This is a genomic window from Pirellulaceae bacterium, assembly GCA_029243025.1.
Classification (GTDB): domain Bacteria; phylum Planctomycetota; class Planctomycetia; order Pirellulales; family Pirellulaceae.
Map to the genome: position 1 here is coordinate 57672 of JAQWSU010000030.1, position 57671 is coordinate 115342.

39 protein-coding genes and 1 tRNA gene (2 of these 40 cut by a window edge) are annotated in these 57671 nt (G+C 52.8%); 18 read left to right on the forward strand and 22 right to left on the reverse strand.

All coding sequences use genetic code 11. The annotated features are described in order from the left end of the window. A protein-coding gene (locus P8N76_12965) for a DUF1501 domain-containing protein (protein ID MDG2382573.1) crosses the window boundary here: on the reverse strand, window positions 1-912 show its 5' portion. The gene continues 492 nt to the left of window position 1, outside the view; only the first 912 of its 1404 coding nucleotides appear in the window; it begins with the start codon at window positions 910-912; its stop codon lies beyond the left edge, outside the window. A gap of 1081 nt (window positions 913-1993) precedes the next feature. Between P8N76_12965 and P8N76_12970 the strand changes: the two genes are divergently transcribed. Continuing rightward, window positions 1994-2173, forward strand: a complete 180-nt coding sequence (locus P8N76_12970) for a hypothetical protein (protein MDG2382574.1) — start codon at window positions 1994-1996, stop codon at window positions 2171-2173. Window positions 2174-2186: 13 nt separating this feature from the next. On the opposite strand, the gene P8N76_12975 is transcribed toward P8N76_12970, so the two are convergent. From P8N76_12975 to P8N76_12995, 5 genes are all read right to left on the reverse strand, one after another. Continuing rightward, window positions 2187-3446, reverse strand: coding sequence for a hypothetical protein (locus tag P8N76_12975; GenBank protein ID MDG2382575.1), 1260 nt, complete (start codon window positions 3444-3446; stop codon window positions 2187-2189). A gap of 165 nt (window positions 3447-3611) precedes the next feature. Further along, window positions 3612-4208 (reverse strand): ATP-dependent Clp endopeptidase proteolytic subunit ClpP, encoded by a 597-nt coding sequence (gene clpP, locus P8N76_12980; protein ID MDG2382576.1) that lies wholly within the window; start codon window positions 4206-4208, stop codon window positions 3612-3614. Between the two features lie 92 nt (window positions 4209-4300). Further along, window positions 4301-4921, reverse strand: coding sequence for an ATP-dependent Clp protease proteolytic subunit (locus P8N76_12985; protein ID MDG2382577.1), 621 nt, complete (start codon window positions 4919-4921; stop codon window positions 4301-4303). A 176-nt stretch (window positions 4922-5097) separates the two neighbouring features. After that, complete coding sequence (gene tig, locus P8N76_12990) at window positions 5098-6582, reverse strand: trigger factor (GenBank protein MDG2382578.1); 1485 nt, start codon at window positions 6580-6582, stop codon at window positions 5098-5100. Window positions 6583-6688: 106 nt separating this feature from the next. After that, window positions 6689-6761, reverse strand: a tRNA-Gly gene (locus tag P8N76_12995). A gap of 500 nt (window positions 6762-7261) precedes the next feature. Between P8N76_12995 and P8N76_13000 the strand changes: the two genes are divergently transcribed. The 5 genes from P8N76_13000 to P8N76_13020 all read left to right on the forward strand — a co-directional run bounded on the left by P8N76_13000 (window position 7262) and on the right by P8N76_13020 (window position 13568). Then, window positions 7262-7726: an FHA domain-containing protein gene (locus P8N76_13000; GenBank protein MDG2382579.1), complete on the forward strand. Its 465-nt coding sequence runs from the start codon at window positions 7262-7264 to the stop codon at window positions 7724-7726. A 134-nt stretch (window positions 7727-7860) separates the two neighbouring features. Continuing rightward, window positions 7861-10254 (forward strand): DUF255 domain-containing protein, encoded by a 2394-nt coding sequence (locus P8N76_13005; GenBank protein ID MDG2382580.1) that lies wholly within the window; start codon window positions 7861-7863, stop codon window positions 10252-10254. Between the two features lie 202 nt (window positions 10255-10456). Beyond that, complete coding sequence (locus P8N76_13010; GenBank protein MDG2382581.1) at window positions 10457-11677, forward strand: Re/Si-specific NAD(P)(+) transhydrogenase subunit alpha; 1221 nt, start codon at window positions 10457-10459, stop codon at window positions 11675-11677. Between the two features lie 17 nt (window positions 11678-11694). Further along, window positions 11695-12171: an NAD(P) transhydrogenase subunit alpha gene (locus tag P8N76_13015; protein ID MDG2382582.1), complete on the forward strand. Its 477-nt coding sequence runs from the start codon at window positions 11695-11697 to the stop codon at window positions 12169-12171. Window positions 12172-12197: 26 nt separating this feature from the next. Continuing rightward, window positions 12198-13568 carry an NAD(P)(+) transhydrogenase (Re/Si-specific) subunit beta gene (locus P8N76_13020; protein ID MDG2382583.1) on the forward strand — a complete coding sequence of 457 codons (1371 nt, stop codon included), beginning with the start codon at window positions 12198-12200 and terminating at the stop codon, window positions 13566-13568. A gap of 121 nt (window positions 13569-13689) precedes the next feature. Here P8N76_13020 and P8N76_13025 read toward each other — a convergent pair whose 3' ends face one another. After that, window positions 13690-15321, reverse strand: coding sequence for a retropepsin-like aspartic protease (locus tag P8N76_13025; protein ID MDG2382584.1), 1632 nt, complete (start codon window positions 15319-15321; stop codon window positions 13690-13692). Between the two features lie 346 nt (window positions 15322-15667). Here P8N76_13025 and P8N76_13030 point away from each other — a divergent pair, with 346 nt between their 5' ends. Then, window positions 15668-16954, forward strand: a complete 1287-nt coding sequence (locus P8N76_13030) for an MFS transporter (protein ID MDG2382585.1) — start codon at window positions 15668-15670, stop codon at window positions 16952-16954. Between the two features lie 92 nt (window positions 16955-17046). Here P8N76_13030 and P8N76_13035 read toward each other — a convergent pair whose 3' ends face one another. The 10 genes from P8N76_13035 to P8N76_13080 all read right to left on the reverse strand — a co-directional run bounded on the left by P8N76_13035 (window position 17047) and on the right by P8N76_13080 (window position 34437). Next, window positions 17047-22413, reverse strand: coding sequence for a hypothetical protein (locus tag P8N76_13035; protein ID MDG2382586.1), 5367 nt, complete (start codon window positions 22411-22413; stop codon window positions 17047-17049). Window positions 22414-22505: 92 nt separating this feature from the next. After that, on the reverse strand, window positions 22506-23666 hold the full coding sequence (locus tag P8N76_13040) for a hypothetical protein (GenBank protein MDG2382587.1): 1161 nt from the start codon (window positions 23664-23666) through the stop codon (window positions 22506-22508). Window positions 23667-23668: 2 nt separating this feature from the next. Further along, the gene (locus tag P8N76_13045) at window positions 23669-24790 is read right to left on the reverse strand and encodes a prepilin-type N-terminal cleavage/methylation domain-containing protein (GenBank protein MDG2382588.1); all 1122 of its coding nucleotides are present in this window, start codon (window positions 24788-24790) and stop codon (window positions 23669-23671) included. 4 nt (window positions 24791-24794) lie between these two features. Then, window positions 24795-25841: a type II secretion system protein gene (locus P8N76_13050; GenBank protein ID MDG2382589.1), complete on the reverse strand. Its 1047-nt coding sequence runs from the start codon at window positions 25839-25841 to the stop codon at window positions 24795-24797. After that, complete coding sequence (locus P8N76_13055; protein MDG2382590.1) at window positions 25838-26875, reverse strand: prepilin-type N-terminal cleavage/methylation domain-containing protein; 1038 nt, start codon at window positions 26873-26875, stop codon at window positions 25838-25840. Before P8N76_13055 ends, P8N76_13050 begins: the two co-directional genes overlap by 4 nt. A gap of 62 nt (window positions 26876-26937) precedes the next feature. Beyond that, on the reverse strand, window positions 26938-28335 hold the full coding sequence (locus P8N76_13060) for a type II secretion system F family protein (GenBank protein ID MDG2382591.1): 1398 nt from the start codon (window positions 28333-28335) through the stop codon (window positions 26938-26940). A 70-nt stretch (window positions 28336-28405) separates the two neighbouring features. Then, on the reverse strand, window positions 28406-30130 hold the full coding sequence (locus P8N76_13065) for an ATPase, T2SS/T4P/T4SS family (GenBank protein MDG2382592.1): 1725 nt from the start codon (window positions 30128-30130) through the stop codon (window positions 28406-28408). Window positions 30131-30264: 134 nt separating this feature from the next. Further along, entirely contained in the window at window positions 30265-31377 is a 1113-nt protein-coding gene (locus P8N76_13070) for a type IV pilus twitching motility protein PilT (protein ID MDG2382593.1), read from the reverse strand. A 461-nt stretch (window positions 31378-31838) separates the two neighbouring features. Next, complete coding sequence (locus P8N76_13075) at window positions 31839-33557, reverse strand: ATPase, T2SS/T4P/T4SS family (protein ID MDG2382594.1); 1719 nt, start codon at window positions 33555-33557, stop codon at window positions 31839-31841. Between the two features lie 409 nt (window positions 33558-33966). Beyond that, entirely contained in the window at window positions 33967-34437 is a 471-nt protein-coding gene (locus P8N76_13080) for a hypothetical protein (protein MDG2382595.1), read from the reverse strand. Between the two features lie 360 nt (window positions 34438-34797). On the opposite strand from P8N76_13080, the gene P8N76_13085 reads away from it, so the two are divergent. From P8N76_13085 to P8N76_13095, 3 genes are read left to right on the forward strand one after another with little or no spacing between them, the layout of a single operon-like run. Beyond that, a complete protein-coding gene (locus tag P8N76_13085; protein MDG2382596.1) occupies window positions 34798-35643 on the forward strand; it encodes a 4Fe-4S dicluster domain-containing protein in 846 nt (281 codons plus the stop codon). Further along, window positions 35636-38458, forward strand: coding sequence for a molybdopterin-dependent oxidoreductase (locus P8N76_13090; GenBank protein ID MDG2382597.1), 2823 nt, complete (start codon window positions 35636-35638; stop codon window positions 38456-38458). The genes P8N76_13085 and P8N76_13090 overlap by 8 nt, the downstream gene beginning before the upstream one ends. 3 nt (window positions 38459-38461) lie before the next feature. Continuing rightward, window positions 38462-39082, forward strand: a complete 621-nt coding sequence (locus P8N76_13095) for a molecular chaperone TorD family protein (protein MDG2382598.1) — start codon at window positions 38462-38464, stop codon at window positions 39080-39082. A 50-nt stretch (window positions 39083-39132) separates the two neighbouring features. Here P8N76_13095 and P8N76_13100 read toward each other — a convergent pair whose 3' ends face one another. Further along, entirely contained in the window at window positions 39133-41142 is a 2010-nt protein-coding gene (locus P8N76_13100; GenBank protein ID MDG2382599.1) for a SulP family inorganic anion transporter, read from the reverse strand. Between the two features lie 84 nt (window positions 41143-41226). Then, the gene (locus P8N76_13105) at window positions 41227-41850 is read right to left on the reverse strand and encodes a carbonic anhydrase (protein ID MDG2382600.1); all 624 of its coding nucleotides are present in this window, start codon (window positions 41848-41850) and stop codon (window positions 41227-41229) included. Between the two features lie 936 nt (window positions 41851-42786). Here P8N76_13105 and P8N76_13110 point away from each other — a divergent pair. Continuing rightward, window positions 42787-43134, forward strand: a complete 348-nt coding sequence (locus P8N76_13110) for a hypothetical protein (protein MDG2382601.1) — start codon at window positions 42787-42789, stop codon at window positions 43132-43134. Between the two features lie 290 nt (window positions 43135-43424). Next, the gene (locus P8N76_13115; GenBank protein ID MDG2382602.1) at window positions 43425-44825 is read left to right on the forward strand and encodes a porin; all 1401 of its coding nucleotides are present in this window, start codon (window positions 43425-43427) and stop codon (window positions 44823-44825) included. 239 nt (window positions 44826-45064) lie between these two features. On the opposite strand, the gene P8N76_13120 is transcribed toward P8N76_13115, so the two are convergent. Next, window positions 45065-45436, reverse strand: coding sequence for a hypothetical protein (locus P8N76_13120; GenBank protein ID MDG2382603.1), 372 nt, complete (start codon window positions 45434-45436; stop codon window positions 45065-45067). A gap of 657 nt (window positions 45437-46093) precedes the next feature. Here P8N76_13120 and P8N76_13125 point away from each other — a divergent pair. From P8N76_13125 to P8N76_13140, 4 genes are all read left to right on the forward strand, one after another. Next, window positions 46094-49480, forward strand: a complete 3387-nt coding sequence (locus P8N76_13125) for a secretin N-terminal domain-containing protein (GenBank protein ID MDG2382604.1) — start codon at window positions 46094-46096, stop codon at window positions 49478-49480. An 86-nt stretch (window positions 49481-49566) separates the two neighbouring features. Beyond that, window positions 49567-51462, forward strand: coding sequence for a Na+:solute symporter (locus P8N76_13130; GenBank protein ID MDG2382605.1), 1896 nt, complete (start codon window positions 49567-49569; stop codon window positions 51460-51462). Between the two features lie 79 nt (window positions 51463-51541). Beyond that, a complete protein-coding gene (locus tag P8N76_13135) occupies window positions 51542-51715 on the forward strand; it encodes a hypothetical protein (GenBank protein MDG2382606.1) in 174 nt (57 codons plus the stop codon). A 6-nt stretch (window positions 51716-51721) separates the two neighbouring features. Further along, window positions 51722-53044 (forward strand): dihydroorotase, encoded by a 1323-nt coding sequence (locus P8N76_13140; GenBank protein MDG2382607.1) that lies wholly within the window; start codon window positions 51722-51724, stop codon window positions 53042-53044. A gap of 18 nt (window positions 53045-53062) precedes the next feature. On the opposite strand, the gene P8N76_13145 is transcribed toward P8N76_13140, so the two are convergent. After that, window positions 53063-53398, reverse strand: coding sequence for a hypothetical protein (locus tag P8N76_13145; GenBank protein MDG2382608.1), 336 nt, complete (start codon window positions 53396-53398; stop codon window positions 53063-53065). A gap of 343 nt (window positions 53399-53741) precedes the next feature. On the opposite strand from P8N76_13145, the gene P8N76_13150 reads away from it, so the two are divergent. Both P8N76_13150 and P8N76_13155 read left to right on the forward strand, forming a co-directional pair. After that, window positions 53742-55214 carry a DUF1501 domain-containing protein gene (locus P8N76_13150; GenBank protein MDG2382609.1) on the forward strand — a complete coding sequence of 491 codons (1473 nt, stop codon included), beginning with the start codon at window positions 53742-53744 and terminating at the stop codon, window positions 55212-55214. A 90-nt stretch (window positions 55215-55304) separates the two neighbouring features. Continuing rightward, window positions 55305-56858: a sulfatase gene (locus tag P8N76_13155; GenBank protein ID MDG2382610.1), complete on the forward strand. Its 1554-nt coding sequence runs from the start codon at window positions 55305-55307 to the stop codon at window positions 56856-56858. Window positions 56859-56868: 10 nt separating this feature from the next. Here the strand turns inward: P8N76_13155 and floA are convergent, their stop codons facing one another. After that, window positions 56869-57671, reverse strand: the 3' portion of a protein-coding gene (floA, locus tag P8N76_13160; GenBank protein ID MDG2382611.1) for a flotillin-like protein FloA. 184 nt of this gene lie beyond the right edge of the window; the window shows 803 of its 987 coding nt (coding positions 185-987); the start codon falls outside the window, past its right edge; it ends in the stop codon at window positions 56869-56871.

Sequence of the window (57671 nt, forward strand, 5' to 3'; positions counted from 1 at the left end):
CTGCTCATCATCATTTGTTGAAAAGCGTTGGACGCCCGTTGGGTTAGTGATGTACTTCTGCATTACCGCTGGATCTTCGCGACTCACGTCTAATGCGTTTGCAAGGGTTCCGGAAGTCAAGATTCCAGCGGCCTGTTGATGGAACTGATCCATCGCCTCCATCATGCCTTGATCATCAATTTCACGACGGATCCGATCAAGTCGACTGAGTAACACGTCACGCGCTTGTAAACGTTTAGCGTCAATACTGGCGTGGAGTTCGAGTTCTGTGGTGTGGTTTTGCCCCAAGGCTGCCAATTCGCCTTTCATGGCTTCTTCCAATGGTCGCGAGAACATCTGTGAGATGTCGGGGCGGAACGGTTGGTACGCGGGACCCAAAAAGCCAGGGCGAGCACTATTGCGCACTAGCGGTCGGCCCTGCATCATGTCGACAAAGGTCGGAACGTCTGCATGACCGCTGAATCTTTGGTTTAACACGCAACCCATGGCGGGTCGCCCACCTATATTCTGTAAGTCCTTGGCTGAAAAACCCGATTGGCATTGGAACGCGTCGTGCCGATTATCGGCACCAACCAGTGAACGTAGAAAGGAAAAGTCACGCGCTGATCGTGCCATTTGCGGCATCAATTCGTTGATCTGAAAGCCTGGGATCGCTGTCGGTATCGATCGAAATTCGCCACGTACCTCCAACGGAGCTTGGGGTTTCATATCGATCATGTCCATCTGGGGCGGACCCCCATCCAGATGAATGTTAATGATTGACTTGCCGCTGGAAGAAATTCCAGCCGAGGCCTCGGCACGTAGCAGGTCGGACAACTTCAGTCCGCCTATCCCGAGAGCACCGGCTAACAGGAATGATCTCCGCGTGCGTTTGTCGCAATTGTGATATGGCTTTCCAAGCAAATGTAACATTGGATCTGCCCTGAATTAAGCGGCGGGGGAGGCGTTGGCTGGACGCACATTTTAACCGCCTGGTTAACGTCTTCCAACCGATTTTGTCCCCAGATGACGGCCGTTGGAGGGGAAATGAGGGGGGTTCCTGGCAAAGTGAACGATTTGTGCCGAAAATCGATATCCTCCAGCTTCTGATTTGATGGCCTCTTCCTGAGTGGTGGACGGATTACCCTTTCGTCATCGACGAATGACTCTTGAGGATTTTTGACTGGCGAGCCGGGATGATTGGACTTTTGCTCAACGGCTTCTTCGCGGTTGCGCTCTCAAGTCGGCCCGTGACTCGTCAAAGTCGGGCCGGTAATCCGTTTGGGGGGAGTTGTGAATCAATAATGCTCGCTTGTGTTGATTTTCGCGAGACGGCGGATGGAACGAATGGATGCAGAACATCGACGTCAGACCGCTGTGGTGGTAGGCGTTAACCTCGAAAGAGGGGCAATTGCCGCGCCACGAAAAACGGTGGGAGCAATAGGGTGGACCACTTTTACTTCGCCCCGACTCACAACACCGAGAGTCCGCATGGTGCGAGTAGTTAACATGGGCCACCGTCGTGCGACGGTTTCCAATCTCTAACGGGTCCGGCTGAGCTTCGGCGCAATGAGACAACAAGAGAGTTCTTCTGGAGGTTCGGGAATTCTGGACAACTTGCTTTCTAAATTGTCAATCTCTGTTACCTTTAATCGTGTTGCATCCAAAGGTGCGGCAAACCAGGTGGGAATCAATTTGTAGGTTGCCTCTTTCGATTAACAGCGACTGTTGTCACTCAGGGTGACATCTACCGTTTTTCAAAAGGGCAGTTCATCCGTTCGCAATATGCGAGTGGAGAAGAACGGTGGCAGCCGTTGTCGACTTGTTTCGCGATTGGGGGCGGTGGTCGATCGCTTTAAGTAGCCCGAGTAACCTAAATGGCACTCCCTTGATTGTGGGGGGCGTGTGTGTTTTCACTGTTACGAGGTTTTTTGAAAGAATTTCCGCCAGTTATGCGTGACTTTTGCATCTTAGAATAACCGCGCTGAAGTGATCCAAGCGAAGGAGTTTTGAAATGCCGACGAATTCAACTGAAAGTTATGAGATGCTCGTTGAAAAACTTGAACGCATTCGTTTTCAACTGCAGCTTGCCGAAGCTCGTGTCCGAGCTGACAATCCGTCGATGGCTGACTTGTTAGCCGAGTTGGCGGACGAGACGGATAGTTCACTCGAAAAGCTTTGCGGACTTCACTAATCGGATACGAGAATTACCGATAGGGTCGCCAGCTTGGTGGGGAGATGCGAACAGCCGATCGAGGTTGTTTTTCCTGAGAGGGAGACGTTTGATTTTTGGAGCGTGAAGGTTGCCAGGGTTGTTGAGCCAGTCGCGATGCTTTCTCCGACTGTCGACGGTTTGCCTTTAGATTGGGGGAAGGCGCTCGGGGGGGCGCCGGTAAACTGGTCACCGATTTTTCTCCGCGCGCCGCTCGGCGACTCTTCGGAAGTAATTGTGTTTCAAATGGCGAAGAGGGAGACGCGTTGGCAATCGGATCTCGATTCGGATTTCGATTTGGACCGAGATCGATTTTTACATTTCGAGAAGCACCCAGTTGCCGTCCGTCGGTGGCATGATAGGTTGCGAACACTTTTAGCATCGCTTGCTCGGGAGGTTGGTTGGGCCAGGGCAGTTTCAAGTGAATGCCACGTCCCAACAGTGTCTTTTTCATGTAATCAACCGTTTCGACCGCGTTAAAGTCCCAGCGAGCAATCCGCGCATCAGCACTAGCTCGACGAGGGTCTTCAACGGTGATCGTCAGATCGCCAGGCAGCGGCAGGTACTGTCCCGCTGTGTTCTGTGGCTCAATCACCAGCAATAAACCGTCGTCGCCTGGTTGACCATCAAAATCATAGCCCCCCGACAAACGACTGTTCAAAACGATCCGAGCGACGTGCACGTCGCTGGCGGGAACTTCGCCACGAGTGATGTCTTCGAGATTCAGTGGTGGTGGATCGGGTAGATCAGCCGGTGCATTGTCGGCGGGGGCTTGAGTTGGTAACGGCTCAGCCGGGACGCGGAACCCTTCTGTCGACTCGGAGTCAGGCTGGAGAATGGAAGGTGCCTGCGCCTCTGTCCCGTTCCCAGTTGCTTCCAAGGAACCTTCCATCACCGATTCCTCGATCGCCGGAGGATCACTTGAAGTCGACGTGTCGTCCGCGTCGGGGCCCAGGTCGATTTCGGGAATCACGAGGTCCGATTCGTCAAACGTTTCTGCCTCGATCGCTGGACTCGGAGTGGGCACCGAACGGGAAGCTGGACTCTTGTCCTGCTTCAGTTCCTTCTTCAGCGCCTCGTTGTATCGTTGACTGGAGTCGAGCTTGGCTTGTGTATTCGCCAATTCGCGGTCCATCACGTACAGTTGGTCCTCCATCCATCGCAACTCACTTTCAAGGAGTTCGATCGATGAGTCAGTTCCCTTACAGCCCGATAGGATCAGGCTGAGGGCGAGGACGAAAAATAAATGCCGCACGTACACATCCATGTTTGTACGGGTCCCGAAAATGGTAGCTTGGGAAGTGAGTTGAACGACAGACTCGCCGAAACCGTTCCATCCATGTGACGGTCAAGGCAAGTGAGAAGCAGTGTGCTAGCAACGTGTTCAGCAAGAGTCAAAACTGCTGGCGATACCAGGTGACTATTTCTTGGTTCCCTCAATACTCTCGATGACCTGATCGATCAAGTTGTATTCTTTGGCTTCTGTCGCGGTCATGAAGCGATCACGATCGGTGTCCGCCTCAATTTTCTCGATCGATTGGCCAGTATGTTTGATCAGAATCTCATTGAGACGCTGTTTTACATTTTTAAATTCTTTTGCATGGATCATGATTTCTTCCGCCGTTCCTTGCATTCCTGCCAGGGGCTGGTGAATCATGATACGGGCATTTGGCAACGCGTGACGTTTACCAGCAGCGCCAGCCGCCAACAAGACAGCACCCATCGAGGCAGCTTGTCCAATGCAATAAGTTGCGACATCGCAGGTCACAAACTGCATCGTGTCATAGATCGCTAGGCCGGCGCTCACGCTCCCACCTGGCGAATTGACATACAAGTGAATGTCCGCCTTAGGATCCTCGGATTGTAGGAACAGCAACTGGGCCACCAATGAATTGGCAACTTCGTCGTTGACCTGGGAGCCCAGGAAGATAATGCGGTCTTTGAGCAATCGACTGTAAATGTCGAACACTCGTTCTTCACGACCACTTTTTTCGACTACGTAGGGAATCAATGGCATCGCGCCGCAACTCCATCAGTTATTTCAACAATTAAGGTTGGCATCCATTGCACGGTTCGTGTGCATCGCTTCAAGGCGAATTCAGAATCCTGTTAGTCATCGTCATCGTCATTGTCATTTTCGGGTTGTTTGAGGATATCGTCGACCAAGCCATATTCCTTCGACTCCGCAGCGTTCATGTAATAGTCGCGATCGGTATCCTTCGCAACTTGCTCAACGGTTTGACCCGTGTGCTCTGCGAGGATGGTGTTCAGCATGTCGCGGGTTTTTAGAATTTCGTTGGCTTGGATTTCAATATCACTCACCTGTCCTCCCACACCCCCGTAGGGTTGGTGGATCATCACCTTTGAGTGGGGCAGGGCAAATCGCTTTCCTTGTGTGCCGCCGGCAAGTAGCACCGCACCGCCACTGGCGGCCAATCCGACGCAATAGGTCGAGACAGGGCAGGTAAGGATTTGCATGGTGTCGTAGACCGCCAAGGTGGCCGAAACACTGCCGCCGGGTGAGTTAATGTAAAAATGGATGTCTTTACGTCGGTTTTCGCTTTGTAGATAAAGCAGCTTCATCACTAATTCGTTCGCGTTACCGTCGTAAATTTCACCCTGCAAGAAGACGATACGGTTTTCGAGCAGGAGATCACCCAGCGTCAGCTGGCGTTGACGTTGGTAGTCGCGATACGAATTGGCCTGAAGTGGCGAGACTTGAGTCATCATCTTCGCTTTCACCTAAGGGGTTGGCGCATTACAACAAAGGTTCGTCGCACGCCGCGTCAAGAGTCCCATATCCGTTGGTCTAGCTAATCGAACTGTGGAAGGGTGACTTTCACCCATTTCGATTCCGCAATTCGAGGCTTGCTTCTGTCGCACTCTCAATCACACACTGCCACCAATCAATCTCGATCGACAGGCTGTTGCAGCGATTGAGCATCCCCTCCGTGTTTTGCTTCAGGGATTTCTGAGTCGGCCTGACCACACAGGGCCAAGTCGACTGCTTCGGTTTCGTTGACTTCAGGATTGTAATCTACATCCTGGAAGTCAGCATGTTCTGTGATCAGTTCGATGACCTTACGCTCGATGATTTGATTGCGCAAGGCATCCATCAAGCCTTTCTTCTCGATTCGAGCACGAACTCGTCGTATGGGTTCGTTGCTTTGATTCGCGATCATCTTGATCTCTGTTTCAAAGTCATCGGGTTCTGCGTCAAACTCTTCGTCTTCGGCAATTCGTTCCAAGATGAAGTGTTCGTGCAGGGCCGTTTTGGTGGATTCGAGGCTGTTTTGTCGCAGTTCATTCTCGTAGGCTTTGATCTCTTCTTCACCAAAACCATTCGATCGAAGCTCGAGTACCGCTCGTTCCAATTCGCGTTTGCTCTGTCGTTGGAGCAGTTCGGGAGGTAAATCCCAATCGGCTGTTTCCGTCAATAACGATGTGATCTGTTGGCGGGTGCGACGCTGTTGTTGATAAGTTGCTCGCCGTTCGAGCACCTCTTTGATGCTGTCCCGCAAGTCACCTTCTGTCGCGACTCCCAAGTTGCTCAGCAGCTCCTCGTCCAATTCAGGTAACTCGAGCTTCTTGACCTCCAAGACTTCGAACTCGACGTCTACGGTCTTGCCCTGTAATTCTTCTGATTCGGAATTGTGGCTGATGACGGCCTGTGTGGTTTTTTTCTCACCCGCTTTGGCTCCTTTCATCAGTTTGCCGAAGCCTTCGATGCGAGCGTCGTGGAAGCTCAGGGTTGGACGAATGCGAACCGTTTGCTCCTCCGTCACCGAAACTTCCTTGCCCTCGTCGGCACAGTGGATGTTGACGACCACGAAATCATTTTCGGCCGCTGCACCATCAAATGGCACAATTTGGCCCTGCCGACCAAGCATGGTCTCGATTTCGCGGTTCGTATCGGTCTTCGAAATCTCGTGTTTCAGCCGCTCAAGCTTCAGCCCTTTCCACTTGGGCATCTCAAACTCGGGCCGAACTTCCAAGTCAAATTCGAAGGTTAACGGGCCTTCCTCCGGTATTTCGATCGCGTCAAAATTGAAATCCGGCTCGCTAATTGCCGAGAAATCTTGCTGTTCGGTGACCTGGGTCATGCTGTCCATCAACAGCGAACCCTTCACTTGATCCCCAATTTGTTCCTGGAAACGCTGTTCGACCAGCTTCCGCGGGGCGCGGCCTGAACGGAAACCAGGCACACTGGCGCTCGGCATAAGCTCCGAATAGGCCTCGTTCAGATAACGATCAACGTCCTCACGCGAAATGGTAACCGTCACGTGACGCTGACATGCGTTCGGCTCGCCAACTTTGATTTCAAGTGAAAGTTTGGCTTTTTCTTCGGACGCTTCATTTACTGCGTCATTTTCCAGCTCAGGCGAACTCATACGGGGACCCGCGTGTCAACTAAGGTTTTTTGAAAGAACGAACCAAAAAGAAGAGCGATCCTGACCGCCCACGACGGACTCAACCGTCTTTCTCATCGTGTGGAAGAGCGGGTGATGGGATTCGAACCCACGACAACAACGTTGGCAACGTTGTGCTCTGCCAGCTGAGCTACACCCGCAACAAAACTACTTTCCTCTCAATCTCGAGTCCCACGACCCGAAATCCGGAATAGGGATTATATTTTGGACGATGATAGGTTCAAGGGCAATTACCACCCCTGAAAAAAGTTGCTTGCGACGGGTTCGCCGTTCATGAGTTTGCCAAACAGTCCGGCTCGCGTCCGATTCCCAATTACCGTACCTAGCAGCTTAGGTCATTCTCAGCTCTGTCGCCAGCCCGGTGCCTGATGATTTGCAGGGGGCGGGGAGGGCACGATAAAAGGGTTGTTTGGGATGATGGGGCGGAAGGGGGGTTTGACCGCTTTTTCCCCGGGAAAATGCCAATCTTGTCCTGAGACGCTGCGTCCCTTGCATGTTTCAATCAGTCTGATGTGAGACGTTGCGAATCATCCAGTTAGCGGATAAAGTTGGGGCTCGCGAGCCACGGTTGGCCGGGCAAATTGTTAAGAAATTTGCTCTTTGAGCTTAATTCCTTATTCAAAATCGAACCTAACGATTTATGAAGAGAATCAAGTTAGTGGTTGTTGGCGGTGACGTTGATACCAAAGAAATGGAGGTCGATTTGCCGGCGACCATTGGCCGTGGTCGTGAGGCTTCGATTAGCCTCACCCATCCGCTAGTTAGCCGACAACACTGTGAAATAGTCGCCTCTCAAGGACGAATCTTGGTGCGAGATTTGGACTCGCTCAACGGCACCTTTATCGGCAGTGAGCGGATCAAGGAGGCCACAATTGGTCCCGGCGACTTATTGACCGTGGGAACCGTCACTTTTCGAGCGGTATACGAAAAAGCAACTGCCGAAGCCTCTGATGCTGACGATTCGGGGAATGATTCCAGTGGCAAGCGAACGGCCAATCTGGCGAATTCGATGCATGACACCTTCAGGGTAGATCCACCCGAAGAATCTCGGGAAGTGCGATCGGAACCTAGCGACACTCCCCGCGCGGCGGAGTACGATAGCTAGGGCAAAGATCAAAGAAATACGGTGTCCCCCCTGTTTCGCTGTAGCATTGCAGGTTCGCTGTAGCATTGCAGGGGTGTCGCCATCCCCGATTTTTTTCCTGCGCTTCGTCCCAATCCCCTGTTGAGATCGATCAGATGCTCCACGCAAATCTACCGAAGCAAGTCGACCCCAGTGAAAATCGAACCGTATCAAAATACTGTTTTGCCTGTTTTGTTGTGTGCTTCGTGCTTGCGGGGTTAAGTGGCTGTGCGCCGAAAGCCAGCAAGACCGGTAGCGGTGCAACCAGCGAAGCCGACGGTGCAAGCAGCGAAGCCGACGGTGCAACCAGCGAAGCCAACGGTGCAACCAGCGAAGCCAACGGTGCAACCAGCGAAGCCGACGGTGCAACCAGCGAAGCCAACGGTGCAACCAGCGAAGCCGACGGTGCAACCAGCGAAGCCAACGGTACAACCAGTGAAGCCAACGGTACAACCAGCGAAGCCAACGGTACAACCAGCGAAGCCAACGGTACAACCAGCGAAGCCGAAAGCCATACCCAGCATGTGAATCGTTTGGTGGATGAGACAAGTCCGTACTTGCGCATGCACGCGCACAATCCGGTGGATTGGTATCCGTGGGGTGAAGAGGCGTTGAAGAAAGCCAAGGATGAAAACAAGCTAATCTTTTTATCTGTGGGCTACAGCAGTTGTCATTGGTGTCATGTGATGGAACGTGAGTCCTTCATGGACAAGGAGATTGCAAAGATTCTCAACGACAACTTCGTTTGCATCAAAGTGGATCGAGAAGAACGTCCCGACGTCGACACGATCTACATGATGGCGGTGCAGTTGTTGACGCGTCGCGGTGGATGGCCAATGTCAGTGTTTCTCACGCCGGATGCAGAACCGTTTTTTGGCGGTACCTATTTCCCCGCGAGATCTGGGGATCGTCCCGGCGCGATCGGTTTTCTTTCGATTTTAGAGCGGATTCAGGAGCTCTGGAAAACAAAGCCTCAAGATGTGTCTCGAAGCGCCGCCGATTTGACCAGGGCGATTCAGCAGGAGTTGCAAGGTCAGCCTATTTTGGTGCCGTTCAAGTTGAGTGCTGAATTGCTTGATCGTCAAAACGAAGGCATTACAACGCAGTTTGATCCGGAGTTCGGCGGTTTTGGTTTTGACCCGAATGATGCCCAACGTCCTAAGTTTCCCGAGCCCTCAAACCTCGTGTTTCTGTTGGACCGTTGGCAAGATTCCGATGATGAATCCGCAAAGAAGATGGCTCTGTCCACTCTTGATCACATGGCGCGAGGCGGTATTTGGGATCATCTTGGCGGTGGCTTTCATCGTTACAGCGTTGATCGTTCCTGGCAAATACCGCATTTCGAAAAGATGTTGTACGACAACGGTCAGCTGTTGTCAGTTTACAGTAATGCCTACAAGTTGACGGGCGACGAGAATCTGAAATGGATTGTCGATGACACGGTTGCGTACATGTTACGAGACGCACGCGATCCGGGAGGCGCTTTTTACGCAGCCATGGATGCGGATTCGGAAAACGTCGAGGGAAAGTACTACCGTTGGGAGATTGACGAAGTGAAAGAGTTGCTGGGTGAGGATTTTGAATTCTTCGCCAGCGTGTACGGATTGGATGGAGCTCCCAACTTCGAAGAACATTTTTACGTGCTGCAGCTGCCCAAATCCTTTGCGGAAATTGCCTCGGAAAAAAATCTGTCTCCGCAAGAATTGCGTGATAAGCTTCGTCCGATGCAACAAAAACTGTTGGCGGTTCGGGCAAAGCGAGTTCCACCGTTGACTGATTCCAAGATCCTTTGCAGCTGGAATGGTCTGGCAATTCGTGGTTTGGCAGATGCGGGTCGGAATTGTGACAACCCAGCTTACGTGGATGCAGCCGTTCAAGCGGCGGAGTTTATTCTCGCAAATTTGCGAGATGAAAACGGTAATTTGCTGCGGACTTACAGCAGTGGCAAGGCAAAGCTCAATGCCTATCTCGATGATTACGCGTTTTTGATTGACGGTCTCATCGCCTTGCATCAGGCTACGGGCGATGTGCGTTGGCTGAATCAGGCAGACGCACTGATGCAGCTGCAAATCGACGGGTTTTGGGATGACTCAGCGGGAGGATTTTTCTTTACGGCGAATGATCACGAAAAACTGATCGCACGTTCCAAGCAAGTGACCGATGGGGCGCGACCTGCGGGTAACTCGATTTCGGCTGCAAATCTAATTTATTTGGGCGTGCATCTTGATAAGGTGGATTACTTGGAAAAAGCTCGGGAGACCGCTAGGAATACTGCGCTAGTGATGGAACGCGTGCCAACGATTGCGCCCCGGATGGCGGTGGTCATCGACTCAATCATCGACTCAATGATCCTCGTGGGTGATGAGAATGCAGAGGGGGCACCAGAGGCTGATGTGCCCTTGCCGTCGGCTGATCCTCCAGCCGAAGAGAATGTTGCACCCGCCGACGCTTCGTCCGATGATCGTCCCGCCGACCCTCTTAGTTTGGACGATCCGGCAGAAAATCAGTAGGCTGCAGCTGCTTGTTTTCTGCGGGTTAGGCTTCTTTCGCGAAACTTTGTTGTGGAAGTGGCTTTGACGAAATTAGCGCCATGCGAAATCATAGGGAGTGTTGCTCGTTTTGCGCTGACACAGCTTTTGTTTGTCAACGGCAGCTGGGTGAATGGCTGGCTTCGGCCTGTTTTGTTTCAAGAACCTGTTGAATGCAGAGATCATGAAGATTGCCGTAGTGAAAGAGACGTTTCCGGGGGAGCGTCGAGTTGCGCTGATTCCCAGTGCGTTGGCGCCTTTGCAAAAAGCGGGTTGCGAGGTGTTGGTGCAAGCTGGAGCTGGAGAAGCAGCCGGATTTCCAGATGAATCCTATCAGGAACGAGACGGCCGAATTGTCCCCGATCGGGCAGCTGCTCTGGAGGCCGACGTTGTGGTTGGCGTCCGATTAGCCGGTGCGGATCAAGCGGCGATGGATGCCGATCTTGGTCGCGTTCGAGAAGGGCAAGTGTTCGTGGGGGCTTGCGATCCTTTGGGGCATCCCAAAGTCGTTGCTAAGTTTGCAGAAAGCGGAGCTCGGCTGTTCGGTCTGGAGCTTATTCCTCGCATTACGCGTGCACAAAGTATGGACGTGCTTTCGTCGATGGCGACGATTGCCGGATACCGAGCCGTCTTGTTAGCGGCGGTCGAATTGCCCAAGATGTTTCCCTTAATGATGACTGCAGCAGGAACTCTTTCGCCCGCTCGCGTCTTCGTGATTGGAGCAGGAGTGGCCGGTTTGCAAGCGATTGCTACCGCTCGTCGCTTGGGCGCGGTGGTGCATGCTTATGATGTGCGTCCTGCCGTTCGCGAGCAGTGTGAAAGTTTGGGAGCCAAGTTTGTAGAATTGCCTCTCGAAACTGGCGATGCTGAAGGTCAGGGAGGCTATGCCAAAGCGATGGACGATTCGTTCTACGAACGACAGCGTCAACTGATGGCGGAAGTGGTTGCGGAAAGCGATGTGGTGATTACGACGGCTGCCATACCGGGTAAGACATCTCCTCGACTAATTACCGCTGATGCTGTGCAGGGCATGCAGCCAGGTTCAGTCATTGTTGATTTGGCTGCTGAACGTGGCGGTAATTGTGAATTGTCCGAGCCCGACCAGAAAATTGTTGTGCATGGTGTCTCGATTTTGGGTCCCACCAATCTGCCGGCTGAAATCCCTCACCACGCCAGCCAGATGTTCGCGAAAAATGTGATCACCTTTCTCGGTCACTTAATTAGCGATGGTGCCATCCAACTGGATTTCGAAGATGAAATTACACGCGACACCTTGTTGACCTCGGAACACCAAGTTATTCAAGCTCGATTACGCGAAATTCTTGGCTTACCGCCACAAGCGGAAAACCAAGAGTCGGCGGTGGCCGAGGCAGAAGCTGATGAACCGACTTCGGACAACTCCTGAGTTTAGGAGGACGCAGTATGCGTTCAGGAAATCATTGTCAAACTCAAGCTCGACCGCTGCGATCAATCTTGTTCCCGATCTGCTGTGCGGTATTGCTGGGTGGAATCTTTGTTGGCCTTCCATCGATTCGACTGCAGGCGGCTGAACAGCCTCTGACGCAAGTCGAAACGGCAGAGGAAACGATCGCCAATGAATTCGATTTAGGCTTCAATCGCCGCGATGCTTTGATTGCAAGTGTCACGATTTTTGTGCTGTCAATCTTTGTCGGTTTTGAATTGATTACAAAGGTACCTCCAACCTTGCATACTCCGCTTATGTCAGGTTCGAATGCAATCAGCGGTATTACCGTCGTCGGCGCCCTGCTGGCCGCGGGACTCACGGGTGGAAAGCTCGCGGGTTGGTTAGGCATGTTGGCCGTGATGATGGCCACAATCAATGTTGTGGGAGGCTTTTTGGTGACTCATCGAATGCTTTCCATGTTCCGACGACGCTAACCGCCACAGGAAGAAGGCGATTGCAAGTGGATACTCTGGCTATTGTCAAACTTTGTTATTTAGTTGCAGCCTCCCTATTTATTTTGGGGCTCAAGAATATGTCGCATCCGCGTACTGCGGTGCGCGGCAACATCTTGGGTGCGATTGGGATGTTACTGGCTATTGTTGTGACGCTCACTACAGTGGATCACTATGGATTGATTGTGATTGGGATCCTTGTCGGTGGCGCCATTGGCGCCGTCCTGGCGGCCCGAATTCCAATGACCGAAATGCCTCAGTTGGTTGCGCTGTTTAATGGTCTGGGCGGTATCGCGTCGACCTTAGTGGCTGCTGCCGAATTTTCGCGGATGGACTTCGAAACCATCGATGTGTTGGTCGCGACCGCAGTCTCTGGGATGATCGGTACGGTCACCTTTTGGGGCAGTTTTGTTGCCTTTGGGAAACTTCAAGGCCTGAAGATCTTCAGTAAGAATTGGTCCTTTTCTGGACAACAAATCGTCAATGGGTTGCTGCTGTTGCTGATCCTGGCTTGCGCTGCTTGGATGATTGCCGAACAGTCCTTTCCTGCCTTTGTGGCTTTAGTGATTGTCTCCTCCGTGTTGGGCTTCTTTTTGGTGACCCCCATTGGCGGCGCTGATATGCCGGTTGTGATCGCACTGCTGAATTCTTACTCAGGAATTGCAGCTGCCGCGACAGGATTTGTGATTGATAATAACGTGTTGATCATTGCTGGATCCTTGGTAGGAGCTTCCGGCATTATTTTGACAAAGATTATGTGCAAGGCGATGAACCGCTCACTGACCAATGTGCTGTTCGGTGGAATCGACGCGGGGTCATCGGTCGGTGATGCTGACGAAATTTACGCAACTGTCCGCAGTACCTCGCCTGACGATGTCGCGATGATTCTGGAAACTGCTCAGCGCGTTGTCGTGGTTCCCGGTTATGGGATGGCGGTTGCTCAAGCACAGCATGTTGTTCGCGATCTGGCGAATCTGTTAGAGAGCAACGGAACCGAAGTTCTCTATGCGATCCATCCTGTTGCGGGGAGAATGCCCGGACATATGAATGTGTTGTTGGCGGAGGCAGATATTTCCTACGATAAACTCAAGGAAATGGATGAAATCAATCCGACGATGGTCACGACGGATGTGGCGATCGTGATCGGGGCGAACGATGTGGTCAATCCGGTTGCTCGAACGGACCCCAATAGCCCGATTGCCGGTATGCCGATCATTGATGTCGATAAAGCTCGGACCGTGATTGTGATCAAACGGAGTCTCAGCCCTGGGTTCGCTGGAATTCCTAATCCGCTCTTTGCTGCTGAGAATACGCTGATGTTGTTCGGAGACGGAAAGCAAGCTTTGCTGGAGTTGGTCACCGCTGTGAAAGAGTCCTAGTGGACGTCCTCGCTGCGGACGCTTGTGGGAACGACTTCAAGAAACGATCGCCCCGCTTATTTCAATGCTTTACTGATTTTGCGTGCTTGCCGTGATTCACCACACGGTCGCAGTTTTTGACTTAGCAAGAACCGCGTCGGGCTCGTCCCCATAGTCCGCCGAGGGCGATCAGCAACAACAGCCCGCTGGATGGTTCAGGAACGGTATTGATGTGGGTGCGGGGGCCTCGCTCGAATCCGCCATCGCTGAATGCGGTCACCAGATCACCGCTATTGAAATCCCCATCGCCGTTCCAGTCACCCGTTTTCCAGCTTGAGTTCTCCAGCAGATCATCTTCATATTCACCAGCCTGGAAAACAGCGACCAAATCTCGGGTGTCAAATTCACCGTCCAGCGTTGAGTCACCAAAGTAGGTCTGCTGGACATCGTACACCCAGATTTTACGATCGTCGAAGTCGATGTCGCCATCGTTGTCTAAATCGCCATGGACGCCATCGGATCCGACGACTTCCGTCACATCCTCGGTCAAATCAACAACGATCGAGCCATTGCCATTTTCGAAGTCACGAAAATCAAAGTGCACTCGTTCAAAAAAACCGTAAGGTGAGCCATCAGCGCCTACGCCGAGGCCGCCTAGCCCGTCGAGTAGATCGCCCAGATTGGCGTCGTCCAGCAGGTCGGACAAATCACCCAGGTCGCCTCCCAGCAATGATCCCGTCCAGCCACTGGCGAGAAAGTTCATGCCAAAGATGCCATCGATGGTGGGGTCGATATCGACGATCGCCACATTCAAATCGGTGAAGACCAATTCCACGCCCTGTTCGGTCGGCACTCGAAGTTCATCGACCAGCATCAGCGGTGCGTTGATTTGGCCTCCAACGCCGCCAAGCGCTTGCGAGCCGACGGCATTGTCTTCCAGTCGTCCGTCACCGTTGGCGTCCAGTCCCAAATCGAATGCCATGTCAGTTGACAGGATACTCATCTGGGCACCCGTATCGAGCACCATATTACCGTTCACGCGAGTTGTCCCTTGAACCGCATCTGCCGATACAAAGGGAAGGTCGACCCAAACAGGAATCGGACCCTCGGATTCCGGGTCGAAGGCGACCGGCGTTACCGGGATGTTGTAACGTCTAAGGTTGGTCGTTGGCAGTTGGTTGGAAAAGGTTGTCGACAGAAAGTCGACGCCCAAAAGCGAATCGAAGATGTCCCCGAAAATGTCGCCATCGCCGTTGTTACCACCGCCTAGGCTTGACAAGTCCATGGTTGTGACTCGTTCGTTCATCAGGGGCATGCCGGCAATTCCGTAGAACGAACAGAGTCCGGGAATCGGACAGAAACTCTCGGTGGTGCTCGACAGGATTCTCGCATCAGTAATTGTACTGGGGATACCGTCGCTGCCTGCGAAGTTGATGTTGTACTCAGCTGACACATCGAACTCAGTAAAACCACCGATCCCACGCTCGAAAAACGTACCTTCGGTGCGGTAGCCGTTTTGGTTGAGCTCTGCAATTGCGTCGTCAACGGCCAAGATGCTGTTGGCTCCGGTGTCCAATAGAAACGTATTCGCAAAAGCAGGACCCAGAATCTGGCCTGTATCCGGATCCTGGAACTCGATGGCAATGCGTGGCTGATCCAACGCGAGCTGATCGGCGGGTCCCAGCAGAATGTAGGGAGATTCAGCCGATACCGTTTGCAGAGTCGAGAAAAAAAGAACGATGGCAATGGATTGCCAAGAGGTGATCTGCTTCATGAAACCGGTAACTCCCCATGATCTCTCGCGGTTCTGCCCCAGAAACGGAGACGCCCCGATTATAAGCCGACACGCGAGATTTTGGAAAGCGAAAGCCAGCAAGCCGTTTGAGAACCCGTTTTAACCCGTCAAACTCAGTGAATAGGCGCTTTTTACGGCCCCATTGGGGTCGCCGGGCCCGCAGGCAGCTTGTTTTCCCGGCAATGGGTGGCGATCATCGGCATCGTGTCAGGGGCGGGTAACGTCTCTTGGCAGTGAGTCCATAAAATCGATAACTTACGGACCTTCGATGTTCGAGTTAAAACAACAAGGCAGCAAGCTTGCTGGCCCTACCGAGTAATCGACTATGCTGACTTACCTCACACGACGTTTCTTGCCACCGATCGAAGCGGATGAGTGGCGGCCGCTGTTGCTGGCCTTTGCGTGGTTCTTTTGTGTGTTGCTGAGTTATTACCTGATTCGTCCGGTCCGCGAGACGTTGGGGAGTGTGTTAGGGCGCAATGAGTTGTTGCCGCTGTTCACCGCGACGTTCACGGTGATGGTGCTCGCCAATCCGATCTATAGCTTTCTAATTGCAAAGTTGCCACGGCGAGTTTTGGCACTGATTGTCTATGCGTTCTTCGCTCTCTGCCTGTTCGTCTTTTGGTTGTTCATGAACACCACGATTAGCACTTGGACAGCTCGAGCTTTCTTTGTTTGGGTCAGCGTCTTCAATTTGTTTGCCGTGTCGTTGTTCTGGAGTTTCTTGGCAGACACCTTCAGTAGCGAGCAAGCAAAACGACTCTTTGGATTTGTGGCGGCCGGAGGCACGCTAGGCGGATTGACCGGATCGTTCCTCGCACAAGAATTGGTCGGCCGTGTTGGCATGGCTCAGCTGTTGCTGGTTCCAATTGGTGCGATTGGCGTCGTCGCAATCTTGATGCTTTGCTTTGATCGAGCCGCTCGTCAAATGAAAGCGAAAACGGAGGTTGCTGTTTCCGACGAGGATCAGCCGACGGGGGGCACTTTTTGGGAAGGCATCACGCATGTGATGCAATCGCCCTATTTGATCGGCATCTGCGGTGCTTTGATTCTGGCAAAGTTGTGCGGGACAACCGGTTATTTTCAGCAGACGGAGATTGTGAGCGAGACGCTGGCCGATAATGAGATGCGAATTCGGTTATTCGCCAGAATGAATATTGCCGTCCAAGTGGTGACCATTATTTTGCAGACACTGTTTGTGGGTCGGTTGATGCGCTGGTGGGGCTTGTCGGCCGTGTTGTGCATTTTGCCTTTAACTTATGCGGCCAGCTTTCTCGGCTTAGGCATGACCTCGACGCTTGCGATGTTGGTTATCGGTCGGGTTGCTCAGCGCGGAATGGCTTATGGCTTGATGGTGCCGGCCCAGGAAACCCTGTTTACGGTTGTCTCGCGTGAGGATAAATACAAGTCAAAGGGCTTTATTGACACCGCCATCGCGCGTGGAGGTGATGTGTTGGCCAGCCTGATCAATGATTGGCTGTTTCGGCTGGGACTTGCACTCCCAGCGGTGGCCTTTGGCATGATTCCCGCCACCCTGGTCTGGTGTGGCATCTCCTGGTGGCTGGGCAGACAGCAGGCGTTGCGTGCCAAATACTTCGAAGCGAAAGGCTAACCCTTCTTGCGATTGACAACCGCTTGAAGTCAATTTCCGGCGGTTATTGCCTTTTGCGACAGGTGCGGCTTCTTTCGGATGGCCTGGGAGAATCACTCCAGCATGCGTCGCAGGAGCACCGCGCGATCCACGTTGTGGTTTTCACCCGGTTGGAAACCAACAGGAAGCGATCGATCGATCATGTAAAATGCACGATGTCGCTTGGTCTCGCCCGTGTCGCTGCCGAGTTCCAAGCCAAGTTGGTAGCCATCGGGATGGGCCGGATCACGAATGGGTGGCAGACTAAGATTGGTCGGATCGTTTGGGTTCCAGGGATGTACTTCGAAGTAGCCCACCGTGATCCAAACCGCATAGACATTCGAATGCGACGTCAAAAGGTTGCCGAGTCGTTGCAGCCTGTGGTAGCGGAAGTACGAGTTGTGCTGGGAGGCTTGGATCGGCTGCGCGACCCCAGATTCGAATCCAAATAGTTGTTCTTCGTTACCGTCGAGCGATCTCAGCAACGTTGCCTCGGAAGAATTCTTCTCAAGGTCACGCGTTGGCATCAGATCGGCACTCGCGGCAGAACGCAGTGGATTTCCATAGAACGCGGGTCGGTCAGAGATATTCTGATTGGGCTCATTGCCTTTGAGACTCGTCTGGATTCTATTCCAGCTGCTGGCTCGTGTTGGGCCGAGAGTTGGATCGATACCGGTCCAGACTTCTCGATCCGGAATGGTATTCAGATTCACTCGGCCCGGTTCACGGAAACGTGAAACACGATTGAATGGCGGTAGGAAAGAACGCATTTGTGGAGTTGTCGAAGAAATCGTTTGCTGCGGGTTCAACCATTGTTGAGTCCCTGCAAAACGAGATGGCACCTCCAAATAGTCAAACAGTTGATTGAAATTTGCGGGTTGGTTCGGTGCTGCTGCGGCGTTTTGGAAGAAATTCAACAGGTGAGAATATTCAGCCTGGTAGATACCGTTGCCCGTTCCGTAGGGATCGCCATCATTGTTATTTATGTTTCTACCACGGAACTCGTACAGCAGACGCCAAGGTGAACCACTGGGCACCTGCATCAATTCGAGTTGACTGACGTAGGGTCGATCGTTCCAGACGAGCCATGGTGACTTGTGGATGGCCGGATCACCCACGTAGGGTAGGGGGCTGCTCAGTCGTGTCGTCGCTGTGATGGGATCGCCGTACTTGGGTCGCTCTGGCAGAGGAACGGATCCGTAGGTCGAATTCAAATAGCCGAAGGAACTTTTGAATTCATAGTTCCAGTACAGGCTGCCATCTCCAGCCGGTGCAGGGGCGTCGCCGTCTTCTGGGGGTGCACCTCGCGGAGCGTTCGGTTCGGCACCTGGGCTCGTGCTGATCGGGTTCAACAGGACCGCGGCTTTGAGTGTCTGTGTTTCAAAAGCGTTGCCCCGTTCGCGGGATTCAAAATAGATCCCTACCGGATCATCGGCGAGTGGGTTGTTGGGTGGATCGAAACGGAAATTCTCATCGTCGATGTCGCCTTGAACTTTTTGGACGAGCTCTTCCCATCGTGTTTCCTCTTCGCTTTCCTCCTCACCATTAAACACGTTCAGGTCGATCGCTTGGCTATCCACGGGGATGTAAGGATTGGTTCTTTGGTTGAATGGGGCCGTTGGATCTGCCAATCGCTCTAGCACGGCGACGCGGAACATTCGATGGGTTCCTGTCAGGCGATCTTCAGGATCGCTCAAAGGTCGTCCTGGCATCGAGATCTCGTCGAGTGGTACGTCAGGAAGCATGCCGGTCTTGTAGAAGCTACGGTCGTGACCGCCGTCATGTCCATCGTGGGTTGGAAGCTTCTCCGGATCCACGGTGCCATCCGTGGACATGTGGTAGTAGGTTGGCCCGGGTAGTGGTTCAGAGACACTGACGCCGATTGGATCGACCCAACCGAACGGGTCGGCTTGAGCGACGATTGCCAGGATCCGTTTGGTGTTGGCGATTCCCGTTCGTCCACCAGCGACTGGCGGCGAAAAAATGCCCCGAGTTTGTAGCTCGATCGTGGGTGCGTAAAGTTCAATTTTTTGCGGCGACGGTGCGGGTGTGCCGTCTGGATTGGTATTGTTGCGAGACGATCCAAAGTGGGTTGTTTCTCGCGGGCCAATGACCGCGTAGTGTCCGGGACGCAATAAGGCTTTTTGGTTCGGTGGATTGCGATTGTAGAAGTTGGGTTCGGCATTTGGATTGCGATGAGTGAAATAAATGAATCGCTCGTAATTGACTTGCGGTACCCCGTTTCCGATCGAGTCCTTGTTGGTGATGCCCGAAGATAAACCTCGCATTAGTCCCATGTCATTGGGGTCGAAGATATTCAGGTCGGGGGGATTTTGATCGATGCCCAATGTGAGGCCGGGTAAGGCAGGAAGTAGCAAAGCAGTGTCGCTGCGAGTGTCAGGATCGCTGCCTGCGGGCGGGCGGCGGGCAATGGCAATTCTCCAGACGGGCGTATTGCCGGGTGCCATTTTTTCCAGGTCAAGAAAAGACGACCCATTGACGCTCTGGTACAGCTCGTTGGGTACGACGTTGTTATTGGAAGGTTTATTCCGCGTGCAATAGAGTTCCAGGAATAAAGATCCTTGTGGCACTCGGAATTGGTCCAGGTCCTCGTCAAGATCTTCGGCGTTGATCTCGTTGTTGGGGTCGTCGAGTTCTGCATCTTCGGGCAATCGTTTTCTTGCCACCTGTCCTTCGACGGGCTTTTCCTGATTCGTATCTTTGACCCGTCGGTCGTGGAAAGCTGCGGTTTCCGTGATGATGAGTTCCGGCGTTTCACAGCCCCAGACCACAGCTCGATCAGGCACGGAATCTGTCGAATTGTCGTTCGAAGTACGAATGTCGTCATCCACTGACCAGCCATTGGCGTCAAAAGGTTCCAAGTCGAATTCGAATGGGGTCATGATCGAATCGGGATCACGGAAGTCGACAACGTTGATGGCCCATTGAGCGATTCGCAAGGCGGTCAGTTTCCGACGCCTGGCCTCCGGTTCGTTATAAACGGGTGAAGGAAACGTGAAGCCCGGATTTTGAATCCCCGCGTCGTTGATGCGCGTATTCAGCAACATCATCAGGCAATAGAGGTGGCGAGCGTACTGCTGACGGGAAAAGAAGACATTGCTGGCGTCCACATAATGAGGGTCATCCATCGCGAAAGCAGTGGCTGATTCGAATGGAGTTCCAGTCCAAACCAAGCCTTCTGTTTCGGTCGGTTCATCGATCACGCCATTTGAATTGTCGTCACGTGCGTTTCCCAGCCAACGGTTGATGTCCATCCGTTGGCCCTTCCGTAACTCGGTCGGAACCATCAGATGGACCTGTTTCTCTAGATCCTGTGGTGTTCCTGCAAAGCCTTTCGCGAGCAGCAAGGCACGAACCATGTCACTTACTGTTGCTCTGCCAATAGGAAGATTGGCATTGCTTTGATATTGATGCACGAGTTGGCGAAACTCCGGACTCGGCGGCTGAATGTTGGGCGATGGAACATCAAAGGAGTGGGTGGTAAATCGACGCGAACGGGTGTCGATGCCATTTAAATTAGTAGCCCCGGGCACGTAATACGAACCCAGCAAGATGGAACGCAAGCGATTGCCATTCAGCGTGGGCGAATATTCATTACTGATGGAAGCGGTGTCGACGTCGAAGGCACGCAGCAACTGCTCTTGATCCGAAACTGAAAATAGATTGTCACCTGCGTTTGGTGATACGAGATTACTTTCGTAGGGATCGTCGACCGTTTCAATGGGGCCCATTCTGTCCTGGAAATCTTTGCCCATTAGCGCAAAGCGGGGTTGTCCGGCCAGATCGAGATAGACGCCGCCGATTCCCCGTAGGTCGGAGGGCGAGTGGTAGGCACTGCCGTAGCCGTTTGTATCGGATTGCGTGACGTAGTTAGCGGGCATGTTCCATTCCCGCAGCTTATTTTCCCAGTCGATTCCTTGGGTGGCATTGTTGTCTGGATAGCCAGGTGTCCGGGTGGTGCGGGTTGCGTCTTCGGAGCGGCTGGCAAGCAGCATTTGAACGTTGGGTATCCTCAGCTCCGGGTTGGAAAGTCGGATCTCGGCGGGACCATATCCGGAGCCTCGGGTGATGCCCGTCAGCGGCCCTGCGCCACCTGCGGCGAATCCCTGAGCGTCTTGAAGCGGCGTTGAAATTAACCTTTCCGATTCGTTGTTGTCGTGGGCGTTAACATTCAAGCGGCCGTCAAGGTCCACGCAAAGAACAGCAAACAGTGGCTTATACATGCGACCATCGGGAGACGTCTTGGCCGGGATTCCCAAGTCGACCCAGATGCTGTCGGCGATGCCGTCGTTGTCATTGTCGACGTCCCAGGGGCCACGGGTAATGGGGCGATCGATGAAGCCATCGCCATTGGGGTCGACGTTGCCATTTCCCATGGCGTCCATGCGAAAACTGCGCGGATCAGCAAAGGCTGGGTTGCTGCCAGTGAATAATGGGTGGTCCGGCCACATGGGTCGGGAAATTACAAAGCGACGGAAATGATTCGAAGTGGGGTTCAATGCATCCCATTCCCCGTCGGGTAATTCCTGCATCCAGTAGTTCACCAGGAAAGGGCGATGAAATGAAGGAATCAGCGGGTCACGAAGAAACTGATTCGCATTGGTCATTTGACCATTGGGGTCCAACGGTGGATTCAACGGATTGGGGCGGATCTTGGAGGGGATTCGTGCGAGGAAATAGTTTTGATAATCGGCCGCGTCCCAACTCTCGTCGCTACCGCCAATCATCGACCCGGGGTATTCTGCCTCGCGCAGGTTTGGCATCAGAGCTGGGTTGTCGGTGGGGAAATTATTGGTAATCCAATTGTTGTTGCGGTCTAACGCTCCTGACAGGCGACCGCTGTTTGGGTCATAGCCGTCTCCCGTTCCGTTGAACGCTTTTCCATTGACCAGAAAACGATCTCCCGGTCGCATCACCGTAGGTCCTGCATCTTCAAAGCCGGCGATGAAGAGCGATCCACCATCCACACTTGGAGCGTAACGCACGATTCGTGTACTGTGTCCCCGTCCATTCCCGTCTAGCAGAGTCAGCACGCAGCCGGCGTAGTAGTTGTCGGTACGCGGGAAGCCATCAACCAGTTTGAAGGGGATCTGGATCAGCGCACCCGCGGCTTGCGGCTGAATCGGATTGGCAATGCTGCCCACAAAATGATCATCGTGACCGTAAACATCACTCAATAGGTTGTGTCGATGGGTCAGATTCAGCGGATCTTGACTGCCACGCAGAATCAGATAGAGAGCGCTATCCAGCTCTTTGGCCGGCGCATCCCCAGTCAACTCGGCCTGAGCTGAGACGCGAGCGGCTCGACTGTATTGAGTCGCAACAACGACGAATGTCAAGCCGATCAGGACAAACAGAACCAACAGGCTCAAGACAATCAGCAACAGGATGCCGCGACGTGGTGGATGGCGACGTGTCATAGGAATCGTTTCTCGATGGCGGTAATGAAAGCCCCTAATTCGCAGCTCAGTCAGTGCGGCCCAGGCACCAACGTCGCTCCTCTTCTTCATTCTTAATACGCGTAGAGATTATTGTCTTGTAAACGGATCGACTTCTCGTAAACGGCGATTATGTTACGTGCGTAAACCGCATAAATGGGTTGATTCGAAGTCACGGACCAATCAGGCCCCGACAAACTTAGCTCACGGTTGTTATCGAGATCATTATCGACCTCATCGGCAGCCAGGATTCGATACCAACGTAGAGTGATTGTGTTTGAGTAATTGGGATCCACCTGTTGCATCAACGCAACCCATTCGCCCGTCTTCATGTCACGAACCGTTGCCGCTTCGGGCGGCGCGTGCTGCTGTGATTCAACAGCGACTGTCTTTACGCCTGTCAATTCCCGAAACCCATTCTGGTTCATTGGAATGTTGACCGCGGCAATCGTCTCCTGCGGGGGAGTGATTGTCAGGTTTCGGCGATAGTAGACAACGATTGACAACGTGTAGCGATCGGATGTTGGAATGGGATCTGGAACCAAAGTTGCCATCCAACTGTAACTGCCGGTGGCGTAACGTTTGTTGTTTTCTAAGTAGCGTTGAAACGGTGGTTGCGTTGCATCATCCGGTTGATCGAAAACTAATTCGTCACGCAGTAAAAACATTTCTTCGGCTTGTGCCAGCGACATAATTGGCGGATTGTTCAGCAACTGGTTGTTGATCGCTCCTGGCGGCCCTTGTCGCCGTAAGTCGCCGGGGCGGGCACTAATCAGGGTTACGCGTGGGATCGCAATCGGTGCATTCAGTGGAAAGGCAGCGACACTACTACTGGTGCCTGCTAAGTCGGCGAAACCGATCATCATCGGGTCCAAGCAGTAAGCCTGACGTACCAGTTTGCCATCGCCGGCCAGATTGTAAATCGCGTAGGGGTTTCCGGGCGATGGCCAGTACCAAAAAGGATTGGGCGCATCACTTGGGTTGGACATGTCCCCCGGGCGATCCAAGTCACGAATTCGAAATTCGCGAAAGGCACGACGCCCCATCATGGATTTACGATCGTCGCGAATTCCTTGAGCTGCCTTGTAGTGAGCGAGTGGAATTAGAGAGGCCACGCCGATTAAACCGATGCCGACCACTCCAATCGAAATCATCACCTCTAGCAGGCTGATTCCGGAATGTTGTGACCACGTCGCGGCAGTTGTGGCACGACCTTTGAGGGTGAAACGATTCAAAACTAACGGCCTCCCATACTCTGCCCCGTGTCGGCGTATTGGCGGCATTCACCGATTAGGTTCCTGGCGTCGAAGGCGCCGGGATTTGTTAAGATGGTGTTCATCGTCGCAAGCGAGATGCCTGCATTTTCGGCACTGGAAACACGGCCAGAATGATTGGCGATTGTTAACCAGATGTTTGCCTTTTCTTCCAGACTGGCCAGGCCCATGGGGCCAGTCACATTTTGAACAGCATCGTTGGTAATGTTTGTGGCTTTTTGCAAGTCGCGGCCAACTTTGTCAGAGCGGCCGATGAGCAAACTGATGTTGCTGGCGGGTCGGACTGCGAAAGTCGGTATGTTGGGTTCGTGGGAGATGAAATAAACGTGGTCGATGCCGCCGTCCGGACCGAACATGATCGCAATGTCATACTCGGGACTCATTTCGCGGAATTTGGTCAGGCTTGGGGTGCCGGTATTCAAATCGGCAAATCCCGAAACGGATAGATCGATGGCCGTGTTATTTGGCATCTCAATGGGCGAACTGACTGATTTCATCGGTTGCCGGAAGATCTCGAATGTTGTGCCCGTTATCGAATTGACATAACGAGCCGGTGTCAAAGGTCGCGGGGTTTGTGGAGGGACAGTAAAACTGATCTTTCTCGTGTCCATTCCCACGATTGGATAGCGAGGACCGCGTTGATTTAAACGGATGAAGTCACCGATCTGAACTAATGTGGCAGCCGATTGACAACAGCTGATATCAGGAAGAAAGTTGGCTTCCCAAACGCCGGCGTTGCCTTGCGTGACGGCAACACGTGAGTCATCAAAGTCGCCCGAATAGGGTACCGGTTCTTCCGCCAAATAAACCTTGTAGACCGAATACCAAAGTTCAGGTGGATCGTTCGGTTCGTGAGCGGCTCGTTCCAACCAGATGCCAACGGAGCGGCCGGTGGCCATGGCACGGGCTTGAGCGCCGGCGATCATGACGTTCAGTTGCCGGGCTGCCTCCCGTGGATTGCGTCCTTTGAGGAGAGGCTGCACCATGGGCACGAGGGCGCCTGCGACGATCACCATGATGCTGACGACGACCAATAGTTCGGTCAGCGTCAGTCCTCGTCGAGCTGTTGCCTGCTTCTCAACCATGTTGCTAGTTACCTGTGATCAACAGATGATTGTGGAGGTTGTCGATCGAATCATTCTGCCCATTACTATTCGTATCGACCCAAGCGCCCGCTGGTAAATCATCGCTTACGGCATAATTCCCCAACCCGACATAGGGATTGTTCGGTGGAATTGAGCTGCTGAAGTTCCGATTTGGTGAAATGTTTATTTCGTAAAGTTTGTCCGGTCCTGCGGAAAACACCAACGGATACATGGCAAAGGTGCCCTGGATCGCATACACACCGGCTGGATCGAACGCGTCGTTTGATTCGCGGTCTTGTATCGTGCCCGCAAGGTAGGCGATGGGTTGTTGGGGACTCATGTCGTTCCAGCCGAATCCGGGAGCCCAACGCAAGAAAGCGATCGGATTGCCCCAGGCATCGAGGATTTCGGGCATGCCATCGGCATCCACATCCCCAATTTCGGTGTCGGAAAAATATCGTAAAGCACTCGATTCTTCGTCAATCATTTGCGAAAGAATTAAGTACAAACACTCCGCCCCCTGATGCGTGGTTGACCAGCGACTATTGATTTCCGATTCACTGCTGAGCGGCGTGCCTTTCCGCTTAGCCAACATTTTTGCAGCCTTGGACAGGTAGGCTCGGGCCAGGAAGGGGGATTCACGCAGGACCACAGGCGGGAGTAGAAGATCACTCTTTCGTGCTGGGAGTTCCATCCGCATCAGCTCACGAATACCGTCGACTCGTGCGACCGTTGAGGCAGTGCGGAAGCGTGGATCGCCGCGTTGAATTTCCCTGCCGTTGTTACCCATGGGGCCGTCGGTGTGCGGCTGATACCGGCGGACGAAGGGGCTGACGCGTCGCGTGGCGTAGGATTCCCACTTTTCGGCAAGCAGCGCGTCGATACGTGCGATTTGAGCTCGAGTTCGATCACGTTTCGCGGACTCCTGGGCGCCGGCCATCGCAAACAAAACGAACGATGCCAGCAGCCCAATGATGGAGATCGTCACGAGCAACTCGACTAACGTGAAGCCGTGTTTACAAGCGCGGGATCGATTCAAGCGATGCGTCATGGCAATTTGCCCTCGAGCGACCCTTCGGCAAAGTTGGTGATGTTGTCTTGGTGAGGTCTGTTGGGATAGGGGCCGAGCGGATAAGTAAAGCCATTGTAGTTGGAGTTGTCTTGCTGAATCCCGAAGTCATTGTCCAGGCCAGCGGCAAGCACTTGGAACTTTTGTGCAGCGGCGTAGTCGTTGACTTGGTTGATATCGACAATTTCCTCCGCGTTCTGTTTGGCCAGATAAGGACGAGGGCAAGGGAAGGCCGCGTTGGTGTCAACGCCCGTGCGGCATACAAGCGATGGTTGTTGAAACGCGCCCACATAGTTGTAGTGCGCCAGATAGACGTAGGGTAAATCCGAGGCGAAGCGAGGATAGTATTCCATGAAGCCATCGCCGTCTTTGTCAATCAGGCGTGTTGGGTCGAACTCAAAGATCGGCGTGCGTTGCACGGTGTCTGGTCGTACGCCGACGGGGCCGAACAATGGGTTCGCCGGATCGTCAGTGAAACCTCGTAACCAAAAGACCAACGCTTCGGATGGGTCGAGCGAAGCAAATAGATTGGCGCCGTTTGGGAGCGGCATGCCCGTCGCTGGATCACGCGGTACGTCAGTCGCCCGGTTGCGATATCGGAACAAACGAGTCAGGAACTGGTCGACTGCTTGGGCGTCGGGTGCCACCAGTTGCCGTGGGCCATTCACGATAATCGGACCACTGAAGTCCGGAGGATAGCCGGCGTTGAATTCCGTGTTAAACGCTTCCAGCCCTTGCGAGAGGGTGGCAACTTCTGTCGTGATGCCGGCTTCCTGCACACTGGCGCGTGCAATACCTAAGACCGGGATCAGTAACGCGATCAAGATGCCGATAATGACAATCACCACTAGCAACTCAACCAGCGAAAAACCAGCCGATGGTCGTGCCTCCGATGGTCGTGCCTCCGATGGTCGTTCGCGTTGAATTCCGCCCTGCGTCATCTGCATGTCTCCCTTCGTGATTCCTTGGTCACCTCGGCAACTGCATTGCCTTGTCAGCTGTCGTGGCGGTTTCATCGCGGTGTTGCGACTTCTATTCGTTCGTGGTCTCAACGGACCGTTGCCCTGCTGGCGATGGCCTATTGGGACAGATTGGTGATTAAGCTGACGAGTGGCATGAAGAGCGAAATCACGATGAAACCTACGGCTCCACCGAGAAATACGATCATCAGCGGTTCCAGTAAGCTCATCAAACTGTCGGTGATCACAGCCACTTCTTCGTCGTACGTATCAGCGACTTTGTATAGCATCGTGTCAAGCTCGCCCGTTTCTTCACCGACGTCGACCATATTAACGACGAGGTCATCGGCGACGCGTGCTCGCATGGTGACTAAGTAATAAAGGCCCGCAGCGACCCCCACCATGGCGACGAGCGGAAACGCGAACACGGCGGCACCTTCCACCATGAACAGGCTCGCGCATGGCAGGGCGAGTGAAAGCCAGAGCCCGAAAGCGACCGGATGAAAGCCGGGGCTCGAATTTTCCTTCATCGGTTTGGCGATCGTTTCGCCTTCGCGAATTGAATCAGCGACTTGGCCGTATAAACGTTCGAACATCGCGTTGCCGCAAGTCTCGCGGGTGATGGTCAGTCCTTCTAGGATTGGCACACCGCTGGCCACCAGCGTTCCCAGGGTTCGTGTCGAGCGCGCCATCGAATTCTTTTCGATCAAGCGTCCGAAGACGGGCCACTTCAGGGAGAATAGGTCCCAGCCCATTCGGCCCGCTTTGAACTTGCGCACCATTTTTACGATGAGAACCAACCCAATCGGAATGCCAGGGATTAAGAACCAGAAGTTTGCTACACCATGAGATATGGTGACCAACAACTTAGTCATCGCCGGTAACTCTGTATCGAAGTCGATAAAGATTTGTTCAAAGGTCGGCACAATATAAATCATGATACCCGACAGAATACTGACTGCGACCATCACGACGACGGATGGGTAAACCATGGCGCCTTTGACTTTGCGCTTTAATGCCTCGGATCGCTCCTTGAAGTCGGCGAGTCGCTGTAGGATGAGTTCCAGTGCACCGCCAGCTTCGCCGGCTTTGATCATGTTCACGTACAACCGATCGAAGGCTTTGGGGGATTTCGCCATCGCTTCGGATAAGGTCGATCCGCCTTCGATTTCATCACAGACGTCCATCAAGGAATTCTTGAGTCGACCCGGTTTGGACTGCTCTTCAAGAATTCTGAGGCTGCGCAGGATCGGCAAACCAGCATCTTGCAGAATTGACAACTGACGAGTAAACGTGCAGAGGTCTTTGCTTTTGACGCCGCCAATCGCAAAACCACGCTTGCGACCATCGGCTGACTTTTTCTCAGCCGTTTTGCGACCTTTTTTGACATGGATCTTCGTGACGAAATAACCCATGTCTCGAATATACGTCTGGGCTTCGTCTTCGTTTTCCGCCTCGACGACGTCGCGGATCTCTTGACCCTTGGCATCCATAGCCTCAAATTGATACGTCGGCATTGTGATCCCCCGCCACAGTTACGGGCAGTTACTCAAAATTGATAAAGTTGGAAGTGTTCTTGAATGGACTCTATGCATCCAGGATGGTTTCTCGCACGATTTCGTCGGCCGAGGTGACTCCTTCGTAGGCGAAATTCATGCCGTAGTCACGCAAGGTAATCATGCCATATTCTTGTGCCTTGTCGCGTAACTCATCGGTGGATGATCCTTTGAGCACCATTTCTCTCAATTCGTCATTCATGACCATGAGTTCAAATAGTCCGACGCGGCCCTTGTAACCTGTATTATTGCAAGTGTCGCAGCCTTTACCGCGATAGAATTTGCGATCTTTTGCCTCTAATTCTTCTCGCGTGATCGCCAGTTGGGACAGTAAATCATCGGAAAGGCCGACTTCTTCCCGGCATTTTTCACAAACTCGTCGCACTAATCGTTGGGCCAGAATGGCTTCAACGGTTGCGGTGATCAGAAACGGTGGAATGCCCATGTCACGCAATCGGGTGACGGTGCCGGGGGCGTCATTCGTGTGCAAGGTGCTGAATACCAAGTGACCCGTCAGGGAGGCCTGGACGGCGATTTCGGCCGTCTCCGTGTCGCGGATCTCACCAACGAGAATCGTGTCCGGGTCTTGTCGAAGAATGGCACGCAAACACTGAGCGAACGTGTTGCCAATATCGGCGTCGATCGGGATTTGGATGATTCCATCGATGTCGTATTCGACCGGTTCTTCCGTCGTAATGATCTTTTCTTTGATGTCGTTCAGCTCGCTGAGGGCTGAATAAAGAGTCGTTGTTTTCCCCGAGCCGGTTGGTCCAGTCACCAGTACGATGCCGTTCGGCTTGTGCATGACCTCGCGGAAGCCAGCAATCGTCACTTCATTCATGCCGACCTTGTTCAGATCGAGCGAAACGACGGTCCGGTCGAGAACTCGCATGACGACACTCTCACCGAACATGGTTGGCATCACGCTAACGCGCAAGTCGACAGGGTGACCGCCCAGCGTCAGCTCAATGCGCCCGTCTTGAGGAAGTCGTCGTTCGGCAATGTCCAGATTTGCCATCACTTTGACGCGGGTCGTAATCGCGAACGCCAAGTGTCGTGGGGGAGGAACCATTTCGTACAAGACGCCATCTGACTTGATGCGGATGCGGAACTCTTCTTCAAATGGCTCCAAATGGATGTCGCTCGCGTGATCCTTGATCGCTAGTAGCAGTACCATGTTCAGCAGCTTACGAACCGGAGCACTGTCGGCCAAAGCCTCCGCACCCGTGATGTCGATGGGACCATCCTTGGTGAGCGATTCGGCTGCGGCTTCCAGTTCATCGTCTGTTTCCAGATCCGTTACGATGCTCTCGAACGTTTCCGACGAGCTGGCATAATGGCGTTCTAAGGCGGCGTTCAAGTCGCGTTCGGTGGCGACGAGCAATTTGATGTCGTAACCCAAGAACGTTCGCAACTCGTCTTGAATCGAAAGGTTTTGCGGATCGCAAGTTGCCAGCGTGAATTCGTTCCCTTCCAGCTTGACCGGAATGACCCGGTAGAGCTGAGCCATCGCTTCGGTAATCAACTCCATGACTTCCGGTGCAATTTGCACTTCGCCTAACTTGACGACCTGCATGCTCATCTGCTCGGCTAACGCCAGTGCAATCTGCTCGTCGGTGACCAGCCCCATCTCCTCTGCGATCTTGCCAAGAAGTTCGCCAGGATGGCGACGCTGTTCTTCTAACAGCATCTCCAGCTGTTCATCGTTGATGAAACCGAGGTCAACCAGGATTTGTCCGATTCGTCGAATGGCCATAGGAACTTTGCGTTTGGGGTATTCTCTGGGAATTAAATGTTTGGGAATTAAATTAAATGGATCGAGCTGTCTGGAACCTTTTTCGTTCCTGCTGGATCGATGTCGTCTAATGTCGCAACGAAGTTCAAACTCTTTTACTTCGTCGAATCACTGACATCTTCTTCGTCGTCGAACATTCCTTTTTGAGCGTTACTAATGCGTTTGGCTAAATCGTCTGGCGATTGGGCTTTTGCCAGTGCGTCTTCAATGCTGACCTTTTCCGCCTCCCACAGTTTGAATAGCGAATCGTCCATCAATATCATGCCGTGTTTGTATCCAGTTTGAATCGCCGATGTGATGCGGTAGGTCTTGTTCTCACGAATCAAGTTGGCAATACCGGGTGTCACCGTGAGCAGTTCGTAAGCAGCGACTCGTCCGCCGCCCAATCTTGGCAGCAAGGTTTGAGCAAGCACGCCGATGATTGAGGTTGAAAGTTGGGTGCGAATCTGGTCCTGCTGGTTCGTGGGGAATACGTCGATAATACGGTTGACCGTGCCTTGTGCACTGTTCGTATGTAACGTTCCAAACACAACGTGACCTGTTTCCGCAGCGGTGATCGCTGCTTCGATCGTTTCCAAGTCACGCAATTCACCGACGAGAATCACATCCGGATCCTGACGCAGAGCTCGCTTGATCGCCTCCGCAAAACTGGGCACATCGTTGCCAACTTCGCGTTGATTGACGGTTGACTTCTTGTGGTAGTGATAAAACTCGATCGGGTCTTCAATCGTAATGATATGGTGATCCGCTTCGCGATTGATGTAATCAATCATGCTCGCAAGCGTGGTGCTCTTGCCCGATCCGGTCGGACCGGTGACCAGGAACAAGCCTCGAGGTCGCATGCAAAGCTCGGAGATTTTCGGCGGTGTTCCCAACTGCTCAAAGCTGAGCATGTCGTTCGGGATTTGCCGCAATACCATCCCAATGTTGCCGCGTTGTTTGAAGATCGACACGCGAAAGCGCGCCTGATCCCCAAAAGCAAAGCCAAAGTCACTTCCGCCTTTTTCAGCCAATTCCTGTTGGCATCGGTCGGGGGTGATACTTTTCATCAACCCTTGCGTGTCCTCGGGCTCGAGAACCTTGGTTTCAAGCTTTCGCATTCGCCCATGCAGACGAAACACTGGCGGCTGTCCGACAGCGATATGAATATCGCTCGCACCCTGCTTCACGCAGGCAGCTAGCAATTTGTCAATTAGAATCGTGGCCATGATCGTTTTCCCGCGACGGGGCCGAGCTCACACCACCGACGATCGTGACTCTAGAACCTCTCCTCTGTTCGTGGGCCCCCCACAGGATCTGTAGGTGTGCACCAAGAGCCGGTTCTCGAATTAGATCCCAGAAATGCAAGATGTGGATCGACAAGAACGCCACCGGCCCCTATTCAATGGCGTTGCAGTTGCCGAAGATTATTCACATTCTGTGGCGATGAAACAAGTTTATCTCCGGTTATTCGTTGATTTGATCGCTCAACTGCGATCGTGTTGACATGATACGGTCTGTCGTTGGCAGCGGCCCCCACCCGTTGCCAACTGCCCCGCAGGGCAATCTCCATTGTATCCGCTTTGGCGAAGTAACGAACTTGTTTCTGCTTGCCGAATTGAAGTTCCGCCCCCCCCCCTGCCGGCCATCAGTTGGCTCGATCGGCCGCCCATTTGATCGTTTCAACTATTTAGCCTGCCGCGACATCCGATTCGGTTCGCTTGGCGACCCGATAGACCTCGTCCAAGGTGGTCACGCCACGCAAAACTTTATCAAGTCCATCGCGGTAAAGTGTTGTCATACCTTCACTAATCGCCACCTCACGGATGTCGACCGCCGACGCATTTTCGAATACCAGTTCGCGAACTCGACTGGTCATGATCATGAGTTCGTAGATACCAATTCGGCCTCGATACCCCCCATTATTACAGGCCGCACAGCCGGCTCCTTTCATGAAGGTGGCCTCAGCGGCTGCCTCAGCCGAAATGCCCGAATCTGCTAATTCTGCGTCGGAAATTGTATGGGGTTGTTTACATTTGGAGCAGACAACGCGTACCAGACGTTGGGCAAGAACGGCGATCACACTGCTTGCCACCAGATAATTCGGCACTCCGATGTCGACCATGCGTGTCATCGCACTGGGCGCATCGTTCGTATGGAGTGTACTGAATACCAAGTGTCCAGTTAAAGACGCTTGGATACCCATCGATGCGGTCTCCATGTCTCGCATTTCACCCACCAGGATGATGTTGGGCGCTTGACGCAGCATGGAGCGAATGATGCGGGCAAAGTCGAGTCCGATGCTGTGACGGACTTCCACCTGATTGATCCCCGGTAAGTAATATTCCACCGGATCTTCTGCCGTGATGATTTTTCGATCCGGTCGATTGAGCTCATTTAAGGCCGCATACAAAGTGGTGGTCTTGCCAGAGCCGGTCGGGCCGGTGACCAACACAATCCCATTTGGCCGTCGGATCAGTCCTGTGAACTGATCATAGGTTGCTTCGTTCAAGCCCAGCTGTCGGACGCCGACTTTAATGTTGTCCTTGTCGAGCAGTCGCATCACGACCGATTGGCCGTGATTGGTTGGAATCACGCTGACGCGGAGGTCCAGTTCCTTGTCCCCGGTGGTGATTTTGATTCGACCATCTTGGGTGCGACGACGCTCAGCGATGTCCATTTTGGCGAGAATCTTGATGCGGCTGAGCAAAGCGCCCAGCAAGCGGCGGGGTGGGCTATCCCGTTCGACCAGGACGCCGTCGATGCGATATCGAACCCGAACGCGGTCTTCGAACGGCTCAATGTGAATGTCAGAGGCTCGCAACTGTACGGCCTCGGCAATCATCAGTTGGACTAGCTTGACGATCGGGGCACTGTGTTCGTCGACGACCTCGGAATTGTCGCTAGAAGCCTCCTCGGTTTCGGTGAAATCGATCGCCGTATCGGTAAATTCCTGCAGCATCGAGTCGGCACTTTCACCCTCGATCTGGCCATAATACCGGTTGATCGCTTCCAGGATGCTCTCGCGAGTCGCCAAAGCGATTTCGATTTGACAATTGAGGATGAAACGCAGTTTGTCGAATGTTTCCAGGTCAAGCGGATCGCTGACGATCACGCGTAACGCGTCATCACTCGCTTCATCGAGTGGCAGAATCGTGTTTTCGCGGGCAACTGACTCAGGCACAAGTTCAACGACAGTGGGCGAAATGGAGGTTTCGTTCAAATCGATGAATTCTAAGTTGTGCTCTTCAGCGATGGTGCGCATCACTTGTTCAGCCGTTGCGTAACCTAGGCTGACGAGCGCCTCGCCGACGCTCGTGGCCTGATCGCGAGAGACCTGGTCAGCGTGGGTGAGTTGTTCTTTACTGATGACGCCATTGCGAATCAGGATGTCGGTAAACATCGCCATCGAATTGTCCTTCTCTGCTTCAGCTAAAACAGGCCGCCCTACCACGTTCCGGATTGCAGCTCAGGGCGGGCAAAAGCAAAAGACGGTCAGAAGATTCGAGACCGCCAAGCGGCAGAATTGCCCTAACTTGCTTAATGGCCCAGAGTAGTGGCCCCTCCAATGATTGTCAATCTACGCGGGTCACGAGGCTAGGACGTTTCGACAGTCTGAGACAGTTGGGCGTTCTGTTACCACGATCGTGCCGGATTGGAGGTGTGCAGGTTGAGGTGTGCAGGTTGAGGCTTTGATCAACCCTTTTTCGTGGGTTGACGATGGCCAAGCTTCTCGACGGTCGTGTCAAGCTTACCTAACATCTGTCGGCCGCGGGGCCCCAGAGCTCCCCGCCCCAGAGCTCCCGATCCTCGTTTCTTCAGCGCTTTCTGGCAAGCTGCCGCAATTGCTGGGCGAGGGCCCGTAGTTCATCGGCCGTTTCATACAGTTGACGTCGCTCAAGCCGATTGGCGGCTGCATCCAAATTTTCGCCAACTTGTCGTAACTCGCGCGTCTGCAGTTCACCCGTCTGTTCCGGCGGTGAAACCGATGCGGGCTCGATGGGCGGAGCATCCCGTGGATGTTGCGAAAATAAGTGGGTGCGGAATTCAGTCGAGTCGCCGCCGAGAAAATGCGAATCGGCCAACGGCCGATGTTGTGACGAGATCGTCTGGCGAATCTTACAGATTTGTTCAAATTCCGCTGGGCTGAGCGGCGGTGAATTCATGACGGGCTCTTGTGACACGCTCATCGGCCGATTCAACGATTGAATTGCCTGGGGAGCTGCCGCATGACCGGGCCAAATCACGGGCAGAGCGGCAGCCAACTGAATCAAAGTTTGAGCCAGCATCGTTTGCTTCCTTGCCTTCGGGGTTTCAAACCATCGCTGGCCAACTATAGGCGAAAACTACTCGTTGGGACCAGCTCAACCTGGCCGAGGCCGAGTGAAGGAAAAAAGGCTTGAAATTCTTGAGGAGGCTGGCGTGCACCTTTTCCCGCCAACCGTCCGGAGAGCGGTTCAGCCGAAGATCGATTGTGATTGCGAAGTAAATTGCCATAACAAAATCTAATTGATACACTTTCGTAGCTTAATGATCCCTAATCTGTTGGCGCCCCCTCTTCGAGACCGGCTCATTGCCCTTTGGACTGCCGCAGGACGTGATTGGCAGGACAGAATTTTTTGTGAGGAATAGTTTTGAAAGAAGACAACTTGAGCACACGTAATACGAACGGCGATAAGTCGGATCGACGAGAGTTTTTAAAGGAGGCATCTGCGGCGTTGCCAGTGATCTCGCTCGCTGTGACGAGCGAGGAGGCGACTGCCAGTGAGGTGGAGCAAAAATTCCAGCCAGAAGAGTTTTGGCGCGACAGAATGAAAGCGCCCGATGACGGTAAACGACATGGTTGGTTCATCGACACGCGAAGATGTTTCGGGTGTCATGCCTGCGAAGTCAGTTGCAAATCTGAAAACGACGTGCCGCTTGGGAATTACATTCGGCAGACGTTCTACAAGGATGTTGGCAGCTATCCCAAGGTGGCCCGATTGTTCATGCCAATGTCCTGCCAGCATTGCGAAGATGCGCCCTGTATCAAAGCCTGTCCCTGCGGTGCGCTTCATAAGGAAGCGGGTGGAACCGTTGCCGTCAATTACAACACTTGTTGTGGGCATGGAACTTGTGCTGAAGTTTGTCCCTATGGGGCGATCTATCTCGATCCGGTCGCGAAGCAAGCCGTCAAATGTCACAACTGTTATCACCGGACAGAGAACGGAATGGAGCCTGCTTGTGTGCCAACATGTCCATCGGAAGCGCTTTACTTTGGTGATTTGAACGACCCCGATTCCAAAGTGTCCCTTGCCATGGCCGAAGCCGAGGCCGCCGAAGGAGTCGGACAGTTACGTCCCGAGAAAAACACGAAGCCTCGCATGTGGTTCTCGGGGCGGGCGTTGGTGGAAGCCGAACCAGACATTCCTCGTGAGGGCGAATCATACAATCCGAAGAGCTACGACATCTATCGATGGAGGAAAAAGCCCGTTGGAGAAGAAAATCATGAATGATCGACGCGAATCGAGACGTGCATTCTTGAAGCTCGGCGTCGCCGCCAACGGAGGTCTGGCTGCTCTAGGACTGCTTGGATGTGCAACCTCTGCCAAGGGACAAGAGCGGGAAAGTCAAACAAAGAATTCTGGCAAGCAACTACTTCCGCAAGGGATCGATTTAGAAAAGTGGAATCGAATCAAAGGTTTGCCTTATGAGTTAGGAGGCGTGGGTGCCGCACCGGGTGTTTGCCAGCTTCCGGGACCTCTCGCAAAACGTAATTGGCCGGATCGAGACAAATACAAGAATGTGAAGCAGGTGCCAGGAATGTGCCAGCTGTGCAGCACGGTTTGCGGCATTGTCGGCCATGTGAAGGACGGCCGTTTGATCAAGATTGAAGGCAATCCCAACGATCCTAACAGCCGAGGACATCTTTGTGCACGCGGTCATGCAGGCTTGAATCACCTTTATCATCCCGAGCGATTGCTCTACCCGATCAAACGAGTCGGTGAACGCGGAGAGGGGAAATGGCGACGAATCACCTGGGATGAGGCGCTGGACGAAATCGCCGCGAAGCTGAAGGCCGTGCGAGAGAGTGGCCATCCCGAGGAGTTTGCCTTTCATCAAGGACGACAGCGCAGTAAGGATGCCCTGAAGCGGTTTTTGGATGCTTACGGGACCAAGACACAACTGAGTCATCGGGCTTTATGCTCCGGAAATCGACGCGCTGCGAATTTGACCTATTTGTGGGAGAGTGATTGGGATCTTAACGATGTTGAACACTCGAAGTACATCTTGAACTTTGGCAGTAATGCGTTTGAGGCTCATCAAGGGCATGTCCCCTTTGCGACTCGTATTCAAAACGGTCGATTTAAGAATGGCGCGAAACTGGTTACTTTTGATGTGCGATTGTCGAATACGGCCGGTGGAAGTGACGAATGGTTTGCACCTTTTCCGGGAACTGATGGCGCCGTGGCTTTGGCCATGTGCCACACGATCTTGAAAGAAAACCTGCACGATGCTGAATTTATTCGTCGTTGGACAAATGTCACCGTTGACGAGTTACGAGAACATGTCAAATCGTATACCGCCGATTGGGCGGAAGGGTTGAGTGGAATCCCTGCCGCAGATATTCGCCGAATCGCGATTGAATTTGCCAACGCGGCGCCGGCTTGTACGACCATGTGCAATCGAGGCAGTTCGGCACACATCAACGGTTTTTATAACGATCGTGCGATCCAACTTCTTAACGCGCTCGTTGGTAGTGTTGGGAAAAAAGGTGGTTGGTGTTGGTCGCCTTGGGGTGGGTTAGACCCGGTTGTGAAGACGCCCAAAATGCCGCCAGGAGCAAAAACGTGGAGCGTTCTCGAAGACCCTCCGGAGTATCCGTTGGCGAATGTCTGGCGCAGGATGCGGGTTGGTGAATTGGTGTACCTGTATCTGTTACAGGGGCGTACCAAGCTACAAGCTTACATGACCTATAATCTTGACTCGCCGCTGACTTGGCCAGAGGAAAGCCTCACGCAGCAAGTGCTTACTAACGAGAAGATGATTGAGTTCCACGTTTGTATTAACTGCTTCTATAACGAAACGGCTCATTACGCCGACATCGTTCTGCCTTGGGCAACCTATTTGGAGCGGTGGGACCTCGACGCTCGCGGAGCCTACAATCTGCGACCTTATGTGGGCTTACGCACACCCATGATTGAGCCACTTGGTGAATCAAAAGACGTGCGAGAATTCTTTCCTGAATTGGCCAAACGAATCGGCGGAGGAATGGAGGAATGGTATAAGGAATCGATCGAAGAATATATGGAAGAGTGGGCGTCCAACGTGCCGGAGAATCCCGAAACGGGTAAGCAAGGACTCGAGCGATTGTTGGATGAGGGGGCCTGGGAAGCTGAACGCGAGCCCTTCTACGAACCGTATAACATTCCGCTTGCCGATGATGAAATGCAGGGAGCCGTGGTGGATCCAACTTCTGGCGTCATTTTGAAAGACGAAGTTGGGATTGGCATTATGCAGGATGGAAAGCCCTTGCGCGGATTTAAAACCCCCAGCCGTAAATTCGAGATTCGGAGTCTGTTTGTACAAAAAATCGGCAGAAATGAGGATTGCTCAGAACTCATCGCTCGGAGTGGAGTTTCCAAAACAAAAAGTCGACCCGCCAGTCATCAAGGCCATGATGTGGAGGTTGATCCCATGCCAACTTGGTTTCAACCTGTGGAACATCAGCACTTGGCCGACGATGAAATGATCATGACAAGCTTCAAGTGGAATGTGCACAATCATGGTCGCACGATGAACCTAAAATGGTTGGCTGAAATTGTGCATTCCAATCCTGCTTGGATTAATCCTCAAACAGCTTCAAAGCTCGGTTTGAAAGATGGGGATTGGATTGAACTCACTTCGTATTATTCGACTGAGTTGGAAAAACAGTCGCCGCACCTCAAACGTGACGATTTGCCGACGACCGATGGGCGTCGGTCGGTCGCCACGATGCGCGTGCCGATTGTGACGATGGAAGGCATTCATCCACGCGCCTTGGCTATGAGCAATAGTTGTGGGCATTGGCAGTATACGAGCGTGGCACAGGCTCGTAAGGAACCAGTAAGCGATGGACATCTTGTCGGCAGTGATGGGCAAGCTTATCGGGATGCCGATTGGGAACGTAATATGTGGTGGGAGGATGAATCGGGTAACGACCCAAAACAGTGGAAGCCGAATACGGGGAACGGTTGGAATCAAAATCGTTTGATGCCGATTTCACCTGACCCTGTCAGCGGCCAGCAATCATTTCATGACACCGTCGTTAAAGTAACCAAGGTTGGATGACCCTTGAGCCAAAATAAGATACCGTTGTCGTCTGCCCGCGATGCGAGCGCCAGAAGTAACACCTATCGGTTGTTGGCCAGACTCTGGCAACGCGAGTTGGACGCGAAACTATTGGAGGTTTTGCAAGATCCATCCCTCAGTGAATCGTTTTTGGCTGCGGGCGGTGTTCTGCCAACGAATGATGCGGATACGGTCGAACAGTTGGCGATTGACTTCTGCCAGTTGTTTGTTGGTCCGAAAAACCATCTGCCACCGTATCAATCGGTCTGGGAGAGTGGTCAACTTGATGGCGAGGCAACGGTCTCAATGCGTCAGTTTTGCGAAGTAGTCCGCTTTGAACCGGCGGAATCTGCCAGCGGAATGCTGCTAGATCATCTGGGAGTCCAACTCGACGTGATGGCCCACATTCTGCAACTCGTCGCGGAGTCAGAAGGCGACTCGTTGGATCATCTGCTCGAAATTGGCCGCTGTTACGCAGTTCGCCATTTGCTGTGGCCCGGCGAACTGCTTGCCGCGTCAGCATCGCGAGCGACGACCGACTTCTATCGCTCCTTGCCAAAACTGACTCGCCAGTTCTTGGAATTGGAAACGGTTGGCTTGAATGAGGTTTCAGCCCCTGAGTGAATTGACTTTTGTGAGTGGGCCAACATCGTTTTGCCCGCTCTGAATGTGACTCAGCTCTGTTTCTGAGTCGGTTGTTTTTGACTGCCTGGACGCTTGAAGCTGGCATTCAAGGATTTCCAGTCAATGACCAGCGACCCACCTTTCTTCGTGTGCTGTTTTTCCCAATTCATGAGTAGGTCGAGACAGGCATGATCGATGTAACTTAAGTGCTCGAAATCGATGTGCAGTTCGTAGCCTTCGGGGACTTCATCCAGGGCGGATGCCAGGAAAGGCAAGCGGATGAAGGTGGCAGCGCCCTGCAAACGTAGCGTGGATTTCTCGTTTGCTGGATCTGTTTTGAGATCAGTTGATAGACGAGAAAATGTGTGAAGCAGTTTTACTGCCGCTAGCGCAATTCCCGTCAAGACACCCGTGAGCAGATCGGTACATACGATTGTGCCGAGCGTTGCAAAGTAAATTCCGACTTCACCCCAACCGCATTTTCGTAGATCTCGAATCGCTTTAAAGTTGATTAGCTTGTAGCCCGTATAGACCAACATCGCAGCCAGGGTTGCCGTGGGAATCATTCTTAGCACAAAAGCCAGTAGCGAAACAAATACGAGTAACCAGACGCCGTGCAGGATAGCTGATAATCTCGTTCGCCCTCCGGCATCAACATTGGCTGAGCTTCGCACGATGACGCCTGTCATCGGTAACGCGCCCAAGAAGCCGCAGATCATGTTGCCGATGCCTTGAGCAGCCAACTCACGGTCATATTTTGTGCGGCAGATGGTTTGCATTTGATCTACCGCGGTGGCGCAGAGCAGGGTTTCCGCACTGGCGACGATCGCCAGCACGATACCGGCCTGCAAGATGACGCTGAAGGGAACGGACTGGATGACGACCAGCGAAGGGAAATGGATTTCACTCCATAGGTTGTCCGGCACTTCTACGTAGAGCACGGGCAGTACCAGGAATACGGTGAGTGCTGTGGCGATCACGACTGCCACCAACGGAGCAGGAATGAGCTTGAATTTTTCAGGAATGCAGGCTTTCCAGAGTATCAACAAACAAATCGTGAGCATGCCGATCTTCGCCGCCCAGTCATGATTCTTAAGTTGGGTCAGTACATTTTCCAAGCTAAGTTGAATCTGTTTTTGCGTTGTACGAATCTTTTCAGCACTGCCGGCCGCTAGCTCACTCGTCGAGATCTGCATCTGCTTCAGCGACTCACGAGTTGCTTTACTTAATTGTTCAGGATTGCGGACGGAGTTCAGGATGTTGGTCGATTCAATCTGTTTGATGAGTTTGTTGAGTTGATCTGTTAGTTTTTGCTGTGTTGCAGCAAGCGGTTCAAGTTGCTTTATGTCAGCTGATACAGGGGCTGAATCATGATCCGTGGTTGCACTCGTCCCAGCTTCTTCCGGACTGATTGGAATTCGTTCTGAAATCCGTTCCCGAAGCTGGACTTGTTGCTCATGTAACGACCCAAATTCTTGTAAAAGATCTCGTCGTACGGTTCGTTCCTCGACAGAACCAAGCTCCGGTATCGGCAGCCCTTTTTTGATCGCGGACGGTATCGACAATAGGTTTTGAAGGCCGCTCCCTTTGGGCGCATCGTCAACCATGACATGGAACTGACTCGCCAGAATCAAAACGCCAATACCGGCTAGCATCCCATGGATGACCGCCGGGGAAACCGCTCGAAACCAGCGACCATATCGGAGCAAACCGGCGATTAGTTGGAGCAAACCACCGACTAAGACGGCAAGACCAAGAACCTCGTAGCCATGTTCTTTGACTAATTCGTAAACGATCACAGTAAGTCCGGCAGCGGGTCCGCTCACTTGTAATGGTGCGCCTGCTAGTAAGCCGACAACAATGCCACCGACGATACCGGTGATGAGTCCGGCAGCCACCGGGACACCTGATGCAATCGCGATGCCCATGCAGAGTGGTAAGGCGACCAGAAAGACAACGATTGAGGCCAATAAATCCTGCTTGGGGGCGGAAAACATGCCAGTATCAGCAGTTGGCGTGGGTTGCGAAGTTTCGGGGGAAGTTTTTGAGTCGCCTGTCATGCTCTTTATCCTTAGTTTCCGTCAAACAGATGCTCCGTTGCTCTGACGAACTACGGCGCGAAAGGGTCGGTCGGAGTTCAACGTTCAACTTAGTTTGATGGGGAGGAAGCTACCTTCTTCGGTTTGATAACTGCTGATTTGGCCCGTTTCGAACTCGTAAACCCAGCCGTGCAAGCCTAATTCTTCTCGCTCGATGGCCGCAGCTACTGAGGGATGAGTACGCAGGTTCTCAAGTTGAACCAGCACATTTTCTTCCACGGTTGCCGACAATCGGGCTGCCGGGTCAGTGATTTGAGCATGATTTGTTTCCATCATCTCAAGCGTGGATTCCGCGTGCTTGAGCCAGGAACGGACGGCAGGGAGTTGCTGCAGTTGTTCTTGATGGAGCAAGCCGTTCATCGCTCCGCAATGAGAATGGCCACAAATGACGATGTCTTTGACTCCCAGTACGCTGACTGCATATTCAATGGTGGCAGCTTCGCCGCTGTCGCCCAAACCATATCGAGGAACGAGGTTGCCAGCGTTTCTCAAAATAAACAATTCACCTGGCTCGGTCTGAGTCACTAGATTCGGATCGATGCGAGAATCCGAACAAGTAATGAATAAGGCTAAGGGATTTTGCCCTCTTACCAGATCCGTAAATAGACCTTGCTTGGTGACAAAAACTTCTTTTTGAAACTTGTCCATGCCCGCGATAAGTTTTTGCATGATGGAAACACTTCCAATCTTTGAGTCTTTTGATTTCAGTCGATGGTTTGTTCAAAACAAACTGACGATAACGGACGTTTGGCGAGACTATCGGCCGGGCGCATTTGCCAGAATTGACCGTAGTAATGGAGACTTGCTAGGTGTTAGCATATGCACCCATCGCGAGACAGTTAAACTAAACCACCAATGGCGCAAGACAGCCGTTCGAATATCGATGGCCCGTAGGGTGGAGTAGATTTGATAGATGCTGGAGAGGTTGTTGACTCAGTGCGGGACGCTGTCTGCCTTGTGGCGGACGCTCCTTAAGGTACCAGGCTCGTCGTGGGCGGCTGGCATGAAATTCTTCAGAAATCACTTCCGCTTCCAGTGGTTCAGAACTGCTCAATGAAGGGATTTCTGACACTGGTATGAAAGCAAACAGACTGAGGCAAAGGGCACCCATCAGCTGAAATGATCGGTGGATCGGACTCATGTGCAATCAAGATTTCCAAAAACAACGTTGTTCAACCACATCTTCTCTCCAGTTCACAACCGTACGAAAGACCGGAAAGTACGAAACGCTGCGACAAATTACAAGTTTATTCGCGCTGGATTAATATAGGTTACCAGGAGGCAAAATGACAAGGTATCGATTGTTGCTAAGTCAAAACGCAAGCAAAATGTCCGCCAACGAAGCGGCTAAGCTTTTGGCCCTGAGATTTTAAAGTCTCTTGACCACCGCGTTTTGTACGGCTACTCGGCGAACGTTGCCATGAACTGCATGCACTTATTCATTTGGGGCAGGGGGTGAGTTTTTGTCCAGCCCGCACGTCTTCATTGTATCTTCATATTGAAGCAAACGCGGATGCAGGTTCGGAATGGCTGTCAACATGTGAACGGCTGGTCGTACGCAGTTATTGCGCCGAAGCTTCTTTGAGCAAATAGCACGATGTCGTGGTGAAATCGGTGAAAGGAGGTGAACTGGCAGCCAAGAAAATCAAATTCAACGCGCTGGTCGTGCTAGCATACTTGCGATTGATCGGCTGTTTGACAATTGGCCTGAAACTCGCAACAGGCCGGTTGGTTACGAAGCAGCTTTTCAGCGTTCGTGTTTCCCGTCGTTGCCGTATTTTGGAATGGTCGCTGGATTACTTTAAATGGCGCACTAATGAGCGTTGTCGTGAAGCCTTGGGGCAAGCGGATGCCGTTCGGAATCTAGCGGCGAGAGTTCGCGACCGTCTTTGGCTCGTTCTTGTTCTTCGGCACCGTAAAAGTGGAAAGCTGGGCGCTGCCGAAAAGATTTAGTCTTTTTGCGGAAAGCACCGAATGTTTTGCCGTGTTCGATGCTGGCAAGTTGTATGGATTAAGCTTTTTTTGGCGAGGATCAAGTCGGTAGAGGTTGTATCAAAGAATTGATTTGCTCGTGTCGTGATAGCACCGGAATAGGTTGAATCTTAATGTTTAATCCTATTAGGACTCGCCGATGTTTGATTTGCAACGCCTTTTCGAAGGTTACATCGGAACTCTGCTCGGCGAACAGCACTTAGCAGCAGTACATTTTTACCCAGCAGGCCTAAATTTGCCGGAGTCATATCATGGATCGATATGGGTGCAGTCGAGCGCTACTGATCTTGTTGTTTTCGACGTTTGTGTCGAGTCATTCGATAAGTAGTGAACTCGGTTTTTCAGGTGAGTTTGATGATTCGCCAGCAGAGACAATGACCGTTTCAAAAACCTCTTTTGATCATTTGCTGCGACGTCTTGACGAGTTGGAAGCAACTGTCCTCGAAGACAAGGTTGCTGAGGAAGCTTGCCAGGAAGTCAAGATTATTAGCAAGCCCACGCAGAAGTGGTTTGGACGTCTGCATCTCGACTATTGGGGTTTCCCCAATGAGTCACCCTTGGCGAACGAGTTAGAGACAGGGGATCCGAATACACAGCCTGGCGACTTCATTGGTTTCCGCCGCCTGAGATTTGGTGTGTCGGGCAAGGTCAATGAGACCATGAGATACAAAATTGAAATGGAGTGGGCGGTTCCTAGTGAGCCGACGATGAAGGATGCTTTTTTCGGATGGACCGAGTTGCCATTTTTGCAAACAGTTTTGCTCGGTAATCAAAAACGACCTTATGGATTGGATACGTTGAACTCCAGTCGTTACAACGTCTTTATGGAACGTCCTTTTGTCGTTGAAGCGTACAACCAAGATGCTCGACGGATTGGTCTTCAGTCCTACGGCGTGTCGGAAAACGAGCGTTGGAATTGGCGATACGGTACGTTCTTGATGGATGATCTTCAAGGCTTAGGTCATCAACGAACTAACAACTACCAGCCGGAAGTTGCCGCGCGTCTAGCGAACACGATTTGGTATGACGAAGTTTCCGGTGGCCGTGGATACGCTCATTGGGCCATTTCGGGTGCAGCCTGCTTTCCGGGTGGAGGCGATGATGGGCGATTTCGCACACGACCTGAAGCTCGAAGTAAGAACCGTTGGCTTGATACGGGTAATTTTAATGCCAACAGTTACCAACTATGTGGCCTCGAGGGTGTAGGCAACTTCGGTTCGCTTTCCGTCGTCGGTGAGTATATGTTTTCCCAAGCTCAGCGGTTCAATCAAGCGGACGTTAATTTCGGTGGTGGATACGTCTACGTCGCCTACTGGCTGACCGGTGAATATACGCCCTGGGATCGACGGACTGGATGTATTGGTCGCACGAAACCCCTCGAGAACTTTTTCTTGGTTCGTAACTGTGACGGTGGCTGCAGTTGTGGATGGGGAGCATGGCAGATCGCTGGACGTTACTCGTATGGTGATTACACGGATGAGAACGTATTGGGCGGGATCGGTGAAAGCTTCACCTTTGGCTTGAATTGGTGGTGGAATCCTAACGCTCGGATGCAGTTTAACTACCTCAATGGTCAAATCAGTGACCGACTCGTTGCCGGTGACGCTGGGGACTACAACATCTTCGGTGCTCGTTTCATGGTCGATTTCTAGACCGGATTACAGGAGGCTCGTCCTTCCGAGGCGGCCATTACCGCTAGAGATATTCAGCCAGAAAAAGGTTAAATTCATTAAGAGGCTTAACGATGAAAAATATTTCTCGCCTGATCCCTGTGATCCTATTGCTTTGTTTCGTCACGTCCATTTGGGCGGGTAAGCATGCAAGCAACAACCCCTGTTGTTGCAAGACGGAGTGTCCACGCTGCGATCACGTTTGTGAGCTCTCTGTCGATTTAGAGGACGTAGCGAAGAACTGTTATTGCGTCGAGGAGAAAGCCGTCTGTATTCCTCGTATCGTGTTCCCGTGGCAGAAAAGGGCTTGCTGTGGAAGCCCCAGTTGTGATGGAAGTTGCGACGGTGTCTGCGACGATTACTGTGACGGGAATTGCAATGGCAATTGTGGAGTCAAGTGTTGCCGTTACAACAATGGCGCTTGCACCAAATATGTACGCGTACTGAAAAAATTCGAGTACAAGTGTAAGGTCTGCAAGTACGAATGGAACGCGGAGCTTCCCCAATGCGGTGCAGATGGTTGTTGTGGCAATGGTTGTGATGTGAGCGTGGAAAAACATCACGAGCATGAATCGGAAGGTGAAGGGCATCACGTTCCCAAGGCTCCGCCAGAAGCGACTGCTAAGAACGCAGCACCGAAGGCATTACTTTTGGGGAAAAGCACTCCGTCGGGTGTCAAGCAACGTACCAAGGCTTTGAAGTCAGCTTTTAAGATTTGGTCGAAATAACATGAGGTCGCAACCCGCTCGAATTCTGTTTGCGAGGTGAGTGGAATTCCACCGTTTTTGACTTTTGTTGGCCCGCACGCGTTTATCGCCTGCGGGCCTTTTTTGGCTAGAGAATCACGTTCTGCTGCTTCGACCCATGCTGTTGGCCGATCCAAGGGCGATTAATCAAGCTGAACATCTGGGTGGGAATCCGCTGGCTGAAGAAGGAAAACGGTGAACTCAGGCTACTGGAGTCAGGCTTCGGCAGCTTAACTTGGTAACGAATCTAGCGACGTTTATGGCTCGGAGTTACCATAGAAACTACGGTATCTGTCGGTCAGGGCGCCTTTCAAAAAGGTCTGCCAGCGGATATTCACCAAAAAATCTCGGCACCGAATGCGAAACAATCGCTGGTTATCGCGGGTAGTAGTCTTCGGGATCGTCTGCTTTTCGTTACGAGTCAAATTGAATCATATGAGTATTTCTGAGTTGTCTAATTCTCTGACCTTTTCGTGTCGGTTTGTCGTGTTGGTCGCCTGTCTGATGATGGACCCATCAACGACCGCGATGGCTGCAGACCCCACGTTTGTGGGTCAGCTTTCCACCATGGTTCGTCCTGAGATCGCCAGGGAGATTGAGCTTTCGCCTCGTCAACTGGATCAATTGAATCGACTGATCGATCGTCGCGAATCCGAGGCACTCGAGCTGGCCATTTCATCGCGAGGGCTCGAAGCGGCTGCCCGAAAACAGAAACTTGCCGATTTTGTGACTGAATCTGAGCGACAAGGATTCAAGCTGTTAAGTTCTCGCCAAGCAGCCGCGTTCCGAGTCACGCAGTTAAAGGAAAAAGGCTTGGGCGCATTAGGTGATGCGGACGTTGCCACTAAGCTTGATTTGAAAAAGGAACAAAAGCAACAAGTTCAGCAATTGCTGCAAGCGCGTGATCAAGAATTGACGGGAGCCGACTCGTCGCGCCGAGCAACCGTGCGAGCTGAATATGAACGGCAACTCAACAAAATTCTGAATGAAACGCAACGGCAAAACTGGGGCCGCATGACGACGGTCGATCGTGATTTGGCAGCCTCCGAAGGAAGTAAAGGGGAGCAAGTCGTTGACAAGGTCGCCACTGGCGACCCCGATCGGTCTGTTGGCACTGACGATCAACGCCAAGCGGGACCGGCCTCGGGCAATGGACAGTTGCGATTTAATTTTCGTTACGCACCCTGGAGCGACGTGCTGGACTGGTTCGCCGAGCGAGCCGATTTATCCTTGGTATTGGACGCGCCACCGCCGGGAACCTTCAATTACACCGATAATCAGAGCTACACTCCGGCCCAAGCGATCGATCTCATTAACAGTGTCTTATTGACGAAGGGCTATGTTCTGGTTCGTCGCGAGAGAATGTTGTTGCTGATCAATTTAGAAGATGGCATTCCGCCCAATCTAGTCACGACGGTGCCGGTCAGCGAACTGGATCGTCGTGGTGAATTTGAGTTGGTGAGTTGCTTGTTCCCATTGGAACGTGTGGCTCCGGAAGAGGCCGAAGAGGAAATTAGTGCCTTGATCGGACCGCAGGGAGCGGTCCAAGTCCTCTCCAAGGCAAAACAGTTGTTGGTGACTGAAACGGCTGGACGCTTGCGGACCATCCGGGATGTGTTGCAGGCGGTGGAAGATCCAGATGACCTGCGCAGTCGGCAAGTAACCTTGGTCGATCTGAAACATGTGCGACCGACGGAAGCGTTGCCCGTCATTCGCCAAATGATGGGATTTCCCGAGGAGATGGATGCTGCGCCGGATGGATCGTTTCGGATGACGGTGGATCCCTCGGGCAGGCGGTTAATGCTGAAGGGAAAGGCCGATTTGATTTCGCAAGTGGAAAATATCATCGAGTTAGTTGATGTGCCTCCGAGTCAGGGCATTCTGGACACCCCGCAGATCGAGTTTTACAGCGTTCAGTCCGCTGATCCAGAGTCCGTGTTACAGGTCGTCGAGACCTTGTTGGCAGACGAACCCGACGTGCGTTTGGCGTCGGATCCGAAAACGGGCAACCTAGTGGCCATGGGCCTTCCTTCTCACCATGCGACGATTCGGGCGACGCTTGACCAGATGGAACGAGATGGTCAGTCGATTGAAGTTTTGAAATTGCGCTATATCGATCCGCAACTTGCGATGCTATCGATCAACAAGCTGTTTGGTTCGGGGGAGGAAGGTGGCCGAGCGGCACCTCGTGTTGATGCGGACATCACAACTGGACAATTGATGGTTCGTGGAACCAAATCGCAGATTGAACAGATCCGCGCACTGATGGAGAAAATGGGGGAAATGGATGCGGACGAATCGAGCGATCTCCAAAGGTCACGAAACGTTCGACTCCTGTCGATGTCACCCGGTGAAGCCAGCTCTTTATTAGAGAAAGCGGGACAAATCTGGCCGACCATGCGCAAGAATCGGATTCGTGCCTTCGTACCTGCCGAAGGTCGCTCGATTGTCCCCAGCGACAACCCGACCGATTCAGACGGCGATGCTTCGAATACCCCCGATGGTCCGCCAGAAAAACGTCGCATCTCCGTGCCGGGGACCTTGCGAAGTGGTCAGCATGATCGATTCCAGGAGATTTGGGCAATGGATGATTCTCCGATTCCGACTGCCCGGAAGGAGGCTCCCGAAATCGACCAAGCAAGCCTGCCATGGCTGGGTATGACCCCTATCTCTCAACTCATGGTGCTTTCACCTCAATCGGATTCCACTCAGCCGAGTCGTTCGACCCAGGAGAATGCGGATGTGATGAGCGATTTGGCTGCAATCGCGAAGGACAATCGCGAAAGTGTTCCTGGTGCCGATATCGTGGTAGCCGAGAGTCCGCAAGGATTGATGATTGCTTCTCGTGATCTTGAGGCATTGAACGAGTTTGAACAACTGTTACTGTCATTGTCAGAACGCGAGATGGCGGGCAGCGAATTTGCTGTCTTTTATCTGCGGCACGCGACGGCGGAATCTGCCGCTGCTGTCCTGATGGATGTGCTGGGAGGAGGCGGTGCATCGTCGGCGAACAGTGCACCCGCGGGCGGGGGCCTGTTGGGCAGTCTCGCCGGTGCGGCTTTGGGAGATGCGGGCGGCGGGCTTGTTGGATCATTGTTAGGCCTCGATGGCGATGGGGGGGCTGCGTCTTATTCATCATCCGGATCCTTCAAAATTATCTCTGAACCACGTCTGAACTTTCTCATCGTGCAAGCCAATCTTCAAGACATGCAGTTAATCGAAGCGATGTTGGAAGTGATCGATCAACGCAAAAGCACGGTCGTTGTAGAGACCATCCCGGCTCCGAGATTAATTCCTGTTCGTAACACGAGTGCAGAAGAAATCGCGGGGATTGTGCGGGAAGTTTATGCGAACCGACTTGCCAATGGTGGCGGGTCACAACGGCAGCCGTCACCGGAGGAGTTCATCAAGGCTCTGCGTGGTGGCGGAGGCAAAGGTGGCGGAGATCGTGCTGCGGAAGAACAAAATAAATTGACAATCGGTGTGGATAAACGGCGGAATTCATTGGTTGTTGCTGCTCCTGATGCTCTGTTTGAAGAAGTGAAAGTGTTAGTTGGGCATTTGGATCAAGTAGATAATGCGGTGATGGAAATGACACGCGTGATCACGTTGCGGAAGGCCGATCCGGAGTTGGTGCGGCAGGCCCTGGCTCAGTTGGTCGGCGAAGCGCCCTCCGCCTCTACGAATCAAATTCCGACGTCGACCGCTTCGGGCGGTGGTAGTTTATCCTCCAGCAAATCGGCGGATTCCGCCTCACAGTCGCAAAAAAAACGGGGCGGATCCCGACCCGGTAACGATTTGAACGAGATGCGCCGCGGCCTGGAATTCATGCGAGCTCTCCAGCAATCAGGCTCTGGCGGTGGTAAGCGATCGGGCCGTGGTAGACGGTAATCACGGGGCGTTAAAGGTCCCGTGAATCCGAGCGCGAACGGTGTCTGTTCACGACTTTTTCGGCGCTAGGATGTTCCGAGCTTCTCTTGTCATGTATCCTGCTGGTCATGACTCTTAATTATCTTGATTGGTTGATCATCGTCGCCTACTTTGGCGTTACCTTGTCGATTGGCCTCGGGTTCAGCAAGCGTGCCGGGCGGAGCCTGACCGATTATTTCATCTCGGGCCGTTCGTTGCCCTGGTGGATCGCGGGCACCTCGATGGTCGCCACGACATTTGCCGCCGATACTCCGTTGGCTGTCACGGGACTGGTTGCCAAGAACGGGCTCGCTGGTAATTGGTTTTGGTGGTCATTTGCATTGGGTGGCATGTTCACCGTCTTTGTCTACGCTCGGATGTGGCGCCGTGCCGAAGTCTTGACCGACGTTGAATTGGTTGAATTGCGTTATGCAGGGAAACCAGCAGCCAGTTTACGTTTTGTCCGTGCACTCTACATCGCGCTCGTGGTGAACCCGATCATCATTGGTTGGGTGACCGGTGCGATGTTGACCATCTTGAAAGAAACAGTGCTTTCCGGGGCCGGGCCGATCCTTGGAGACGGTCGTTGGGATGACTGGTTGATCATCATCGCCTGTTTGACGGTGGTGGGTATCTATTGCAGCCTGTCGGGTTTATGGGGCGTCGCAATTACCGACTTCATTCAGTTTTTTGTCGCCATGGCTGGGTGCATCATGTTGGCCTATGTGGCGGTCGAGCACATTGGTGGCATGGAGGCTTTGCAGACGAAAGTGGCGGCGAATTTTGGCGATGGACAAGCTTTTCGATTCTTGCCCGATTTCCAAGTAGCCGATCCTTGGATGCCACTTCACATCTTCATGATTTTCTTGTTTGTGCAGTGGTGGGCAACCTGGTATCCAGGTGCTGAACCGGGTGGCGGAGGATACATCGTTCAGCGGATGGCGGCTTGTAAGGATGAACGCCATGCATTGTTGGCGACCCTTTGGTATCAGGTCGCCCATTATTGCATCCGTCCATGGCCCTGGTTGCTCGTCGCCTTTGTGGCACTGGCCGCCTATCCGGAAATTCGCCAGGCGGGACTCGGGCAGCCTGTGCCAGGATATGACGGATTAAAACCTGAGAGCGGTTTCGCTTGGGTGATTCGAGATATGAGCCCTCATGGTTTGCGAGGCTTGATGCTGGTAACCTTCTTCGCTGCTTTCATGTCAACCATTAGCACGCAGATGAATTGGGGGGCCTCGTATCTGATGCGTGATGTTTATCAGCGTTTCGTTGCACCGACCGCCAGCGATCGCCAGTTGACGAACGTTTCACGCATCGTTTCGCTGGGCGTTTTGTTCATCGGTGGATTTGTGGCATATCAAATGCGAGACGTATCCGTCGATGATGCTTGGAAACTTTTGGTTGCATTAGGTGCTGGGACGGGAGCTGTTTTCATGCTGCGTTGGTTCTGGTGGAGGATTAACGCGTGGTCTGAGATCGTCGCCATGATTGCTTCGTTGGGCTATTTTCTCATCATCAGTCGTTGGTTCCCTCAGTGGGTGACAGATGATCCGAGTGGCGAAACCGCTTTGGGACGATTCGCGAAATTTGTCGAACCGTCAGAAGTGCAAGGTTTCGTGGTGGCTATCTTGACGATTGTTACTTGGTTGATTGTCACCTTTTTGACTCCGCCTGAAAGTGACCAAACGCTCTTAGCATTTTTCAAAAAAGTTCGCCCGGGTGGCCCCGGTTGGAAACCGATCGCCGCACAAGCGCCAGACGTCCAAGTCGATCGTCATCTTGGTTGGGCCATTTTGGCGGCGATTATCGCGGCAGGCATGGTCTATTTGACGATTCCAGCAATTGGGATGTTGCTGTTTGGACAAAATCTGCGCGGCATCGTCTGTTTGCTGGCGGCTGCCGGTTGTGCGGTGTTGGTCATTTTGCTGACCCGACGTATCGGCTGGAAGAACATCGTTTAAGGGATCGGGTGGGTTGAGGCAACTGAGCTGAATGACGGTCCCCGTCGACAGGATGCAATAGACGCCAAAGGAAATGAAAATGAAAGCGAAGAGCCAACTTGCGCCACTCGTGCAGCAAATCAGTGATGCGGAAAGCCCCGTCGGGATGGATGCCGTTTATGTGCATGCCCTCATTCTCGACAAATTGACACAGATTGAGGAGCGTTTGCAGCGACTCGAACAACAGCAACAACAGCAACAACAGCAACAGTGATACACGATGTCGACACTTATCAAAAACGCAACCGTAGTTCTACCCAATGAAATGGCCCAGGTGTCCGTCTTGATGGAAGGTCATCAGATCGCGCGGATTGACCCGGCAGTCCAGCAGACGGCCGATCAAGTAATCGATGCAACCGGACTGCATTTGTTGCCTGGTGTGATTGACGATCAGGTGCATTTTCGCGAGCCTGGTCTGACTCACAAAGAGGATCTGTCGCATGCCACAGCGGCCTGCGCGAAAGGGGGTGTAACGACGTTTTTTGATATGCCCAATACGGTTCCGCCGACGACAAGTTGTGATGCGTTGCAAGCCAAGCTGCAGTTGGGAGCTCAGCATAGTATCGTCAATTACGGTTTTTATATCGGTGCAACCGTTGATAATGTGTCGGAACTCAAAAAAGCAAAGCGAACGCCTGGAATCAAAATCTTTATCGGCTCAAGCACTGGCAATATGTTGGTTGATGAGCAGGCTGCGCTCGAAGCGATCTTCGCGGAAACGACGTTGCCGATCACAGCTCACTGCGAGGATGAGACAACTGTTCGCGCTAATGCGGCTCGCCTGGCTGGGTCAAACGATGTGGCTGTCCATTCTCAAGTTCGCGATCACGAGGCAGCATTCATCGCAACGGGTCGCGCTGTCGATTTGGCGAAACGACACCGACATCGCTTTCATGTATTGCACGTGTCGACGGCGGCTGAGATCGACTTGTTCCGGGAGCATGATTCATTGTTAACGGCCGAGGCTTGTCCCCACCATTTACTGTTCAACGTTAATGATTACCCCCGGTTGGGAACATTGGTGCAAATGAATCCCTCGGTGAAGAATCCGGCTGACAATGAGGGGATTTGGCAAGCGTTGTTGGAAGGGGCGATCCAGGTGATTGCGACCGATCATGCACCTCACACAATGACTGAGAAACAAACACGCTATCCCGATTCCCCCTCAGGATTACCCGCCGTGGAAAACTCGTTGGCATTGATGCTCGATCAAGTCAATCACGGTCGCTGTACATTGCAACAAGTGGTTCACTGGATGTGCGATGCACCGGCCAGGGTTTGGGATGTGGTCAACAAAGGTCGAATTGAAGAGGGATATGATGCCGATTTGGTCTTGGTTGATTTGGAAAAACGTCAACCTGTTTTGAATGAACACCAGTTGACGAAGTGTGGATGGAGCCCTTGGCACGAGCAAGTTCTGCAGGGTTGGCCGGTCGCTACGTGGGTGCGGGGCCATCAAGTATTTGGGGCCAATGGAGTCGATCGATCGCACCGAGGTGACGAGGTTCAGTTCGATCACCAAAGAGGTGGTTATTGGGCGTAACCAGTCGGTCGGTTTTAACTATTCGATCTCCACGCCGATCTTGGCTGCTCGCAACACCATCGCTCGCTGAAAGTAGGGGAATGGATACGGCTTTTTGCGGCGAGCCCAACCGAATGTGCTTCGTACGAGAGGTGAGGGCAGACGCCCAGCGTCGACCAAGGCAACCACTCTGTCGACAAAGGCAAATTCTGAGGGTAAGCGAGCTTTAAGTCCCTTTTGGAGTTCATCTTTGAGCGAAGGGCCCCGTTGGGCGATCGTGTCGCTTGCCCAGGTGGATGGCAAGGAGAGCGCGACGGGTGCTGCATAGACCAGTAGCAACGCAATGACAGCGACGGTCGACAGCGTGATCCGCATGTTTGACGACTCCATTTCCGAGAACGGCCGTTTTTTGAGCCAGACAAGTTACTCATGCCAGGAAGGGACGGCGGGTTGTAACGGATGCACGTCGATGGGCCAAGATGAATTTGCAATCAGAAGGTCGAATTAAGAGCGAATAGGCAAAAATCGGCACGAATTTCGGCCGTTTGACGAATTTTAGCGGTGGAATGGCGATTCGATTGTAAAGATTGGCCGGAACGGGTACGACAAGATTTGACACTGCCGTTAGATCAGATCTATACTCGGTTCTGCCTCAAATCGACTTTGTTTGATTTGTTCCTGGCAATCGTGTTTGGCTTCACTCGAAGGAGATAATCGAATGCTCGTCATTCCTGGACAGCGTGGAAAAGATCTTTGTGATTCGAACGATGGTGTTTCACGGCGCGAATTGTTGCGAGTGGGCGGATCGGCGTTGCTTGGATTGAATTTGGCAGGGATTCTCAAGTCGGAAAAAGAGGTTCGCGGCAACGAGACGTATGCTGGCGGACCAGGCTTTGGTCAAGCCAAGAGCGTGATCATGGTTTATCTCCAAGGTGGACCCAGCCATTTGGATCTCTGGGACCCGAAGGATGATGTGCCGGATAATGTTCGCAGCGTCTTCAAGCGAATTCCTTCCAAAGTGCCCGGTATTGATGTCACGGAAAACATGCCGAAGCTTGCTGAGATCACCGACAAGCTAACTTTGATTCGTTCGATGAGTTACACGCCAAATGGTCTGTTTAACCACACGGCGGCCATCTACCAGATGCATACCGGATACACGGCGGACAAGGTCAGTCCTTCCGGCCAGCTCGAACCACCGACGCCGAAAGACTTTCCTACCTTCGGGTCAAACATCATTCGAATGAAGCCGCCTGAAGTGCCGATGCTGCCATTCGTAATGATGCCACGACCGTTGCAGGAAAGTAATGTGGTCGGGAAAGGCGGTACGGCCGGATTCTTGGGGCGTGCTTTTGATCCGTACACCCTGTTCCCGTCCGGTGGGGATATGGACATGGCAAAGATGGATCGTGTCAATGTTGACGATTTGAAGTTACGATCCGAAGTAACACCCACTCGATTGCAGCGCCGGGCCCGTTTGCGCGACTTAATCAATGCCGGAATGCCCGACATTGACCGGGCTGTTGCCAAGTATGATTTAGATGCTTATTACGATACGGCGTTGAGTTTAATCGTTTCCGGTCGAGCTCGTGAGGCGTTTGATTTGAGATTGGAGCCGGATGCGACGCGTGATACCTACGGACGGACCACATTCGGTCAGAGTTGCCTGCTGGCTCGTCGATTGGTCGAAGCCGGGACACGAGTCGTCGAAGTCATTTGGCCCAAGGTTGCCAACTCCGACAACCATTCCTGGGATCATCACGTCGATCTTTCCAAACGGATGAAGACGCAGTCCGCTCCTATGTTGGATTCAGGGCTCTCGGCATTGATCGCCGACTTGGATGAGCGCGGTTTGCTTGACGAGACCTTAGTCGTCGCAGTGGGCGAGTTCGGTCGCAGTCCACAGCGCGGTTTAAGTACCTCAGGTAACGGGAATTCCGATGACGGACGTGATCATTGGCCTTACTGTTACACCGCATGCCTCGCCGGTGCAGGTATCAAGCGGGGTGCTGTTTACGGTCAATCGGACAAGACGGCCTCCGCGCCGTTGGAAAAGCCGGTTCATCCGACTGAGTTGTTAGCGACGATTTATCACGCTGTCGGCCTCAATCCGCAAATGATTGTTTACAATCACCTGAATCAGCCTCGTGAAATGGTGAAGTCCGCGGCGGTCACGTCACTCTACGGCTAACTGTAAGAATCGTTTCACCGCCGGTGCTTGCTGCACGATCTTGAGCAGGGTGACGCTGCGCGCTGCTCAATTCCATCAAAAGGATGCAACATGAAGAGATCAGTCAATGGGCGAATGGTTCAGACGCTTGGTCTATTTTTCTTGTTCACTTTTTCCGCTTTTTGTTTTGCGGATGAGCGACCTAACATCTTATTCATTATGTCGGATGACCATGCCTTCCAAGCGTTGGGATGTTATGGAAGTCGGGTCAACGAGACGCCCAACCTTGATCGAATCGCGAATGAGGGCATGCGGTTTGATCGCTGCTTCGTCACCAATTCGATTTGCGGGCCGGCTCGGGCAACGATCTTAACCGGAAAGTATAGCCACTTGAACGGTTTCGCGCGCAATGGCAACCGGTTTGACGGGTCTCAGCAAACAGTTGCCAAACTCTTGCGCCAGGCCGGATACGAAACGGCCGTTGTCGGCAAATGGCATCTCCGCACCGAACCCACTGGCTTTGATTACTGGAACGTCTTGATCGGTCAAGGACCGTACTACAACCCACCGATGAAAACAGCGACGAATGATGGACCGTCGCAGGTCATCAAGCATACGGGTTACACGACCGATCTGATCACCGATTTCGCCTTAGAGTGGTTGCAGGGTCGCGAGACTGACAAGCCATTTTTTTTGATGTATCAACACAAGGCACCTCATCGTAATTGGCAGCCCGGCCCGAAGTATCTAACAAAATACGATGATGTGACCATACCCGAGCCTGCTACGCTTTACGATGACTACTCAGGGCGAGCTTCACCGGCGAGCCAGCAAACGATGACGATTCAGCGACACTTGTCGCCGAATGATTTGAAGTTAGTGCCACAACGAGGTTTGAATGCGGAACAAACGGCAGCTTGGAATGAGGCCTACGGTCCGAAAAATCGTGCTTTTGAGGCAGCCGATTTGCAAGGCAAGCAGTTGATGCAATGGAAATACCAACGCTATGTCAAAGACTATCTGCGCTGTGTGGCCTCCGTCGATGAAAATGTCGGACGAATGCTCGATTACCTCGATCAATCAGGTCTCGCTGATAACACGATTGTGATTTACACGTCGGATCAAGGTTGGTATCTGGGTGAGCACGGTTGGTATGACAAGCGGTGGATGTACGAGGAGTCATTTCGTACGCCGCTGATGGTGCGTTGGCCAAATAAGATTCAGCCCGGCTCCGTGAACGAAGATATGGTGATGAATTTGGATTTTGCCGAAACGTTTTTGGAGGCGGCCGGAGAATCGATTCCCGAGGATATGCAGGGACGCAGTTTATTGCCGATTTTAGCAGGTGCGACTCCCAGCGATTGGCGGCAGTCGGTTTACTACCACTACTACGAATTTCCGGGTGCTCATTCCGTGCGACGTCACTACGGAGTGCGGACAGATCGCCACAAACTAATCCATTACTATCACGTGGGCGAGTGGGAGCTCTTTGATCTCCAAGAAGATCCCCAGGAACTGCGTAGCGTTTACCTGAATCCAGAATATGCGAGCGTTAAAGCGGGGCTGCAGAAAGAACTAGACCGCCTGCGAAGCAAATACCAGGACGACGGGAAGATTCGCGGAAAAGTGGATCCGCCGCCGAAACCGCGGAAGGCTCGTAAGTAGCTTGAGCTGCTTAGGAGCTGTTGCTCTGTAGATTGCCGGCGCGAAATGCGTCGGCCATCGCTTGCGGAACTTCTGCCTCCGCTAACACAAGACCCGCTTGGTTCTCTGCCACCTTCGCCTTCATCTCCTGTTCGAAGGCGACTGCTTCGGCTCGTCGTTGCTCCGCTTCCGCTCGTGCAACACGCGTGTCCGCTTCCGCTTGGTCTGCCTGTAGCCGAGCACCGATGTTTTCCCCCACATCAATGTCTGCGATGTCGATCGATACGATCTCAAATGCGGTGTGAGCATCCAGACCTCGATCGAGTACCGCTCGCGATATGCGATCAGGATTCTCCAGCACCTCTAAGTGGGTCGCCGAGGATCCGATCGAAGAAATGATGCTCTCGCCCACACGTGCAATAATCGTTTCTTCCGTTGCACCACCGATGAGCTGTTCCAAGTTTGTTCGCACCGTAACGCGAGCGCGAATTCGCAATTCCACACCGTTCTTGGCGATGGCGCTCAAGGTCGTTTTTCCGCTACGCTCCGGGTCCGGGCAGTCGATTACTTTGGGATGCACACTGGTGCGAACCGCATCTAAAACGTCGCGTCCGGCTAAGTCGATGGCAGCGGCGCGGTCGAAATCCAAATCAATGCCAGCGCGGTGTGCCGCGATGATGGCGTTAATGACGCCCATGATGTTTCCGCCAGCGAGGTAGTGAGCTTCCAGACGCGGTGTCGAGATACCATCGGTGCGGTCAATGTCCAAACCGGCTTGGGATGCCATCACCTTGGCGGTGACCATCGTTCGAGGAGCAACCTGGCGGAAAGTCA

Coding starts and splice junctions, on each gene's coding strand:
- P8N76_12970 (MDG2382574.1), top strand. CDS start 1,994: ATGCCGACGAATTCAACTGAAAGTTATGAGATGCTCGTTGAAAAACTT.
- clpP (MDG2382576.1), bottom strand. CDS start 4,208: ATGCCATTGATTCCCTACGTAGTCGAAAAAAGTGGTCGTGAAGAACGA.
- P8N76_12985 (MDG2382577.1), bottom strand. CDS start 4,921: ATGATGACTCAAGTCTCGCCACTTCAGGCCAATTCGTATCGCGACTAC.
- tig (MDG2382578.1), bottom strand. CDS start 6,582: ATGAGTTCGCCTGAGCTGGAAAATGACGCAGTAAATGAAGCGTCCGAA.
- P8N76_13000 (MDG2382579.1), top strand. CDS start 7,262: ATGAAGAGAATCAAGTTAGTGGTTGTTGGCGGTGACGTTGATACCAAA.
- P8N76_13005 (MDG2382580.1), top strand. CDS start 7,861: ATGCTCCACGCAAATCTACCGAAGCAAGTCGACCCCAGTGAAAATCGA.
- P8N76_13010 (MDG2382581.1), top strand. CDS start 10,457: ATGAAGATTGCCGTAGTGAAAGAGACGTTTCCGGGGGAGCGTCGAGTT.
- P8N76_13015 (MDG2382582.1), top strand. CDS start 11,695: ATGCGTTCAGGAAATCATTGTCAAACTCAAGCTCGACCGCTGCGATCA.
- P8N76_13025 (MDG2382584.1), bottom strand. CDS start 15,321: ATGAAGCAGATCACCTCTTGGCAATCCATTGCCATCGTTCTTTTTTTC.
- P8N76_13030 (MDG2382585.1), top strand. CDS start 15,668: ATGCTGACTTACCTCACACGACGTTTCTTGCCACCGATCGAAGCGGAT.
- P8N76_13035 (MDG2382586.1), bottom strand. CDS start 22,413: ATGACACGTCGCCATCCACCACGTCGCGGCATCCTGTTGCTGATTGTC.
- P8N76_13045 (MDG2382588.1), bottom strand. CDS start 24,790: ATGGTTGAGAAGCAGGCAACAGCTCGACGAGGACTGACGCTGACCGAA.
- P8N76_13050 (MDG2382589.1), bottom strand. CDS start 25,841: ATGACGCATCGCTTGAATCGATCCCGCGCTTGTAAACACGGCTTCACG.
- P8N76_13055 (MDG2382590.1), bottom strand. CDS start 26,875: ATGAAACCGCCACGACAGCTGACAAGGCAATGCAGTTGCCGAGGTGAC.
- P8N76_13060 (MDG2382591.1), bottom strand. CDS start 28,335: ATGCCGACGTATCAATTTGAGGCTATGGATGCCAAGGGTCAAGAGATC.
- P8N76_13065 (MDG2382592.1), bottom strand. CDS start 30,130: ATGGCCATTCGACGAATCGGACAAATCCTGGTTGACCTCGGTTTCATC.
- P8N76_13070 (MDG2382593.1), bottom strand. CDS start 31,377: ATGGCCACGATTCTAATTGACAAATTGCTAGCTGCCTGCGTGAAGCAG.
- P8N76_13075 (MDG2382594.1), bottom strand. CDS start 33,557: ATGGCGATGTTTACCGACATCCTGATTCGCAATGGCGTCATCAGTAAA.
- P8N76_13080 (MDG2382595.1), bottom strand. CDS start 34,437: ATGCTGGCTCAAACTTTGATTCAGTTGGCTGCCGCTCTGCCCGTGATT.
- P8N76_13090 (MDG2382597.1), top strand. CDS start 35,636: ATGAATGATCGACGCGAATCGAGACGTGCATTCTTGAAGCTCGGCGTC.
- P8N76_13100 (MDG2382599.1), bottom strand. CDS start 41,142: ATGACAGGCGACTCAAAAACTTCCCCCGAAACTTCGCAACCCACGCCA.
- P8N76_13105 (MDG2382600.1), bottom strand. CDS start 41,850: ATGCAAAAACTTATCGCGGGCATGGACAAGTTTCAAAAAGAAGTTTTT.
- P8N76_13115 (MDG2382602.1), top strand. CDS start 43,425: ATGGATCGATATGGGTGCAGTCGAGCGCTACTGATCTTGTTGTTTTCG.
- P8N76_13125 (MDG2382604.1), top strand. CDS start 46,094: ATGATGGACCCATCAACGACCGCGATGGCTGCAGACCCCACGTTTGTG.
- P8N76_13135 (MDG2382606.1), top strand. CDS start 51,542: ATGAAAGCGAAGAGCCAACTTGCGCCACTCGTGCAGCAAATCAGTGAT.
- P8N76_13140 (MDG2382607.1), top strand. CDS start 51,722: ATGTCGACACTTATCAAAAACGCAACCGTAGTTCTACCCAATGAAATG.
- P8N76_13145 (MDG2382608.1), bottom strand. CDS start 53,398: ATGCGGATCACGCTGTCGACCGTCGCTGTCATTGCGTTGCTACTGGTC.
- P8N76_13150 (MDG2382609.1), top strand. CDS start 53,742: ATGCTCGTCATTCCTGGACAGCGTGGAAAAGATCTTTGTGATTCGAAC.
- P8N76_13155 (MDG2382610.1), top strand. CDS start 55,305: ATGAAGAGATCAGTCAATGGGCGAATGGTTCAGACGCTTGGTCTATTT.